Consider the following 56,371-nt stretch of genomic DNA (forward strand, 5'->3'; position numbering starts at 1 on the left):
GTCGGTCTTTGTCGGCGCGTTCCTGTTTTCGCTGTCGGCCATCGTGATGTTCCGCGCCGGGCTTTACGGCGAAGGCGCGTCGGTCGTGGTGTTCGGCATGACGCTGGTCTGCATCCTGCTCATCATCATCGCGATCCTGCGCTGGATCGCCCATCTCAGCCTTCTGGGCAGCATGGATCACACGCTGATGAAGGTGGAAGCCGCCGCGAAGCCACCGCTGAATCAGATGGCCGACGCGCCCAATCTCGGAGCCCGCCCTGCCGAAGATGCGCCAAAAGCGCCGGATCAGGCGGCGACCATCTTTGCGCCGCGCTCGGGCTTCGTGCAGCATATCAGCATGGCCGCGCTTGATGAAAAGCTTGATCAGGCGGGGGCGACACTCTGGGTATTGGCCCCACCGGGGCGCTGGGTTCTCGAAGGCATGCCGCTGGCCCGCGTGTTGGGTGATGCGAACCTTGGATTGCTCGCCGAGGAGTTCACCATCGGCGACGACCGCAACCACGAACAGGACGCCCGCTTCGGCCTCGTGATCCTGTCCGAGATCGCCTCGCGCGCGCTGTCACCCGGCGTCAACGATCCGGGCACCGCGATCGACGTCATTCACCGTTTGGAACGGGTGCTTTGGGATCTGGGCCTCCGCATGACCGCCGACGACCGCAAGACCGAACCGCGCTATCGCAATGTGATTGCCGGCAAAGTGTCTGCGTCGGACCTGCTGCAAGACGGTTTTGCGGCCCTGATGGAGGATGGTGGCGGGCGGTTCGACGTGATGTCACAGGTGTTGAAAGCGAGCAGTCGCCTCTCTCGCAGCGACTGGCAGGAGTTGTCGGACGCTGCGCGTGCGACGCAGGAGCGCGCACTGACAATCATTGATCGTCGTATCGGTGATCCGGAAACCGCAGAACGCCTGAAGGGCAAGGCAAACGCCTAGCCCTTCGCCAGTTTCCGCGCCGGAATGGTTTGCAAGAGCGGCAGCAGGTCGACCATCTCTGGCCCGCGTTCCTGCCCCGTGATCGCCTTGCGCAGCGGCATGAACAGACCCTTGCCCTTGCGACCCGTCGCCTCTTTCACGGCGTTGGTCCAGCTGCTCCAGGTCTCTGGCCCAAGCGGACCTTCTGGAAGCAGCGCCATCGCTTCGGCGACGAAATCCTTGTCCTCATCCGCAACCATCGGCTCGGCCCCCTCGACGCACAATCTCCACCAACCGGCGATGTCATGGCGTGTGGTGATATTGTCCCGCGCGACATTCCAGAACGCCTCGGCCTTGTCCTCGGGCACCCCCATCGCAAGCAGATCACCCTTGATCGCGGCGTAATCCAGACCATGCAGCTTGCGCGCGGTCAGCGGGAAAAGATCCTGAACATCGAACTTTGTCGGAGCCGATCCGAACTGGTCCAGATCGAACCCATCTGCGATTTCGTCCAGCGACACCCGCAATTCGACCGGCTGGCTGGACCCAAGCCGCGCCATCAGGCTCAACAGCGCTTCGGGTTCGATCCCCTGTTCGCGCAGATCGCGCAGCGCCAGCGTACCAAGCCGCTTGGACAGCGATTCCCCCTGCGGCCCGGTCAGCAGCGAATGGTGTGCAAAGGATGGCACCGTGCCGCCCAGCGCGCGGATGATCTGGATCTGTGTCGCTGTGTTGGTCACATGGTCCGACCCGCGCACGACATGGGTCACACCCATTTCAGTGTCATCGACAACCGAGGCCAGCGTATACAGAATTTGCCTGTCGGCCCGGATCAAGACCGGATCACTGACGCTGGCCGCATCAATCGAGATGTCGCCCAGAATGCCATCTGTCCACTCGATCCGTTCCTGATCCAGCTTGAAGCGCCAGACACCATCGCCCCGTTCGGCCCGCAATGCGTCGCGCTCTTCGTCGGACAGCGCCAGCGCCGCACGGTCATAAACCGGCGGCTTGCCCATGTTCAGCTGCTTCTTGCGCTTCAGGTCCAACTCGGTCGGCGTCTCGAACGCTTCGTAGAACCGGCCCATCTCGCGCAGTTTGTCCGCAGCCTCGTGATAGCGATCCAACCGTTCAGACTGCCGCTCCACCCGATCCCATGTCAGGCCCAGCCACTCCAGATCCCGCTTGATCCCGTCAACATATTCTTCTTTCGACCGCTCGGGATCGGTGTCGTCGATGCGCAGGATGAACGTCCCGCCGGATTTCCGGGCAATCAGAAAGTTGAACAAGGCGGTGCGCAGGTTGCCGACATGGATGTAACCGGTGGGCGACGGCGCAAAACGGGTGGTGGTCATGGGGTGCATCTCCTGTTGGGTCGCGCTTTCACATAACCGGATGGTTTTGTCCAGAAAGCCGCGCATCAAGGCGGCAGGGCAACGCCCTGTCACGAAGACGTGACTGGACGCGCCTGCGCAAAGTCTGCCGCTATTTCCCAATTCAGGTCAATCAGGAGGGATCACAATGTCCGAGTTTTCAATGTCGCGCCGCGCACTGCTTGCCGGGGCCGCGGCCATTCCAATGGCGTCCGGTCTTGGCGTCGGCTGGGCAAGCGCCGCTGGCCATATGCAAGGCGCGCAAATTCCGCGCGTGAGCCGGTTTGGCGTGGGCGATTTCGAGGTCACGACACTGCTTGTCGGAAGCCGGACCGTGGAAGAGCCCCAAGGCATCTTCGGCATGAATGTCGACGCGGATGAATTTGCAACCGTCTCGTCCGAGGCCCGTATCCCGATCGACAAGACCCAGTTCTTTTTCACTCCCACGCTGGTGAACACCGGATCGGAACTGATCCTGTTCGACACCGGCCTGAATGGCGCGGCGACGGCTCAGGCGGTGGAAATGGCAGGCTATTCTGCCGATGTGGTCACCCATGTGGTTCTGACCCACATGCACGGGGACCATATCGGTGGATTGATGACCGATGGCGCCGAAACCTTCGGCAATGCCGCCTACATCACGGGTCAGGCGGAATTCGACCACTGGTCCGGCACCGACAACGAAGGCTTTGCGAACAACGTGAAACCGCTGGCGGAAAAAATGTCCTTCCTCGCAGACGGCGGCAGCGTCACCTCCGGGATCACCGCGATGGCTGCATTTGGACACACGCCGGGTCACATGACCTACATGCTCGACAGCAACGATCAGCAGTTTCTGATCTTCGCCGATGTGGCCAACCACTATGTCTGGTCGTTGGCCCATCCCGATTGGGAGGTGCGCTTTGACATGGACAAGGCCGCCGCCGCCGCGTCTCGCCGAAACGTGCTGGGCATGCTGGCGGCTGATGGGGTGCCGTTCATCGGGTATCACATGCCATTCCCCGGAGTCGGCTATGTCGAAACGCGCGGTGACGGTTTCCACTACATGCCGCACAGCTATCAACTGTTGCTCTGATCCAGCCTTGACGCGGTCACCCAGTGCGGTGCTGATACGCGCATGACCGCGCAAGACGATATCGACGACATCACACGCTACGCCGAGGCAGCCTTCCAACGGCTGCCTTTGCCGTTTCGCGATCTGTGTCAGGACGTACTGCTCGAGGTCACGGACTGGCCCGATCCCGACATCCTTGATGAACTTGACATCGAGGACCGCCTTGATCTGACCGGACTGTACGAGGGCATTCCCGTCACGCTGAAATCGAACGTCGATCCGTCGCCCTATCCTGACAGGGTCTGGCTGTTTGCCGAACCTATTCTGAACGAATGGCGCGACCGGAAATCGGTGACGCTTGAGGATCTCGTCACACACATCGTTGTCCACGAAATCGCCCATCATTTCGGGTGGAGCGATGCCGAGATTTCCCAGATAGACCGCTGGTGGGAATAGGCGGCAAGGCATTTTGAAATGCCTTGGTCCAAGCCCGTTCAAACGGGCTTTCCGCTCAACTCGGATCGCGCCAGCGGTTGACGATCGGATAGCGCCGATCCAGCCAGAACGCCCTTTTTGACAACCGTGGGCCGGGGGCCGACTGAAAACGTTTGTATTCGCTGATGTAAAGCAGGTGCTCGATCCGTTTGGCATCAGCGCGGTCATACCCCGCCGCAACGCAATCCGCGATGGAGCCGTCGTCGTCGACGAGGATCTGAAGGATACCGTCCAGCACCGGGTAATCGGGCAGCGAGTCGCTGTCTTTCTGATCTTCGCGCAGTTCGGCCGAAGGTGGTTTGGTGATGATCGCGTCCGGGATCACCTCGCCGTCCGGTCCCATCATCCAGGCGCGGTGGTTCAGGTTGCGCCAGCGGCACGCATCGAACACGCGGGTCTTGTACATGTCCTTGATCGGATTGTACCCGCCCGCCATGTCGCCATAGATTGTGGCATACCCCACAGCGACTTCGGACTTGTTGCCGGTGGTCAAAAGCATCTCGCCGAACTTGTTGGAAAGCGCCATCAGCAGCAGGCCGCGAATACGGGACTGGATGTTTTCTTCGGTCAGGTCCGGTTTCGTGCCTTCGAACAAAGGCGCCAGCGTTTCCGTCACTGCATCGCGGGTTTTACCAATTGGTAAAAAATCGTACCGGCAGCCAAGGGTCTCGGCCACCGCTTTGGCGTCGTCCAGAGATCCTTGCGAGGTGTATTCCGAGGGCAGCATCACGCAGCGGACATTTTCGGCCCCCAGCGCATCAACCGCAATGGTGGCAACGATGGCCGAGTCGATCCCGCCCGACAGGCCAAGCAGCACCTTTTTGAACCCGGTCTTGGCCATGTAATCGCGCAGCGCGGTGACCATGACGCGGTAGTCCTGCTCCATTTCTTCGGGATGCTGGGTAAAATCGCCATCCTTGGCGCGCCAGCCCGCATCGGTGCGTTCCAGATCGACATGGCTGATCACCTCGTCGAAAATCGGCAATTGCACCGCAGGCACGCCGCCGGGATTGAGTACGAACGACCCGCCGTCAAAGACCTGATCGTCCTGACCGCCGACCATGTTCAGGTAGATGAGCGGCAACCCGCTTTCCACAACGCGGGCGACCATGTGGTTCAGGCGTGTCTCGAACTTGTCGCGGAAATAGGGCGAGCCATTGGGAACAAGGATGAACTCAGCGCCGCTTTCCTCATGCGCTTCAACCACGTCCGGGTACCACGCATCTTCGCAGATGGGCATGCCGATGCGTACGCCGTTCACCGAAACCGGCCCCTGCATCATGTCGCGCGAAAAATGGCGCACCTCGTCGAAGACGTTGAAGTTGGGCAGGAAATACTTGTGGACCACGGATGCAATCCGACCATTCTGCAAAACGAAATAGCTGTTGTGCAGCTTCAGGTCCTCGCCCACACTTGGCCCACCGATGCACAGCGCAGGCCCATCGGCGCAGGCTTCGGCCAAGGCGGTCAGCTCGGCCTGTACGGCAGCCACAAAAGCCGGTTTGATGATCAAGTCCTGCGCCTGATAGCCGGTGATGAACATCTCGGGCAGCGCCACGAGGTCGGCCCCTGCCGCCTTGCCTGCGTCCCATGCGGCACGCGCTTTGGCGGCATTGCCCGCCAGATCGCCCACGGTAGGGTTCAACTGCGCCAGAGTGATGCGAAACCGGTCCGCCATGGGGACATCTTCCTTTGCCGATATCGCCGGTGACATAGCAGAACCCCGCGCGAGGGAAAGCATCTTGTCGGATAAGACATTGTCTGACCCCGCCGCCTCGCTTAGGTTTCGTGAAAGGGTCATGGCAACGGACATGAGTGGGATAGCAGACAGATGAGACCACGCAGCAAAGTCATTCTGGGTGCAGCGATCGTGCTGGCCTTCGCACAGGGCGCTTTGGCGCAGGATGGCGAGGTTCAGACCAAGCAGTATGACGATGGGGGGGTGTACGAAGGCACATTTCAGAACGGCCTTCAGCACGGCACCGGAACCTATCGTCTGCCAAACGGCTATGAATACACCGGCGACTGGGTAGACGGCGAGATTCGTGGTGACGGCGTCGCGCGTTTTCCAAACGGGTCGGTCTACGAAGGCCAGTTCGCCAAGGGCAAACCCGAGGGCATCGGCAAGATCGTGTTTGCCGATGGGTCCACCTACGAAGGCTCGTGGCTTGACGGCAAGATCACCGGCCAGGGTGTGGCGCTTTATGCCAATGGCGTGCGCTACGAGGGGTCGTTCCGCAACGCCCTGCACCACGGTCGCGGCACGATGCAAAGCCCCGGCGGTTACGTCTACGACGGCGACTGGGTCAACGGAGTCAAGGAAGGCAACGGGACGATCACCTATCCCGACGGATCGCTTTATGAAGGCCGCGTTGCGGATGGCGACCGCGAAGGGCAAGGCAAGCTGACCATGCCCGATGGCCTGATCTACGAGGGCGCGTGGAAAGACGGCCAGATCGACGGCAACGGCACGCTCACGCAATCCAACGGAGACATCTACGAAGGCGCATTGGTGGCAGGCCGCCGTGATGGGCAGGGCAAGGTCAGCTATGCCAATGGCGACATCTATGACGGAGAGTTCAAGGACGACCTGCGCCACGGTCAGGGCACGTTCATCGGCACCGATGGCTACCGCTACGAAGGCGCATGGGTCGCCGGCCAGATCGAAGGGCTTGGCAAAGTCACTTATCCGGACGGCTCTGTCTACGAAGGTCAGTTCCGCGGCGATCTTGCCAATGGCGAGGGCCAGATCACCTATCCGGACGGTTCGACCTACGAAGGCGACTGGGTCGATGGTGTGATCGACGGCCAGGGACGCGCGGTTTATGCCAACGGGCTGGTCTATGAGGGCGACTTCAAGAACGCCCGCAATCACGGCGTCGGCACTATGACCTACCCTGATGGCTACAAGTACGAAGGCGAATGGCAAGATGGCCAGCGCCACGGCCAAGGCACAGCCACCTATACCGACGGCACGGTGTATGTCGGACAGTTCGAAGACGGCCAACGCCACGGACAAGGCGAGATCACCATGGCTGACGGGTTCAAATACTCCGGCGAATGGGCCAATGGCGAGATCAGCGGCCAGGGAGTCGCCACCTACGCCAATGGCGACGTCTATGAGGGCACGTTCCTCGACGGAAAACGCCAGGGCACCGGAACCATGCGGTATGCGTCAGGCGAAGAAGCCACCGGCGAATGGATCAACGGTGCGCTCACGGATGGCTGACCCCGTTTGGGATTTTCGTCAACCTGAACCTGAGAAGTGTCGGCTGTGCTAGCGCCCGGTCGTTCTGATTGGACCTGCACGCCGTCCTGAAGACGCCGTCACCCGACCGCCCGCGGAACAGGATTTCTCGTCCCGGCTCAATCCACGGTCACGAACCGCGCCCCGCCGGAACGTTGTCCCACGGTGACCCGCTTGGCCCCGACCGACACTGGCGCGCGGGCGGCATCGTTGCGCATCTCGCGCATCAGGGTGCCGACCACCAGTGGCAGAGACATGCCAATCGCCTCTTTCTCGCGACCCGGCGTTTCCGACATCATGGAAATCACCGACACGATCCGCAGACGTCCCTGTTCGTTGACGAAAACCGGCGCGCCTGATGATCCGAACGTCACGTCACAATCAAACGTCATCAAGCCGCCCAGATAAGTGCCCTTGTGGCGGCACCCGGATTCGCGTTGCAAAGACGTGTTGCGCCCGCGCCCGTAGGACACCAGCGTCACCTGCCCGTTTGCGACCAGATTTGTATGAACCTTGAAGGGTTCGGCCTCGGTGCTGAAGACCGGGCTGTCCAGACGCAACAGTGCCAGATCGCTCTGCACCTTTTCGGTCAGCGACGCCGCACCCCCGGCGCGATAGCCCTTTGCCACGACGATCTTGGTGATCCCGCGCGATGCGGCCGTATGGCCGTGGGTGTATCCCGCATGAAACCGCATGGGGTCGCTTGGCAGAACCTGCCCGCTGGCGTCATCGACAACACAATGTGCGGCGGTCAGCACCAGATCCTTGGCAATCAGCGTGCCGGTACAGGTGCCGCGCCCCAGATCAAGCCGACCGACCCCTTCCCAGCCAAGCAGTTCGCCCCGGTTGTCCAGCCTGTCCCGCTCCTGCGCGGTGAGTGACATTGGCGTCAGCGCAAGCGCAATACTGATGACAAACCGAAGAAACCCCATCGCGAACCGCCTTCCCAGCACATTTCACAGAATGGCAGGCTATCGGACCGAGATGGCACAAGATGGGCAGGTTTGCGTCAACCAGATGCAACTTTGCTGCTGGAAAGACCTCAGACGAACTGTTCGCGGATCAGCCGTTCCTCAAGCCCGTGGCCCGGATCGAACAACACACGGTGCGCGATCGACGGTTCAGAGCGGATATCCACCTGAACCACATCGCGCACGGCGCGCGCATCCGCCTCGGCCATCACCGGACGTTTGTCCGGGTCCAGAACGTCGAACGTGACCTGTGCCGTCTTCGGCAACAAAGCGCCCCGCCACCGCCGTGGTCGAAACGCCGCCATGGCGGTGAGAGCCAGGACATCCGACCCGATCGGCAGGATCGGCCCGTGCGCGGAATAGTTATAGGCCGTGGACCCGGCAGGAGTCGCCACCAGTGCGCCGTCGCAGACCAGTTCCGACATCCGCACCTTGCCATCGACGCTGATCCTCAATCGCGCCGCCTGTGGCCCGGCCCGCAAAAGCGACACCTCGTTGATCGCAAGGGCCCGCTGGATCGACCCGTCTTTTGTCACGGCCATCATCGACAACGGATTGATCACCTCTTCCTCGGCTTCGGCCAGACGCTCTTCCAGATCGTGCTCGGAATACTCGTTCATCAGGAAGCCTACTGTCCCGCGGTTCATCCCATAGACAGGGGCCGCCAGATCCTGTGTCCGGTGCAACGTGGCCAACATGAAGCCATCCCCGCCGAGTGCGACAATCACATCCGCACCGTCTTCGGTGTGATCTCCGTAGCGACGGGTCAACCCCGCCTTCGCGGCCTGAGCAATCGGCGCGGAACTGGCAGCAAAAGCGATGCGCAATGACATGAGAAGTTCGATCCTATCGGGGGCATCCCGTTCCGAAACAATCACAAACACCTTCCGCGCGCCAGCCATGGCGCGGCTTTGTTGCATCTGGTCGCTTTCCCATCTTTGCCTTTTGCCGCAATTCGGATACGTAGCCGCCTAATTCACACCCGCTTCAAGGAGGCCCCGCCCATGAACGCCCCGCACCGCGAAACCGGTTTTTTCACCAAATCCCTGGCCGACAGTGATCCGGACCTGTACCAGTCGATCACCGATGAACTGGGCCGCCAGCGCGACGAGATCGAGCTGATCGCCTCGGAAAACATCGTCAGCCGCGCCGTGATGGAGGCGCAGGGGTCGGTGATGACCAACAAATACGCCGAAGGGTATCCCGGTCGTCGCTATTACGGCGGCTGCCAGTTTGTCGACGTGGCCGAGAACCTTGCTATCGAGCGTGCTTGCAAACTCTTTGCATGTGAGTTTGCAAATGTGCAGCCCAATTCGGGATCGCAAGCCAACCAGGGCGTGTTCACCGCGCTTTTGAAACCCGGCGACACGATCCTTGGCATGAGCCTTGATGCCGGTGGTCACCTGACCCATGGCGCTGCGCCGAACCAGTCGGGCAAGTGGTTCAACGCGATCCAGTACGGTGTGCGCAAGGAAGACAACCTGCTGGACTACGACCAGGTTCAAGCGCTGGCGACCGAACATCAACCCAAGCTGATCATCGCCGGTGGTTCGGCCATCCCGCGCCAGATCGACTTTGCCAAGATGCGCGAAATCGCGGATTCGGTGGGTGCGTACCTGCATGTGGACATGGCGCATTTCGCCGGTCTGGTGGCGGCGGGCGAACACCCCAGCCCGTTCCCGCACGCGCATGTGGCAACCACAACCACGCACAAGACCCTTCGCGGCCCGCGCGGCGGCATGATCCTGACCAATGACGAGGCGCTAGCCAAGAAATTCAACTCGGCCATCTTCCCCGGCATTCAGGGCGGTCCGCTGATGCATGTGATCGCGGCCAAGGCGGTTGCCTTCGGCGAAGCGCTGCGCCCCGAATTCAAGACCTACCAGCAGAACGTCATCCGCAACGCGCAGGCGCTGTCGGACCAGTTGATCAAGGGTGGTCTGGACACCGTGACCCACGGCACCGACACCCATGTCGTGCTGGTTGACCTGCGTCCCAAGGGCGTGAAGGGCAACGCAACCGAAAAGGCACTGGGCCGCGCGCATATCACATGCAACAAGAACGGCGTGCCGTTCGATCCGGAAAAGCCAACCATCACATCGGGCATTCGCCTTGGCACACCTGCCGGCACGACGCGCGGGTTCGGTGAGGCCGAGTTCCGCCAGATCGCGGATTGGATCATCGAGGTGACTGACGGTCTGGCCGCCAATGGCGAGGATGGAAATGCCGCGGTCGAGGACAAGGTGCGCGGCGAAGTCGCCGAAATGTGCGCCCGCTTCCCGATCTATCCCGACCTCTGAGCAGGGAACACGATGCGTTAACGCATCGTGGAGTTTCCGTTGACGGAAACTCTTGCGGCCCGCCCCTAAACCCACGGGATTTGTTATTAACCAAAGAAGCACAGGACGCCCTCGACACCGGGGGCGTCTTTTTTTCTTTGATGACTTTTCTTTTGGGATTTGCCGCGTATAGTCGCGCCCATGACACGTTTGGCCCATACCGCAACCCTGCCGCGCTTTAGCGCGCCTCTTGCGCTGGCCACCCGTCTTCTCCTAATCCGCCTCTGAGCGCGGCCGACCCGGCGCGACCGCTCAGAGGATGACCGTTTCGCGCCGACGGATTTGGACAAGACAGAAAGATCAAGACAATGACACAGACTGATAAAGACCGCGTGGTGATCTTCGACACCACCTTGCGCGACGGCGAACAATCCCCCGGCGCCACCATGACCCATGACGAAAAGCTCGAGATTGCCGAGCTTTTGGATGATATGGGCGTGGATATCATCGAGGCCGGATTTCCCATAGCCTCCGAAGGCGATTTCCGTGCGGTGAGCGAGATCGCGAAGCGTTCCAAGTCGGCCGTGATCTGCGGGTTGGCGCGGGCGCAACTGCCGGACATCGACCGCTGCTGGGAGGCGGTGCGCCATGCGAAACAGCCGCGCATCCACACCTTCATCGGCACCTCGCCGCTGCACCGCGCGATTCCAAACCTCACACAGGACGAGATGGCCGAGCGGATCGAACAGACCGTGACCCACGCGCGCAACCTGTGTGACAACGTGCAATGGTCGCCGATGGATGCCACGCGCACCGAATGGGATTACCTCTGCCGCGTGGTCGAGATCGCGATCAAGGCCGGGGCCACCACCATCAACATTCCAGACACCGTCGGGTATACCGCACCGGTGGAAAGCGCAGACCTGATCCGCCGGTTGATCGAAACCGTGCCGGGTGGTGACGAGGTCATCTTTGCCACCCATTGCCACAACGACCTTGGCATGGCGACCGCCAACGCGCTGGCCGCCGTACAAGGCGGCGCACGACAGATCGAATGTACGATCAACGGTCTGGGTGAACGCGCGGGCAACACCGCGCTGGAAGAGGTGGTGATGGCGCTTCGTGTGCGCAACGACATCATGCCGTATCACACCGGCGTCGATACGAAGAAGATTATGCACATCTCGCGCCGCGTGGCGACGGTGTCGGGCTTTGCGGTACAGTTCAACAAGGCCATCGTCGGCAAGAACGCCTTCGCGCATGAAAGCGGCATCCACCAGGACGGCATGCTCAAGAATGCAGAGACCTTTGAGATCATGCGCCCCGAGGATGTGGGCCTTGCGGGCACCTCGTTGCCGCTGGGCAAGCATTCGGGCCGTGCTGCGTTGCGCGCCAAGCTCAGGGAACTGGGGACCGAGGTGGGTGACAACCAGCTCAAGGACATCTTTGTGCGGTTCAAGGATCTGGCCGACCGCAAGAAAGAGGTGTTCGACGACGACATCCTTGCGCTTGTGACCGCCACCACCGAAGGCGATGATGCGTTGCAACTGGTGAACCTCAGTGTCGTCTGCGGCACCGGCGGCCCGGCACAAGCAACGCTTGAAATGGAAATCAACGGCGAGGACATGTCAGCGGTGAGCGAAGGTGACGGACCGGTGGATGCGTCCTTCAAGGCGATCCGCATGTTGCACCCGAACAAGGCTCGGTTGCAGCTCTATCAGGTCAACGCCGTGACCGAAGGCACCGATGCGCAGGCCACCGTGAGCGTGCGTCTGGAAGAGGACGGGATGATCGCCACCGGCCAGTCGGCGGATACCGATACCGTTGTGGCCTCGGCCAAGGCCTATATCCACGCGCTCAACCGGCTGATCGTGCGGCGCGGCAAGACGGGCAAGGACGTCAAGGAAATCTCGTATAGGGATGTGACCTGAGCAAAGCGGTGCGTGCAAGCACACACCCTACGTCGGGTGCGGTGCTTGCGCGCTCCAATCTCAATACGGCACACGCCATTTCGGCTTGCTGGGCGGTGCTTCGACCTGCGCCAGACCGCTGGTCTCCAACAGGCGCGTGATTTCTTCCTCAAGCAAGCGCTCATCCGCCATGCCGCGCACTGGCACGCGACCGGGTTCAAGGAACAAGGGCGCGGCGAGCGGCGTCACCCGGTCAAGATGCAGCAGGTCGATCCGGTCGCCCACCCGTTCAGCCATCTCGCGGATGCGCGCAAAATCGACCAGACCGCGCATCGCCTCTTCGCGGGTGATCTGCATGAGCAGGTGGTCGGGGTCGTATTTGAGCAGCGTGTCATAAAGGATGTCCGACGACATGGTCGCCTGTCGCCCGGTCTTGCGCTGACCGCCAAGATTGCGTTCGATCAACCCCGCGATGGTGGCCGAGGCGCGGAAGGTGCGTTTCATCACCGCGTTGCCAGCCAACCAGCCTTCGAGACCTGCCTCCAACGCTGTCAAATCGAACAGCGGTGCAGGGTCGATCACCGCGTCCAGCCCCCAGATCAGCACCGCGTAATCGGTGGCGACAAAGCCCATAGGGGCCAGCCCTTCCTCCTCCATCCGCTTGGTCAGCAGGAGCCCCAGCGTCTGCATCGCGTTGCGACCGGCAAAGCCATAGGCCACGAGCTGTTCGCGCCCGTCATGCGGGAAGCTTTCGATCAACAGGCGCCCCGGTTCCGGCAACCGGCTGATCCGGCGCTGCATGTGCAGCCAGTCGCGCGTGTGGCGTGGCAGGTCGGGCCAGTCGTCCTGTTGGAACATTCGGACAATGCGGTTGGAAAGCTGCGTGGAGGTGGCGAACTTGGTGCCCATGAAGGTGGCGATCTTGGGCTTTCTGCCGGGGTCACGCGTGACCTCGACGGTCAGTTCGCGCAACCCTTCATAGCGCACGATCTGCCCGCCGATCAGGAAGGTGTCACCCTTGGTCAGCGTTGCGGCAAAGCCTTCCTCGATCTCGCCCAGAGGCGCGCCGCCCCTGCCCCGCCATTTGACCTTGAGCGTGTCGGTGTCCTGGATGGTGCCGATATTCTGGCGGATGCGCAAAGCTGACCGCGGATCGCGCAATTGCCAGTGACCATCAGGAAGCTGCTTGAGCCGCTGCCACTGGTCATAGGCGCGCAGAGCATAACCGCCCGTGGCGCAGAAATTCAGGCAGGCGTCGAACGACTCGCGGCTTAGATCGGCATAAGCCCCGGCGGCGGTCATTTCGGCAAAAAGCGCATCGGCATCGAACGGGCCGGAGCAGGCGGCGATCAGGATGTGCTGGCAGAGCACGTCGCGCGGGCCGCGCCCGCGCCATTCGCCGTCCAGATCATGCGCCTTGACCGCCTCCAAAGCCGCGACGCATTCGACCACTTCGAAGCGGTTCGCGGGCACCAGAAGCGCCTTTGACGGCGCGTTGTAGCGGTGGTTCGCGCGTCCGATCCGCTGCACCAGACGTTTGACGTTCTTCGGCGCACCGATCTGGATCACGAGGTCCACATCCCCCCAGTCGATGCCAAGGTCCAGGCTGCCGGTGCAGACAATCGCCCGCAGATCGCCGCGCACCATCGCCGCTTCGACCTTTTCACGCTGACCGCGATCAAGGCTGCCGTGATGGATGCCGATGGGCAGCGCGTCTTCGTTGGCAAGCCAAAGGTTGTGAAAAAAGATTTCGGCCTGCGCGCGGGTGTTGTGGAAAATGAGCGTCGTCTTGTGTTTCTTCACCTCTTCCAGCACCGCAGGAATGCTGTATTTCGCCCCGCCGCCGGACCAGGGTGGTGCTTCGTCCGTCACCAGCATCGAAATATCCGGCTCTGGCCCCGGATCGGCAAGCAGCACCTCGCAGGGATCGGGATGGCGGGCCAGAAGCCGCGCGATGGCGGCAGGATCTTCGACCGTGGCGGACAGGCCGACGCGGCGCAGATCGGGACACATCGCTTGCAAGCGCGCCAGCGCCAGCATCAACTGGTCACCGCGTTTGGATTCCGCCAGCGCGTGAATCTCGTCCACCACCACGCGCTGCACGCCTTTGAACATGCGCGGCGCGTCTTCGTAACTGATCAGGAGCGCCAGTGATTCCGGCGTGGTCAAAAGGATATGCGGCGGGTCGGCGCGTTGGCGTTTCTTGATGTGCTGAGAGGTGTCGCCGGTGCGGTCCTCGACCCGGATCGCCAACCCGGCCTCGTCAATCGGCGTGCGCAGGTTGCGCTTGATATCCGCCGCCAGTGCCTTCAACGGGCTGACATAGAGCGTGTGCAACCCGCCGCGGGGCGCGGTGGCCAGGTCCACCAGCGTCGGCAGAAATCCAGCCAGCGTCTTTCCCCCGCCGGTCGGCGCGATGAGCAACAGACAGGGGTCGGACGCGCGGTCCAGCATCTGTTGCTGGTGCGGGTGGATCGTCCAGTTGCGGCTGTCGAACCATGTCTGAAGGGAGGGCGGCAAACTGGTCATGCGCCTTACATAACCTGCGCAGGGACAAAGAAAAACGTCCGGCGGCATTGCAGCCTGATCCGACTTCGCGGAATGTGCCGGCAAATCCGAAAGGCCGACCCGATGCGCACCCCTCATCCGCTGCTTCTGATCGCGACGATCTATGTCGCGGGGCTTGGCGCGGCTGGACAATTCTCCAAGCTCGCCGTCAGTTTCGTCACGCTGAGCGATGTCTATTCCGGTGCAAGTGAGGCGGTGTTGGGACTTGCGGTGTCCCTGATCAGCCTTGTCGGCCTGATCCTTGGGCTGGTGGCAGGGATGGTGGTGTCCCGCATCGGGGCGCGACGGGCTTTGGTGGTGGCCCTTGCGCTTGGCGCGGTGATGTCGCTTTGGCAGGCAACATTGCCATCCCTGGCACTCCTCATGTTCAGCAGGGTGCTTGAAGGCACCTCGCATCTGCTGATCGTGGTGGCCGCCCCGACCTTGATCGCAGAGGCCACCAGCGACCGGTATCGCCCTGCGGCATTGACGCTTTGGAGCACGTTCTTTGGTGTGGCCTTTGCCCTGACCGCGATTGTGGCACCATCGGTGATCGCCAGCGGCGGATTGCCCCTGTTGGTCGGCGCACATGGAATCTGGATGGCGACGTCCTGCATCGCGACGCTTCTGGTCTTGCCACATCCGATCATGCAGACGGAAGCACCGGGTGCCCGCATGTCTGTCCTGCGCCGCCACCTGACCGCCTATGCGACACCCGGCATTGCAACACCTGCACTTTCCTGGCTGTGCTATACACTGACCTTTGTGTCCGTGCTGACCGCGTTGCCCCTGCTGACCCAAGGCGACGCGCCGTCCTGGCTTGCCGCGATTGCCCCGCTTGTGTCGATTGGCGTTGCCTTGACCGTGGGCGTTGCCATCCTGTCGCGGCGGCGGGCGCTTCCGGTGGTCACGATCGGTTTTGCGTCAAGTGCCTGTGCTGCGATCTTCATGTTGGTCACAGGGTTCAGCACTCTGAGCATCCTGATCCTGTTTGCAAGCATGGCTCTTGTCCAAAGTGCCGGGTTCGCCGTGGTTCCCCAGATCAATCCGGACGCGCCATCCCGTGCCTTGGCAAACGGGGCACTGGCGCAGATGGGCAACCTTGGCAACCTGAGCGGAACCCCGATCCTGATCGCGCTCCATCAGGGCGCGCCGTTGCTTGGGCCGTTCCTTTTTCTGATCACCGCTTATGGGCTTGGTGTGATCGTGACATGGGTGCTGGGCCGCAAGGCGATCGCGACGATGCCCAACGGCGGTGGTGTTTCAGTCAACTGAAACACACGAACGCGTTGACGCGGTCGTGCGCCTTATCCCGACATTTCGGCCAGACGGGCCACATACCGCGCGAGGGTGTCGATCTCGAGGTTGACCTTGTCGCCGACCTTGCATCGACCCCATGTCGTCACCTCCTGGGTGTGTGGGATAATGTTCACCCCAAATCGCGTATCTTCGACCTCGTTCACGGTAAGCGATGTGCCATCCAACGCCACCGAACCCTTGGACGCAATGAACCGCGCCAGAGTGCGCGGGGCTTCGAACGTATAGCGAACGCTGTCGCCCTCGGGGCGCATCTCGACAATCTCGGCCAGACCGTCAACATGGCCGGACACGATATGCCCTCCCAGTTCATCGCCCACCTTGAGCGCACGTTCGAGGTTGATTTTCGTCCCCTTGACCCAGCCACCGATGGTGGTCTTGTCCAACGTTTCCGCGCTGATCTCGACATCGAACCAGTCCGGGCCAAGATCTATCACGGTCAGGCACACGCCGCTGCAGGCAATCGAAGCCCCGATGTCGATGGTCCGGGTGTCGTAGCTTGACCCGATCCGGGCACGCAGGTCGCCCTTGCGCTCCAAACTGCGGATATCTCCAATATCGGTCACGATGCCGGTAAACATGATCTTGCCCTTATTGCCGTCACCCGCACAAAATCTTGCGGAATTGCGTTCTCACTGGGCTGCCGAGTGTGGTAGCCTCGCGTCATCCAGAGGGATACTGCGACGCCATGACAAACACAACGGGCAAGCCGGACGCATCGAACCAGCGCGTGTTCCTGTTCTTGCAGGGTCCGCATGGCCCGTTCTTCAGTGACCTGGCAGACCGTCTGAACGAAACCGGCGTCGCCTGCTGGCGCGTGGCGTTCAACGCCGGAGATGGTGCCGCGTGGAAAAACCCCAAAAGACTTTTGGCCTTTCGCGGCAGGATCGAGAACTGGCCCGCACAATTCGCGAATTGGATGGCGATGACGCACGCCACCGATCTGGTTCTCTATGGCGATGTGCGTCGGCACCACGCAGAGGCCATCGTTGCGGCGCGCAAGGCCGGGTTGACCATTCACGTCTTCGAGGAAGGCTATCTGCGCCCCTATTGGGCAACGTATGAACGGGACGGATCGAACGGCAATTCCAGACTGATGCAGCTGACGCTGGAGCAGATGGCGACAGCACTGACCCGGACCGCCGATGTGCCCGCGTTGCCGCCGGATCGGTGGGGGGATCTGCGCATGCACATGGTCCATGGCGCATTGTACCACTGGCATGTGCTTTTCCGAAATCAGGCGTTTCCGCACTATCGGCCCCACCGCGACCAAAGCGTGGCCGAAGAGTTCCGCCTGCACGTCTTGCGCCTCCTGCGGCGACCGCGCCACAATGTGGAACGCTGGCTGGCCACACGTCGCATCCGTAAAGGTGGGCGACCCTATCATGTCGCGCTTTTGCAGCTTGAACATGACGCCAGTTTTCGCGCGTTTTCCGATTTTTCATCACAGACTGAATTTGTGGATCTTGTCATTTCGGGCTTTGCCTCGGGCGCGCCGTCGCATCATCGCCTGGTCTTCAAGGCCCATCCGCTGGAAGACGGGCGCGTCCCTCTGGAGGCGACCATTCGCGCGCGGGCTGCTGCGCACGGCGTTGCGGATCGTGTCTATTTTGTTCGGGGAGGCAAGTTGGCCTATCTTTTGCAGTCGGCGCGATCTGCGGTCACTGTGAATTCGACATCCGCCCATCAGGCACTCTGGCGCGGTCTTCCCGTGCGCAGTTTCGGGACAAGCGTGTACGACAAACCGCAGCTTGTGTCGCATCAGGCCTTGCCTGACTTTTTCACGGATCCGCATCCCCCACACCCCGAAGCATATGCGACCTACCGTCAATTCCTTCTGGAAACGAGCCAGATCCCAGGTGGCTTTTATTCCGCGAAAGGTCGTGCTCAACTGTTGCGGCAGGTGGTTGACCGCATGCTTTCGGCGCATGATCCCTACGATCTGCGGCTGCGCACACGCGAGACCGAGGCGCAACAGTTGCGGCTTGTTCGCTAGGCCGCACAATCCCTAGTACTGGCCAAACTGACTGGATTCCGGTAGCTTACCTCAAAAATATAAACCGAGGCAGTCAATAACTGGTCGAGGAGACCGAGCAGTGTTCAATTCGAAATTACGGTGGGCGCGGCCTATCGCATTGATGCTGTCGGCATCACTTTTGGCGTCATGTGGCCTGCCCGGAGTTGGCCCGACCAAGAACCAGATCTTTGCAGGCTCTGTGCAGCGCGAAGGCGATGCCTTTGTCGTCGCCGTCAATGACCGCGTCACCCGCACCACCGCTGTGGTCCCGGCACTTGGATTTTCCGACAGTCTGAAGAATGCAAGTGTGCAAAGTGCCGATATCATCCGACCGGGTGATACGCTTGGCCTGACGATCTGGGAAAACGTGGATGACGGTCTGCTGGCGGGTGAAGCGTCGAATGCCACAACCCTGGAAAGCGTTCAGGTCGATGGGTCCGGGTTCATTTTCGTTCCCTATGCCGGACGGATCAAGGCGGCGGGCAACACACCCGAAGCGATCCGCCGGATCATCACGCAAAAGCTGGAAGACCAGACACCTGATCCGCAGGTTCAGGTACGCCGGACTGCGGGCGATGGTGCAACCGTGTCCATCCTTGGCTCTGCCGGAGCGCAGGGCGTCTACCCGATCACACGTCCGACGCGGACGCTGGGCTCCATGCTGGCCAGTGCCGGCGGTGTGGGCATGTCACCCGAGATTGCACAGATCACAATGACACGCGGCAGACATAGCGAAACCATCTGGTTCGAGGATCTTTACGATCACCCCGATCTTGATATCGCACTGCGCGACGGCGACCGCATTCTGGTCGAGGCCGACCAACGCGCGTTCACCGCTCTTGGCGCCGCTGGATCACAGACCCGGCTGACCTTTGACACACGCACGCTTTCGCTGGTCGAAGCGCTTGCGCAACTTGGCGGCCTGAGCGCCTCCACGGCCGATCCGACCGGGGTGTTTGTCTTCCGCAATGAACCGGCAGAGATCTCGAACGCTGTCCTCAATCGCTCGGACCTCGTTGGAGCGCAGCGTCTGATTTATGTGATGGACCTGACCGAGCCCAACGGCCTGTTCGTCGCGCGTGACTTTCTGATCCGGGACGGAGATACGATCTATGTCACCGAAGCCCCAATCGTACAGTGGAACCGTACGATTGCGTCCATCACTGGTACGCTTGGCGGCGCGCAGGGTCTGACATCTGCGGCAACCGGTGGAACGCTGTCGCCGTAGAAAGATCATGCGAACCCTCCAGACAGAACCAGACGCCGGGAATACACCTTCCCGGCGTTTGTGTGTCTATAACAGTGGCTTTCTGACCCAAAGCCGGATCAAGCGCATTCTGGACCTGTCCGGCTGGTCCGTTTCGCTTGGCCGCCCGTCCGGCGAAGATTGGGTCGGTGTCTGGGGCGGCGCGCCAAGTGCGCAACGCGGGCTTGCCGTCGCTGCGGGACGCGATGCACCCGTCCTGCGGGTCGAGGATGCCTTTCTGCGCTCCCTGCATCCCGGACGTGTCGGGAACGAACCCCCGTTGGGATTGCTTCTGGACAAGACAGGGCTGCATTTCGACGCGTCGCGGCCATCTGACCTTGAAACGCTCCTGATTGAAGACCCGCTGGACGACACTGCCCTGCTCAACACAGCGCGCGATCTGATGGCGCGGATTTGCGATGCAAGGCTTTCGAAATACAGCGCCTATGACCCGGATCTGACCCTGCCAGAACCCGGATACGTTCTTGTTCTCGATCAGGCAGAGGGAGACGCATCCGTTCTCGCCTCTGTACCGGGGGCGGACATGGCCAAGGTGCGATTTTCCGAAATGCTGTATTACGCCCAGACCGAACACCCCAGCGCGCGCATTCTGATCCGGTCGCACCCTGAAACCCGCGCGGGCAAGCGGTCCGGGCATTTCGCCGCCGATCAGGCACAGGGACGCATTTCATTCATCGACGGGGCCTTTGCCCCAATGGACCTTCTGAACGGAGCAATTGCGGTTTACACGCTGTCCTCCCAGATGGGGTTCGAGGCGATCCTTGCCGGGCACAAGCCGCGTGTCTTTGGCACGCCGTTTTACGCCGGGTGGGGATTGACCGATGACGAACACCAACTGATCCGCCGCCAACGCAACCTGACGCGCGCACAGCTTTTTGCGGGTGCAATGATGCGATTTCCAGTCTGGTACGACCCTTACAACGACTGTCTGTGCGACCTTGATCGCGTGGTCGGGACGCTGGAGGCGACGGGCCGGGCCTGGGCACAGGATCGCCGTGGATGGGTTGGGCGCAACATACGACTGTGGAAACGACCACATATGCAGGCGATGTTCGGAGCACAAAAGCCCATGCGCTTTGCGCCGTCCGCCGCAAAGGATACGCCACGCGTGATGGCTTGGGGCACAGCCGCGACGGACAGTGAATGGTGCGTCGAGGATGGGTTCATCCGCTCGCAGGGTCTGGGGGCCGAACTTGTTCCGCCGCTGTCGCTTGTCCTTGATGACCTTGGTGTCTATTTCGATCCGACCCGCCCCTCTCGGCTGGAGACGCTGATTGGTGACAGCGTAAAGCTGCCCGATCACGCTTTGCGCCGGGCACGGTCGCTGATCGAGCGCATTGTTGCGGAACGGGTCACGAAATATGCTGCGGGGCATGCAGGCGGCTCTTTCATCAAAGCCGATGGGAAGCCGGTCATTCTTGTTCCCGGACAGGTCGAAGACGATGCGTCCGTGCAATTGGGCAGCCCGGACATCACGACAAATGCAGCGCTTTTGAAACGGGTGCGCGATGCAAATGCGGATGCGTATATCCTGTACAAACCGCATCCTGACGTGGTTGCCGGATTGCGCCCCGGTCGCGTGGAGACGGCTTTGGATTGGGCGGATCAGGTGATCACCGATCCGCCGATGGCGGCCGTACTGGAGCATGTCGATGCCGTCTGGACCCTTACGTCCCTGACCGGGTTCGAAGCGTTGTTGCGGGAGGTTCCCGTGACGACCTTGGGCCTGCCGTTCTATGCCGGATGGGGTTTGACCACGGATCTTTGCCCTGTTCCCGACCGGCGCAGGCAGGTGGTCAGCCTGGAAGGTCTGGTTCACGCGGCGCTGATCGACTATCCCCGCTATTTCGATCCCGTGACCGGACAGCCCTGCCCGGTAGAGGTCGCTTTGGATCGCCTGGCATCGGGTCAGGTGCCGTCGCCAAAGACCCTGCGGCTGCTGGCCAAGGCACAGGGTGTCCTGGCCAGCTATTCGTGGCTATGGCGGCGCTGACGCGTCCAGCTTTGCACAACGTCCTCACCGCTTTGGCGCACCGTTCGAAGCGCAAATCGCGGGGCATCCGCCAGCCGATCAAGCCCAAGCGCCCCAAGGGCAGGGCGTCCTTCTGCACCGATGACGACACCACCCATGTGCAGATCAAGCTGATCGACAAGATCGGCTGCCAGAAGGCTTGCGGCCAGTTCACCACCACCTTCGCAGAACACCCGTGTCAGCCCCTCGGCCCCGAGCATCTGCATCAATGTCGAAATATCGAGCTGGCGGCCCTGCAGCGGCACTTGCAGAAGCTTTGCCCCGATCTCTGACCATGCCAGTCGGGTGTCTTCCGGCGCATCCGCGGCATGGCACAACCACAGCTGCGCCGTGTCGAGTGTGCGGGCCAGATTGCCGTCCAAAGGCAGGTCGAGCCGTCTGGACACGACGATCCTGACGGGCTGTTGCGGCACCTCGAACCCACGCACGGTCAGCAACGGATCGTCCGAACGCACTGTTCCCGCCCCAACCATGACCGCATCATGGCTGGCGCGAAGTTTGTGAACGTGGGACCGCGTCTCGGGGCCGGTGATCCACTGGCTGTCACCGTTTGCCGTGGCGATCCGGCCATCCAGGCTGGTCGCCAGTTTCAGGGTCAGCAGAGGTCGCCCGTTGGCAACGCGGCAGAAGAACCCGGCGTGATCCTGGCTTGCCGCCTCGGCACCGACGCCGGTATCCACCGTGACCCCGGCGGCGCGCAACCGGTCAAATCCCTGCCCCGAGACACGCGGATCGCTGTCTGCAAACGGCGCAACCACGCGGGATATTCCGGCGGCGATCAGGGCATCGGTACAGGGCGGCGTTTGTCCATGATGGGCGCAAGGCTCGAGCGTGACATAGGCCGTCGCCCCTTTGGCCCCCGCACCCGCTTGAAGCAGGGCTTCGGTCTCGGCATGGGGCCGGCCACCGGGCTGGGTCCAGCCTTCACCAACCACCTTGCCATCGCGCACGATGACGCAGCCGACCGCAGGATTGGGCCAGGTGTTGCCCAATCCACGCCGGCCCAGATCCAAAGCCCGGTCCATATGTTGCGCATCATCCGGGCGCATCGAACATGGTCACTCTTCGGGTTTGGGTTTGTCTTTTTCGTTCGGACGCAGTTCACTGACGAATTTGTCGAAATCGTCGGCTTCCTGGAAGTTCTTGTAGACACTGGCGAACCGCACATAGGCCACCGTGTCGATCCGCGCGAGCGTCTCCATCACGATTTCACCGATCTGCTTGGACGCGATGTCTGTCTCACCAAGGCTTTCCAGCCGCCGTACAATGCCGGAAATCATCTGATCAATCCGTTCCGGATCAATCGGGCGTTTCTGCATCGCCATGCGGATCGAGCGTTCAAGCTTGTCGCGGTCGAAATCCTCGCGGCGTCCATTGGTCTTGATCACCACAAGATCGCGCAACTGCACACGTTCATAGGTGGTAAAACGGCCCCCACAGGCCGGGCAAAAGCGTCTGCGCCGAATGGCGACGTGGTCCTCGGCGGGACGACTGTCTTTCACCTGTGAATCGATATTTCCGCAAAACGGGCAGCGCATTGGCCGTTCCCCTCTTATTCGTCTCTGCCTCAGACTGTGGGTTTGTCCCACTTATCCACAGTCACTATAGGTCAGCCGCGAAGTTTTGGGTAGAGGGGAATTCGCGCCGCAAGCACTGGTGGTCATGTTGCATCAGATTGGCGTTTCGGGGTCGTGCGACACAGGACGTCTCAGCCCAGATGCGCCACCACGCGACGGGTATGCGGGGCGCTTCGGTGTTCGAAGACATAGATCCCCTGCCACGTTCCCAGCGCCATGCGACCGTCACTGACCGGAATCGACAGGGTCACCGGAAGCATCGCCGCCTTGATATGGGCCGGCATGTCATCCGGCCCTTCGTACGTATGCGTGAGATAGGACATGGCTGGATCGGTGGTCGGCGGGACAAGGCGATGAAAGAATTCCGCCAGATCGGTTTGCACTTCGGGATCGGCGTTTTCCTGGATCAGCAGGCTTGCCGAGGTGTGCTGAATGAACAGCGTCAACAGCCCCGTGCCCTGCACCCACGCGGCGACCTCTTGGGTGACATCACACAAACCCGGCCCGCTTGTGCTTATTTGAAAGGTCGTTTGCATTAATGACGTCTTCCCCCAAAGGTTCTGTGTACTATCTTTTTTGCACTGACTTCGGCTTGTCTCAAGATCGAAGACCAAAACAGGGAGCACTGCAATGAACGAGATCACTCCGACCAAACGGATGACGGCCAAGGACTTCGATCAGGAGTTGCTTGAGTTGTACGATTATTACGCGCACGGCAAGATCACCAAGCGCGAGTTTCTGGACCGTGCCGGAAAGTTCGCGGTGGGGGGGCTGACCGCAGCGGCACTGTTGAACATGATGTCGCCCAACTATGCCCTGGCCGAGCAGGTCAGCTTCAACGATCCGGATATCGTCGCCGAATACATCGCCTACCCGTCGCCCAACGGCCACGGAGAGGTGCGCGGCTACCTTGTGAAGCCTGCGGCACTGGACGGAACGGCACCGGCGGTTGTCGTTGTCCACGAAAACCGCGGCCTGAACCCTTATATCGAAGATGTCGCGCGCCGCGTGGCCAAGGCGGGCTTTATCGCGCTTGCGCCGGACGGGCTTAGCAGCGTCGGCGGCTACCCCGGCAATGATGCCGAGGGGCGTGACCTTCAGCAAACCGTTGACGGTGAAAAGCTGATGAATGATTTTTTTGCCGCGTATGAATTCCTCGCTGATCACTCTGACACAGCTGGCAAGGTTGGCTGCGTCGGCTTTTGCTATGGAGGCGGCGTCTGTAACGCGATGGCAGTCGCCTATCCCGAACTGGGCGCATCGGTGCCGTTTTACGGGCGGCAAGCAAGTGCCGAAGACGTGCCGAAAATCGAGGCTCCGCTGCTGCTGCACTACGCCGGACTGGACGAGCGGATCAACGAGGGCTGGCCAGCTTACGAGGCCGCGCTTCAAGAGCATGGCAAAACCTACACGGCCCATATCTATCCGGATGTGAACCACGGTTTCCACAACGACAGCACCCCCCGTTACGACGAAGCCGCGGCAGATCTGGCATGGGATCGCACCATTGCGTTCTTCAACGAACACCTGAGCTGATGCCATTTACCGGTCCGGAGGAACCCGGACCGGCCCCCTACGCGTTGATGGGCTGAACACAGACATCAACGCATAGGACATCTCATGGCTCGAAAGACCCTCTTCATCACAGGCGCATCGACCGGCATCGGCGAGGCCACGGCGCGGGCGGTGGTGGACCAAGGCTGGAATGTCGGCCTGTTCGCCCGATCCGAAGACAAGCTGGAACAGCTCGCGGATGAGCTTGGTGACCACGCGCTTGCCTTGCCGGGGGACGCCACGGATCTGCAATCGCAGACAGACGCGGTTCACAAACTGGCGCAGCATTTTGGATCGGTCGATGCGGCCTATGCCAATGCGGGCACCGGATTAAGCGCTGCCGGCACCGACGCCGGTGATGCGGAAGAATGGCACCAGATGATCCAACTGAACATCTTGGGGCTGTTGTGGACGACCAAGGCAGCGATGCCACATCTTCAGGAAACCAAGGGGCATCTTCTGATGACCGGCTCTGCCGCAGGCCGCGTCCACATCAAGGGATCGGTCTACGGGGCGTCCAAATGGTTCGTACACGGATATGGCGGCAACGTGGCCGAAGAGATGCGGGAATTCGGCGGGCGCTGCACGGTGATTGCGCCGGGCATGGTCGATACGCCGTTCTTTGACGAGGCGAAACCAGACAAGCTGCAACCCGAAGATGTGGCGCAGTCAGTTGTCTTTGCCCTCGAAGCGGACCCCCGCATGAACGTTCAGGAAGTGTTCCTGATGCCAACCCAATAAGGAGGAGTGTACCATGTCAGACAAGATCACCGATCCCGCGTCAGGTCCTGGCACCACGTCAGATCCAAACCAAGCGGATCGCACCGGCTATCCCGGACGTGACAGGTTCAAGGACGTGCCTGATACATCTTCGGGGCCAAAGCAAACCAACCCCGATCCGGCAAGCGGACCGGGAACGACGCGAGACCCCAATCAGGCAGATCGCACATGACGACGGTGCCCGCCTTCTGGCGGGCATTTTCCGTCACAACGACGCGCGACGGTCCCGCAAGACAACCTTGAGGATCAGCAATAGCCACGGCGTGCCGTGTAAAAGAAGATCGAAGATATCCATGGGTTGCGTGAGCTCACCCACGATCAAGAGCGTGAGCTTTCCCCAGATATGGGGTTCAGGCACAAAGGGTGCGAGCCCAAGTGTTGCACATAACACCAGCAGAATGGTCCACGGAAGAGAGGCCAGCAGCTTGCGAATGTGGCTCATGTCAGAACTGGCCTTGGTAACATCACCGGAAAATAGTATCGCCCTGCTGGTCCACCAACATGCGGGCCTTGTCGACAGAGGCTTTCGCCGCATCTTCGAACGACTGCAATGTATCGGCACGCATCATGAAATGCGATTTGACGTCGCCGTCGATCTCTTTCTCGATCCGCGCGCCGATGCGCCACGTCCCACCGTCTTTGACCGGCTCGGCATAGATCGTGTAGCCATTATGCGTTTCGGCAGGGGTGGACGGGGCTGATCCCCCGCCCCCGCCGAAGAGTTTTTTCAGAAACGACATCGCTTACTGATCCAGGAACGACCGCAGCTTGCGCGACCGGCTGGGGTGCTTGAGCTTGCGCAGCGCCTTCGCTTCGATCTGGCGGATACGTTCGCGCGTCACGCTGAACTGCTGGCCAACTTCTTCAAGCGTGTGGTCGGTGTTCATCCCGATGCCAAAACGCATCCGCAGAACGCGTTCTTCACGCGGGGTGAGCGATGACAGAACCCGCGTCGTGGTTTCCTTGAGGTTGTCCTGAATGGCCGCATCCAGCGGCAGCACCGCGTTCTTGTCTTCGATGAAATCGCCAAGCTGGCTGTCTTCTTCGTCACCGATGGGCGTTTCGAGCGAAATCGGTTCCTTGGCGATCTTCATCACCTTGCGAACCTTTTCCAAAGGCATTTGCAGCTTTTCGGCCAGTTCCTCGGGCGTCGGTTCGCGGCCGATCTCGTGCAGCATCTGGCGACCGGTACGGACCAGCTTGTTGATCGTTTCGATCATGTGGACGGGGATACGGATGGTGCGCGCCTGATCTGCGATGGACCGGGTGATCGCCTGACGAATCCACCAGGTTGCATAGGTGGAGAACTTGTAACCGCGACGGTATTCGAATTTGTCCACGGCCTTCATCAGGCCAATGTTGCCTTCCTGGATGAGGTCGAGGAACTGCAACCCGCGGTTGGTGTATTTTTTGGCGATCGAGATCACCAGGCGCAGGTTGGCTTCGACCATTTCTTTCTTGGCCTGCCGCGCTTCTTTCTCGCCCTTCTGGACCTGCTGCACGATGCGGCGGAATTCGCTGATGTCGAGGCCGACATACTGACCCACCTGCGCCATGTCAGCGCGCAGCTCTTCTGCTTTGGGCAAGGAGCGTTCGATGAACATCTGCCAGCCGCGACCGGCCTTTTCGCCCATCTCTTCGAGCCAGTTGGGATCGAGTTCGCGCCCGCGATAGGCGTCAATGAATTCACGACGGTTGATGCGCGCCTGATCGGCCAGTTTCACCATCGCAGAGTCGATGGACATGATGCGCTTGTTGATACCGTAAAGCTGGTCAATCAGCGCTTCGATCCGGTTGTTGTGCAGGTGAAGTTCGTTCACCAGAACCACGATTTCCGAGCGCAGCTTCTGATACCGTTCTTCATCACTTTTGCTGAACGATCCATCCTCGTTCAGAGTGGCCGAGATGCGGTTGTCCTGCATGCTGGCCAGTTCTTCGTAGTCCTGCGCGATGCGATCCAGTGTTTCAAGAACGCGCGGCTTGAGCGCGGTTTCCATCGCCGCAAGCGACATGTTCGCCTGTTCGTCTTCATCGTCATCGTCATCGCTGCTGATCGGGTTGCCGTCAGCATCAAGTTCCTGGCTATCGTCAGATTTCTTTTCCGACGTTGTATCGCCACCGGACACAACCGGCGCAGCAACCACTTCGTCGTCACCCATCTGGTTGCCGAACGTGGTTTCAAGATCAATCACATCGCGCAGCAGAATGTCTTCGCTCAGAAGTTCTTCGCGCCAGATTGTGATTGCCTGGAACGTCAGGGGGCTTTCGCAAAGCCCGAGGATCATCGTGTTGCGACCAGCCTCGATCCGTTTCGCAATCGCGATTTCGCCTTCGCGGGACAGCAGTTCGACGCTGCCCATCTCGCGCAGGTACATGCGCACCGGATCGTCCGTGCGATCCAGCTTTTCGGACGTGCCGGACGCCAGCGTGACTTCACCGGGTTTCGCCGTCTGGACAAGGTCGGTTGCGCCCTTGTCGTCGTCGTCGGCTTCTTCGTCTTCTTCGGTGACCTGGATGCCCATTTCCGAGAGCATCGACATCACATCCTCGATCTGGTCGGAACTGACCTGATCGGGCGGCAACACTTCATTCAGCTGATCGTAGGTGATGTAGCCACGTTCCCGAGCGTCGGCGATCATCTTTTTGACCGCGGCCTGGCTCATGTCGAGGCTGACGTCTTCCTCGCGGTCTTCGGTCTTGGCGTCGTCGTTATCTTTGGCGGCCATGGATGCTCCTGTCGAGGCGGGGCGATTCGATTGACCCGAATCATTAGCGCGAATAAGTGATTCGCACACCCGTTTACCCTTTTTCGTTTACGCTTTCCTTAGCAAAACACCGTTAACCCCGGGGTTTATCGAAGCGAATGGTTTCCATCAAAGCGGCAAATGCGCTGCGTTCGTCTCGGTTGATGGCGGCCCCGTTGGGACCACGATCGTATTCGGCCTTGTCTTCGGACTGCGCCCGTTGCGCAGATTGCCGTGCCTCTGCAGCCTGACTCAACCGCCATGTCAGCGTCTCGTCCGCCGGACCATACAGATCCTCGGCAGCTTCAGCAATTTCTGCATCAAGCCCAATTCCCGCTTCGAGTTTTGCAAGCTCTTCCGCGATGGTCAAACGGGTCATTTCGCGATCACCGGGATTGCGCAGACATGGCGTTATGGCGACATGGCGTGCGCGGCACAGCTTTTCAAGAGCGTCGCCTCCTACAGTCGCATCCGCCGCTGCCTTGACCACATCCGCCGGGCTTTCGGCGTGTTGTAAAAGACACGCTCTTAGCGCGGCATGATCGGGATCTGCACACGGCATGTCTTCGAGATGGGTCTCAAATTCCGAAATCAAGTCGGGTGATGTGATCAGCGCCGCCAAAATCACCGCCTCGCGCAGACGCATTTCGATACCTTTTCCACCAGAAACAAGCACCGACGTCCGGGTGCCCTCTGACGGTTTTTGAGGTTCGGGCGTGCCGCCGCGCCGGAACGGGCGTGTGTTCGGTTTTGAAGGCCCGCGGAAAAGCTCCCAGCGCAGGCGCTTGATCTCTTCCCCGTAATGGCTGCGCAGCGATGGATCCTGAATAGTACGGATGCGCTCACGCAGCGTCTTGTCGAGCGCCGCCTTGCGTTCAGGGCTGTCAAAAACCCGACCTTCGGTTTCGCGCCGCCACAGCAGCTGCACCATCGGCTGGGCCGATTCAACAAGTGCGCGCATGGCATCGCGCCCTTCGGAACGGATCAAATCATCCGGATCCTGCCCTTCGGGCAGTAGAACAAAGCGCAGCGATTTGCCAGCTTCGAGCAAAGGCAACGCCGTATCAATGACACGGTAAGCTGCATTAAGTCCCGCCTTGTCTCCGTCCAATGCCATGATCGGTTCATCGGTGATGCGCCACAGCATTTGCAACTGTGTGTCGGTGACAGCCGTGCCCAGTGGCGCAACAGCGGCTTCGAACCCGCCAGAGGCCAACGCGATCACGTCCATATAGCCTTCGGCCACGATCAACTGCTGTCCCTTGCCAGCAGCCTCTCGCGCCGGAGCCTGATTGTAAAGCGTTCGGCTTTTGTCAAAAAGCGGTGTTTCGGGGCTGTTGAGGTACTTGGCGTTGTCGTCCGGGTCCATGGCCCGCCCGCCAAAGGCAATGGCACGGCCCCTCGCGTCGCGGATCGGGAACATGATGCGGTTGCGGAAAGTGTCGTAAGGTTTGCCGCCTTTTTGCGACGGCTTGGCCAGACCGACCTCGATCATCCGTTCGGCCGACACACCCTGCCCTGTCAGGTGATCCCAAAGCGTTTGCCAACCCGACGGGGCGAACCCGATGTTGAACCTGTCCTGTGTCGCCTCATCCAGCCCACGCCGCGTAAGGTAATCGCGGGCTTCGGACCCGGCAGCGCTGCGCAGTTGTAGCCGGAAGAAACGCACCGCCTGTTCCATGACCTCGACCAGCTGGGTGCGGTGATCTGCCTTTTCCTGCGCCTTCGGATCGCGCGCGGGCATCGACATCCCGGCTTCGGTGGCGAGAATTTCCACCGCTTCCATGAAACCGACATTTTCAGTCTCGCGCACAAAGGAAATCGCATCGCCTTTGGCGTGACAGCCAAAGCAATAATAATAGCCCTTGCGGTCATCGACGTGAAAGCTGGCCGATTTTTCCTGATGGAACGGACACGGCGCCCACATGTCGCCCTTGGCCTGATTTGACTTGCGCGTGTCCCACAAGACCTTGCGCCCCACAACCTGGGACAGGCTGGTGCGTGTTCGCAGATCATCCAGAAAATTGGGTGGCAGACTCATCCCAAGAATATCGGGTTTCGACAGCCGAGAGTCCAGTACGACACAGCGATCTGCGTGTGGTCTTTGCGAATAATCCTACTGGGCCAGACAGGCCTGATACAGGGCGTTGCTGACCTCTGCGTTAAGCTGCTCCTGCGGCAGGCTGTAGATCCATTCGACAAGGGCGGGCACAGCCACTTCATAGTTCTTCGCATCGGCGGGCAGTGCCTGGATCACGCGGCGTTCCGCGCGCCGGGCGTTAGCGCCGTTTTTGCGTTCGGTCATGATGTTGGTCGCGATCTGACCCTGCTTGCGGCATTCGGTGTCGTCTTGTTGCGACATCGCCGGGGCCGTCAGGCCAAGCATCAGAACAGTGGTGGCAAACGCATTACGGATCATGAGTGTCCTCTTTGGATGGGCCGGTCATATAGGGGTATACCTAGACCGGCCCATCCGGATTGTCATCTTTCAGAGACCCTTGGCGCGGTAACTTGCCGCCACCTTGCCGATCGACACGATATACGCGGCAGTCCGCAGGTCACTGACATCACCGCGCCCGTGCCAGACTTCTCTCATGGACTGATAGGCAATCCGCATGGTGTCATCGAGACCCGAACGCACCAGTTCAAGCTCGTCCGCGCCACGCAGGTATTTCGATTTGAAATCCGGTGTCATCGACCACTGGTCCCCCAAATGGTTGCTCAGCCGTTCAAGCTCTTGCACGATCAGTTCGTGGCGGGATTCCTCTTGCCGGCGCTGCATTCGGCCAAAGCGGATATGGCTGAGGTTCTTGACCCATTCAAAATACGATACCGTGACACCCCCGGCGTTCGCAAACATGTCAGGAATGATAACCGTTCCCTTGTCCCGCAGGATTTCGTCTGCACCGGCGGTGATCGGACCGTTTGCAGCTTCGATGATCAAAGGCGCCTTGATATTGTCCGCGTTGGTCAGATTGATGACCCCCTCCAAGGCGGCCGGGATCAGGATGTCGCATTCCTGTTCAAGCACCTTGGCACCGTTGGCGGTATGCGCGGCGTCGGGGAACCCGGTGATGCCATCATGCTTGACGATCCAGTCGCGCACAGCATCGACGTTGATGCCGTTTTCGTTGAAAAGCGCACCATCCCGTTCGATGATCCCGATGACCCGGCAACCATCTTCGTCCTGAAGGAATTTGGCAGCGTGGTAGCCCACATTGCCCAAGCCCTGCACGATAACGCGTTTACCATCCAGGGAGCCTGACAATCCCGCCGCCTTGACGTCTTCGGGGTGACGGAAAAATTCGCGCAGGGCGTATTGGACGCCCCGTCCCGTTGCCTCGACCCGGCCCGAAATGCCCCCCCCGTTTAGCGGCTTGCCCGTCACACAGGCACGCGCATTGATGTCGGTCGTGTTCATCCGGGCATATTGATCCGAGATCCAGGCCATTTCCCGTTCGCCGGTTCCCATATCAGGGGCAGGAACGTTTTGCGCCGGGTTGATCATGTCGCGCTTGATCAACTCATAGGCAAAGCGCCGGGTGATCAGTTCAAGTTCATGTTCATCATATTCGCGCGGATCTATCCGCAAGCCCCCCTTTGAGCCGCCGAACGGTGCTTCGACCAAAGCGCATTTGTAGGTCATCAGCGCCGCAAGCGCCTCGACCTCGTCCTGATTGACCGACATGGCGAAGCGGATGCCGCCCTTGACGGGTTCCATGTGTTCGGAATGGACCGAACGATATCCGGTGAACGTCTTGATCTGGCCCCGCAGACGCACGCCGAAGCGCACCGTGTAGGTGGCGTTGCAGACGCGGATTTTTTCCTCTAGTCCGGGCGGAAGGTCCATCAGCGCCACAGCGCGGTTGAACATCAGGTCTACCGATTCCCGAAATGTCGGTTCATTGGCTGGTATCAAGTTCATCTGTCCCTCCCGGAGTTGCAGGCATTCGACCCTTCTTTGACATGAGCCTATGACAGCTAAGTTAATTTCGCACGCAATACTGTCGCACCCCAGTTGCCGAGACGAAACCGAAGATTGCGGTTGACTGTTTCACCCATGGCATCAATGGGGCCTGAAAAGCAAAAATTATCCCGAAAAAACAATACACTCCTTATTTTTTCCACAATTGGAGCCGCAATCCCGCCGTGTTTCGCCTTCATCTCTCCCAAAATCTAAGTGGGGTGTCAGTCTGTCCTGAAAGGGCGGGAAAGAGGTAACAAATGATCGGATTAAGCAACCTTCTGCCAAGGCTGCCGGTCGGGAAACGGAAAAAGTCCTTGTTGCGGTCCAGTGTGGCCGTGACATTGAACCGTTACGCTCGGGAAACCGATGGCAACATGTCGTTCCTGGCGATGGCCGGGGCGTTGATTATGATGGCCTACGGCGGCATCGGGATCGATATGATCCACGCCGAAGTTGAACGGACACGCCTGCAAAACACGCTGGACCGTGCAGTTCTTGCTGCGGCGGACCTTGAACAACAGATCGAACCGACCGTGATCGTTCACGATTACCTCGCGAAGATGAATCTGGAGGACGTGTCAGCCACAGTGAACATCTCTGTGGATGAGGGTCTCAACTTCCGGACAGTGGCTGCCAACGCCCAGCGCATTTTCCCCACAAGCTTTCTGAAGGTCTTTGGTGTCGAAGAGCTTCAGGCGACCGGTATTTCGGCTGCCGAGGAAAAGATCTCCAATATCGAAATCTCGCTCATCCTCGATATTTCGGGGTCGATGGGGTCGAACCAGAAGATCAACAACCTTCGCAACGCTGCGGTCGAATTCGTTGAGACGGTGATCGACAGTGACAGCACCGGACTGACGACGATCAACATCGTTCCCTACAATGCGACGGTGAACCTGGGGTCAACCCTTTCGCAGTATTACACACTGACAGACGAGCACGACTACTCAAGCTGTGTGATCTTCCCGGACAACGTATTTACGTCCCGCGCGATTTCACCAAACGAGGCGCTTCAGCGTCTGGCGCATTTCGATCCAAACTCGCTGAGCGAAAGCACAACGTCGATTCCCACACCCTGGTGCCCGGATGATGACTACGGCTCGGTTATTGCCCACAGCTCTGACGAGGCCGAGCTTGTCGCTCATATCCAAAGCCTTGGTGCTGGCGGCAACACGGCGATTGACCTTGGGATGAAGTGGGGCGTCGCCCTTCTGGATCCGTCGGCCCAACCGGTCGTGAACGCGTTGATTTCCGATGGTCATGCGGTGGCCGAAGCAACCGGTCGCCCTGCGGCTTATGATGCAGAGGATGCGCTCAAGATTGCCGTGGTCATGACAGACGGCATGAACACGACGCAGTATGATCTGGCACCTGAATACGCCAGCGGCATGTCGAACATCTGGATTGATGATCGGGGTGACAACTACGCGAGCAACGATCGGTTCTCGCACCGGGTGCGCGATTACAGCGGCTCCAGCAACGACGTCTATTTCTGGGAGCGTTACGAAAACTCTTCCTGGAACAACCGGTATGACAATGATCCGGATGGCGGCAACAACGCGCGTCGTATGACCAATGCGGAAGTCTTTGCACGCTGGGGCACACGCGCCTTTGGCAACAAATTCTTCCGGCAGCCGTATTACGACAACTACCTGTCGTACAATCAGTACTACAACGCCTATTATTCGTATGTACCGATTGTCAGCGGGAACGAGGCGGACGCGCGTCTGTCCACGATCTGCTCGCAGGCACGCGATGCCGACATCACTGTCTTTGCAATCGGGTTCGAAGCACCTTCAGAGGGTCAACAGGCCATGCGGGACTGTGCGTCGTCACCGGCCCACTACTTTCCAGTCGAAGGCCTTGAGATTTCCGATGCGTTTCGGGCGATTGCCCGGACCATTAACCAGTTGAGGTTGACACAATGACACGGCCTAAATTCATGAAACTCCGCGGCTTTCTGCGGGACGAAAGTGGCTCGGTTGTTCTGATCCCCTTCGTAATCTGGCTGCCCCTTTTCCTTGCAATCATCATTGCGGGCCTGGAAATCGGCGCACTTTCCATCCGCCACACGCAACTCGAGCGTGGTCTGGACCTGACGGTTCGTGAGGTTCGGCTGGGAACGGGTGAAAACCTCGACCACGACACGCTCAAGCAGATGATTTGCGACAACACGACCATTCTTGGCGATTGCGAACAGATGCTTCGGCTCGAGATGATCCCGCTCGACCTGCGCGCCTGGAACGAACCGCCGCGTGCTGCTGACTGTGTTGACTCGGCACAGCCGGTCCAACCGCTCCGTCAGTTCGACTCGGGGGAACCCAACGAATTGATGATGCTTCGTGCGTGCTACAAGTATCGGCCGATCACTCCGGCGGGTGCCATTGCAGCCGCAATGCCGAAAGACAGCGAAGGCTACGCAGCCATCGTCTCCTTCTCGGCCTTCGTACAGGAGCCATACTAATGTCTGATCGTATCAAGAAACTCGTGTCGCGGTTTGCCCGCGACGACAAAGGGGACATCACGCTTGAAGCGATGATCGTTCTGCCGGCCCTGCTTGTCATTTTTGCGGCGACCTGGGTGTACTTCGATGTGATGCGTCAGCATACCATCAACCAGAAGGCCAACTACACCATCGGGGATATCGTCTCTCGTGAGACGGAGGTTCTCGACGATGCCTATGTCGACAATGCCCGAGAGCTTCTGTTCCATCTGGCGCAGGCTCAGGGTAACGATGTCGATCTGCGCATCTCGGTTGTGCAATATGTCGGTGACGGTGTCGGTCAGGGATCGTACCAACTCATCTGGTCAACGTCCCGTGGCGATTGGTCGGCGCTGACACAGGGTGACCTGGTGAACTACCAGAACCGCCTGCCGATCCTGTACTCGGGCGACCAGACCATCGTGGTTGAAACCCGCGACTGGTACGAACCAACCCTGCACTTGGCTGGTGTCGATGCGTTCGACATCTCGACCTATTCCTTCACCCGGCCACGGTTTGCACCGCAGGTCATCTTTGAAGGTATCAATGACGGGTCTGGCCGCACATGGTTCAGCAACGGCTGGGGCAATGGCGACAACGACGCTCCGAGCGGCGAAATCGTGGTTGCCGACGGTGAAGGCGACGGCGACGATGACGGCGATGGTGAAGGCAACGGATCCTGAGCCTACATACCGCGCTTGGCAATCATGATCGAAATGATGTCAGCCATCGGGCGGGCCTGAGCCCCAGGGGTCACCCCGCCCACAGCAACCCGGCGCCCTAAACGCCACCACAAACCCGGCTGCCACACCCGTGGCGCCGGGTTTTTCAATGTCAGAACGAACCCGTTGGACGGCTTCATCGCAAAAGCGCCCCGGTTCACCGCAACGACATCCTCGATCATAGCCAGAACCGTGCCGTCACTGTCGGTCAACGCCGTTTCGGTCAACAAAAGCTTCCGCGTGGTCGCAACCTGAAGCTTGTACGCCATCAACAGTGAAATGAGCCCCATTCCAATCAGGAACGCCTGCCAGACAAGGCTGGCCGGAGGTTGCACAAATGCGAGATACAGAACCAGCCCCCCCAGCATCAGAAACAGCGAGATGCCGACGATGCGCCGCGGGCCGCGCGGGTCTACCTCTGCAATAATCTCGTCGCGCATTGCGTCTCTCCCGTGATCCGAAGACGCCAGTACCGCATTCCACGGGTCAAGGCGAGAGCGCGCGAAACACCTCCTGTCCACGCTCTTCCGGCTCGTCGTCGATGAGTTCTGTGGGGAAACCCGGTGCAGTGATCGACAGCCCGGTCGCTTCTTCCAGACGCTCGATCAAACGGTCCGACTGGGCCCGGTCGCCATAGCGCGCCTGCCCGTCCTTGACAATTTCGATCAGCTTGGGCGAAATCTCAAGCGGCACGTTTCTGGCGTCGGCCAGTGCCTGGAACAGCCCGATATCCTTGAGCACCAGATCCAACGTGAAATCGACATCCCGGTTGCCCGACAGGATCAACTGACTTTCGGTTTCATGTACAAATGACGTACCCGAAGACGCCTTGATCGCCTCGTAGGTGGTGGCAAGGTCAATCCCGTGCGCCGCCATGGTTGTCATCGCCTCGCACAGGCTAGCAAGGTGTACCGTCGCCAGATAGTTGGTCATCACCTTGAGCACCGATGCGCTGCCCACCTCACCTGTGTGCAGCACGCGGCGGCCCATATGCGTCAGCAGAGGCAGAACCGTTTCAAAGGTCGCACGGTCACAGCCCGCAAAGATCGAGATATTGCCCGTCGCAGCGCGATGGCATCCCCCCGAAACCGGACAATCGGCGGCCTGCCCGCCTTGTGCGTGAACCGCCTCGGCCTGCGCACGGATCGCTTCGGGATCGGTGGTCGACATTTCGATCCAGATCTTTCCCGGCGCGATTTCCGGCAAAAGCTGATCCAGAACCACCTGTGACGCTGCGGGGCTGGGCAGGCTTGTGATGACCACGTCGCAATCGCGCATCATCTGCGCCGGGCTGCCTCCGGCCTTGGCCCCTTTCGCAACCAGCAAGGCCATGCGCGCCGGATCAAGATCGAACACCGTCAAATCCACGCCGTTGCGTGCCAGCGTTCCGGCAAGCTTGGCTCCGACCGCCCCCAGACCTACAAATCCAACCCGCATGCCGCACTCCCTGTTTGCCCGTTTGGCAACAAGGTGCAGCCGTCAGCCTGATCCTGTCATGGTCAAAACCGACGCCTGCATGTCTGCAAAGGCACAATGTCTTATTCGGCGGCCATTCCGTCAGTGAACTGCAGCCGCGCCAGCCGTGCATAAAGCCCGTCTTCGGACACCAGCGCATCATGCGCACCGGTGGCGACAATACGTCCCTGATCCATCACGATGATCCGGTCGGCCTTTTTCACGGTGGCCAGACGATGCGCGACGATAACCGTCGTGCGTCCTTCCGATAACTCGTCCACCGCGTGCTGCACCGCCCGTTCGCTTTCTGCATCAAGCGCGCTGGTCGCCTCGTCCAGCAGCAGCACCGGCGCATCCCGCAGGATCGCGCGGGCGATCGCGATGCGCTGTTTCTGACCACCAGACAGCATCACGCCCCGTTCGCCCAACCAACTGTCATATCCGTCAGGCAATGCGGTGATGAAATCGTGCGCCGCCGCCGCCTGCGCCGCGACCTCGATCTCTGCATCCGAGGCGTCTGGCCGGCCGAAACGAATGTTCTCACGCGCAGACGCGGCAAAGATCACCGGATCCTGTGGCACCAGCGCGATATGTTTGCGGAAGGCATCGCGATTAAGCGCATCGACCCTCATCCCGTCGATGCACACCGCACCGGAATCGGGATCATAGAACCGCTGGATCAGCTGGATGATGGTGGTCTTGCCAGCACCGCTTGGCCCAACCACCGCAACCGTTTCACCGGGCGCAATCCGAAGGTTCACCCCGTCCAAAGCGGCCACACCCGGACGGCTTGGATAGGCGAAATGCACATTCTCGAACGTGATCTCGCCCTGCACCGGTTCCGGCAATGTCACCGGTGTTTCAGGATCGTTGACCGTATCCTCGGCATGCAGCAATTCCACCAACCGTTCGGTCGCGCCTGCCGCGCGTTGCAATTCGCCAAAGATTTCGGACAAAGCCGCAACAGACCCTGCAACCATCACCGAATAGATGACGAACTGCACAAGCGACCCCGCGCTCATCTCGCCGCCCCGCACATCGGTGGCCCCGATCCAGAGCACACCGACAATCCCCGTAAAGACAAGGAAAATCACGATCGCTGTCATCTGCGCGCGCGTCCAGATCCGGCGACGCGCAGCATCAAAGCTCTTTTCCGTCACATCACCGAAAGCATTGCGCGAAATCTCTTCATGCGTGAACGCCTGCACGGTCTGCACCGACAAAAGCGCCTCGGAGGCGTTGCCCGAGGACGCCGCGATCCAATCCTGATTTTCCCGGCTAAGCTTGCGCATCTTACGACCCAGCACGAGGATCGGCACAACCACGGCCGGCACGATCAACAACACCATCCCGGTGAGCTTGGCCGAGGTGAACAGCATCAGGATGATACCGCCGAAAAAGATCAGAACATTGCGCAGCGCGATGGAAATGGACGATCCGATCACGCTCAGAATTAGCGTCGTATCGGTCGTGATGCGGCTCAAGACCTCTCCGGTCATCACACGTTCAAAAAACGACGGGCTTAATCCGATCACCCGCGCGAACAAAGCTTTGCGAATATCCGCCACAACCCGTTCACCCAACCGCGTGACAAGCGCATAGCGCAGGGCCGTGCCGATCGCCAAGAGCCCGGCAATACCCAAAGCAGCCGAGAAATACAGGTCAAGCAGCGCGCCATCGGACGTGTTGAAATTATCCACCACGCGCCGAACGGCCATCGGCAGTATCAGAGACACCGTTGCCGTTGCGGAAAGCGCAAACAGCGCCGCGAACATCAACAGCCTGTAGGGTGCGACAAACGGCCAAAGCGCTGCCAGCGAACCCAGCTTCTTGGACTTTTCTCGTTCTTCGTTCTTTGCCGGTAAAGGAGTTGCGTCCGCCATTGAATACCTGTGTTTTTGCTGCGCATGCTTAAACCTTGGCATGACCACAATGGTCAAGCCGAACGCGCCCCGAATGCCGATTTGCCGCGCCAAGACTGCTGCGATCAAGCGGAAACCAAATTTTCAGGAGTCCTTTGGAGCGGGCGACGGGAATCGAACCCGTATCATCAGCTTGGAAGGCTGAGGTCTTACCATTACACAACGCCCGCTCAACATGCTACGGGGTATTTCATGCTCGTTCGGAGGTCAAGTATCTGCTGAACATTGGGGAAGGAATTTCGATGACCAAACCACAGGCTGTGATCATTGGGGTCGGCGACGGACTTTCGGCGGCTCTGGCGCGAGAGTTGATGGCAGACTATTCTTTGGCGCTGGCCGCCCAACGGCTCTCATGCTGCCCTGCGCCTTCCAAAACCATCCGCACAGCACGCTCGCGCACTTCTGGTGAATACTTGTTCGTCGTCTTTGTCATGATGCTCCATCCTACTCATGAGTTGGAGCCTCCGCCAAACCCGGCGCGGTTCGAACAAGGTTATTCATATGTTCGCGACAACACCAACTCTGCACTTGTTGTGCGGAAAAATTGCTTCTGGAAAATCCACTCTGACTGTCCAACTTAGTCGCACGGCTGGAACTATTGTGATTGCTGAAGATGAGTGGCTGAATGGTCTCAGTTCCATCTAAAGCAGGATAGGTTCCAATTCACGCTGGATACCACAGTAGGTAAGAACTGGCTGGGATGGTAGGATTCGAACCTACGGTACACTGTACCAAAAACAGTTGCCTTACCACTTGGCTACATCCCAACCGTGCGGCGGTGTTTACTCGGCTACGGTAGCAGGATCAAGACCCCTAAAACCGAAAAATTGCCTACTCTTCCGGGGCGTCTTTCTTGAGAAGATCGTCATTGTGTTTCTCGGCACGTTCGGTCGCGACGATGCGTTCCAGTTCCTTGTCCATGGATGCGTCGACATCCCCAATATTTGCCGAAACGGCCGCTATGGCAGCCGCGCTGGAAGTGGTGATCTTGGGCGCACTTGTGGCTGACGGAACGGTTGATGATCCCGATGCTCCACCGCCGACGCCCAGAACACGCAAAGTTGTTTCGGGCATTACGATTCCTGCGTGATCAAAAGCCGCCATGCACAGGCGCCATGCTTCGCTGCGGGCCTTGAGATAGCTTGTTTCATGCTGCCTGATCCATCCAGCGACTTGCAGGATGACTGCGCTGTCGCCAAGCTTCTCGATCCAGACCGCCGGCGCGGGTTCATTGATCACGAACGGCAATGACGAAACGGTCCGCAGCGCCAGGTCTTGGGCGCGCGCCAGATCCGTGTCGTAGGCGACACCAAGGTCGATCACGAAGCGACGCTCATCGTTGCGGGTATAATTCACGATCCGGCTTTTGAAGACCGTCGCGTTGGGGATGCGGATGTGGTTGCCGTCAAAGCTCAGAAGGATCGTCGCGCGGCTGGTCAGGCGAATGACCTTGCCGATATCGCCTTCGATTTCGACCTGATCGTTGGGGCGAAAGGGCTGGCGAATCGACAGCATGATGGACGCGATGAAATTCTCGACCGTGTCACGGACCGCAAAACCTATCGCCAGACCGATGATCCCTGCCGCACCCAGGATCGTCGACAAGAGCGCCGTTGCACCGAGAATATCCAGCGCGATGACCAAACCACCCAGCATGAACACGATGCGGATCACCTGCCGGTAGATGTCTGCGATGAAGGCATTCGGGGCAAGCCGGTCCCAAGGCCGATTCATGCGCGCGATCAGAAGACCGGCGAAAACCACAAGCGCAAAGGCCGCAATGGCGATACCGGCCAAAGGCAGGTAATTGATGAATTGCTCCATCCGGATGCGAAACCGTTCGATGGCGGGATCAAGGCGGCGCGCCACATCCGTGGTCTCCTGCACCCGGTTTTCGATCGTGACGACACCTTCGACACGGCCCGAAATCTCGTTCAGGCGGCTTAGCGCCGGACCGTCGATCGCGGTGCCTCGCAATGTCACGATACCCGAACTGACCGTGACGGTGACATCTTCATAGCCGTCGAGTTCGCCCAGGATTTCGCGGATGCGCCGCGCGATGGCGGCGTCCTGTTCAGCGCTGTCCGCGACGGCGATGGTGCCACTGGGCTGATCCGCGCCTTGCGCCCAAAGCGGTGCGCTTGTCAGGGCGAGCACACATAGGGTCAAAACCAAAATGAGGCGGGAGAAGTGGACCATGGCGGCAACTTTGCGCGAGGCGCTTGGGCGTTTCAAGAGCCATGATCGGGTGTCAACCTTGCGCCGGGCTGTCGGGGATTTCCAGATCAGTCAGGCTTTGCCCCATGGGTGCGGACCAGAACATGTGCCGCCCACGCCCCGATCTCTTGGCGGCATACAGTGCCACATCGGCGCGTTGCACAAGAACACAGGGATCAATCCTTTCCTCTGACTCCGACGCAGCGATGCCGATGCTGGCACCAACGGCTACCTCCTGCCCGTCGATCATCACCGGGATGGACACATCGCGGATCAGAGTTTGTGAGAGATCCCCCAGACGCGTGTGTTCGGTCAGGCCGGGACAGACAATCACAAATTCATCGCCGCCCGCACGGACCAAAAGATCGTCCTGCCGGGTTTGGGCGCGCATGATCGCAGCGACACGTTTGAGGATTGCATCGCCAATGGCATGTCCCATCGAGTCGTTGACCTGTTTGAAACGGTCAAGGTCCATGTGCAGAACAGCGTATTCGGTGTCCGATTGCCCAAGGCGGGACAACGCACCATCCAGCGCACGCCTATTATGGAGGCCCGTCAGACCATCGGTCAGTGCTTCGGTTTCTGCGGCAAGGCGTGCGCCTTGCAATCGAGAGTTCAAGCTGAAGGAGGCCGCCATCGCGCTTGATTTCGCTTCTTGCAAGAACAGCAATTCGACCGCCAGATCGCTTGCTGCAAAATCCTGCGCAGTCAGGCCGAACCGCTGTACCGCTTCGACAATCGCGATGCCGAAAGACAGATCAAGGATCACACCTTCTGCATGGTCTTCGATGACCAGCCCCCTGAGAACGATATCAGGTTCACAACGCAACCGAAGTTTGAGAACCTGCCCCGCAAGTTTGCGAAGATCCGCCATATCAGTTGGCTGCGCAGGTCGCAGGATTTCGAATGTTTCAAGAAAGCGCTTGTTGCGCAGATCGCCTGCTCCAAGCTTGGCAAGGCCTGCGCCGACCTGACTGATATGTCCGGTCTTGCCCACACAGACGTGCAAGGGTCGCAAACGCACAAGCAGGTCCAGCGCGGAAATCATGTGAAGTGCGCTCTGGGCGTGTTGGCCAGCGAAAACCCCCGGTCTTCTGCAAAAGCCGTTTCGACAACAGTCACTTCGATTATTTCCGACCCGTCGCGGATGCCGACGTGATCCAGCACTGCCAACGTGCCGTAATCATCAGCCATCGCCCGCAACAGCCCGACCAGAACATGACCAAATCCCACCGGGTTGCCACGACAGGAAATGGTGAAACGGTGCGGGATCGGTTCACGCACATGGATTTGCGGAAGATCAAGGCCGGACACAGCAAGCCGTGTGCGTCCCGGCAGGTCATCCAGCGCATGCAGCAGCTCCGAGAAACTGTCCCCGCCGAAACGCATCAACCGTCGCACCGAGGCATGGTTTTGATGTGTGATCAGATAGGCCCCGACATCTTCCAGGATCACCGATTGCGACCGATCCAGCGCTTGGGCACAGCCGTTCAGAAGTTTTGGAAAATAGGCCGGATCGTATTGCAGCATCGCTTCGAAAGAGGTGACTTCGACTTCGCCCAGAGCTACGGCTTTCGCCCAAAGCTCTGCCCCGAAACCGTCCGAAACGAACGCTTCAACCGTACGAAAGATCAATCCATGCATAAGCTGCGCCTTTGACTTGGTGCGCAGCTTTGCATGCCGGTCTTAAAATTCCGCAAACCATTAAAGTTTTAGAAATCTGTCGGTGCTCCACCTTCGGCTTTTCGGCGGGCGACAAAGTCGGCAAGTTCTTCGTGGATGGCGTCGTCCATAGGCGGAGCCTGATAATCTTCGAGAATGGCCTTGTAAGTGACATGGGCGCGTTCGGCGGTCCAGATACTGCCGGCGGCTTCCCAGGCTTCGTAGTTCTTCCAGTCCGACAGGAACGGTTGATAAAATGCGGTCGTGTAGCGTTCCTGCGTGTGTTTCGTGCCGAAGAAATGGCCATTGCAGCCGACCTCGCGGATCGCCTCAAGCCCCAGACCGTCGTCGCTGACATCACAGATCGCCGGGTCCATGTAGCGGATCATCTGCTGGATGACCTCGCAATCCATGACGAACTTTTCCGGGCTGGCGATCAGCCCGCCCTCTAGCCAACCGGCGGCATGATAAACCATGTTGGTGCCCGACTGGATCGCAGCCCAGAGGCTGTGTTCGGTTTCCCACATCGCCTGACCATCCGGCACATTGGCGGCACAGACGCCCGAGGACCGCAGCGGCAGGCCGTAGAATCGCGCCATCTGGCCGGTCATCTGGGTTGCCCGCATGTATTCCGGTGTCCCAAAGGCAGGCGCGCCGGATTTCATGTCGACGTTGGAGGTGAACGTCCCGATGGCACAGGGTGTGCCGGGGCGGATGATCTGGGCCAGCACAATCGCGCTCAGACCCTCGGCCAGAGATTGCGCAACGGCTCCAGCCATCGTGACCGGTGCCATCGCCCCGGCAAGGGTGAAGGGTGTGACGATGCAGCCCTGCCCGCGCGCGGCGCAGCGCATCCAGCCATCCATCATCGGATAGTCGTGTTTCAGCGGTGAGGTGGAGTTGATGTTGGTGTACATGCGCGGGCTGGCATCAAATTCGGCGTGGGTCAGCCCCCCGGCGATGCGCACCATCTCCATCACGTCCTCGACGCGCTCCTTGCCAAGCGAATAGGCATGGGCGACCTTGTCGGTCAGTGTCAGCTTGTCATAAAGCACGTCAAGATGCCGGACGCTGGCATGTACATCCACCGGTTCTACCGGGTAGCCGCCGACAAAATGGATACAGTTGAAATACTGCGACAGCTTGAGAAAGTTGCGGCACATCTCGCGGGTGCCGGGCATCTTGCGGCCCACTTCCATGTCCCAGTAGTTGGGCGGCGAAGAGACGTTGCCAAACAGGATATGGCCGTCGCCGACGGTGATCTGCCGGTCCGGATTGCGCGGCGTGATCGTGAAGGACGACGGGGCCTTGCGCACCCATTCCATCACGAAATCGCGATCCATGCGCACGTTTTCACCGGCAACGGTGCAGCCTGCATCGCTCAGGATTTGCGCCGCCTTGGGGTTCAGGAATTCGATCCCGATCTCTTCAAGGATCACCATGGCCGTATCGTGAATGCGCGCGACACCCTCTTCGCTTAGAGGTTCTGTCGGACGGTCGATGTTGATGGGCAGGCTCCAGGGCAACTGTTCGATCGCCGCTGTTCCGCGTCGGACCGCGTGACCGGATCGTCCGCCGCTGCGACGTTTGCGTGTGATGACATCGGTCATGAAACCCTCCTGAGTTGCCCCTTTAGCTAGGCATCGCAGATGCGGCTTATCCTGTCGGAACACGACTCATACCGTCGCTTTTGGTGTTTGGCAGTCAGATCAGCCCAGACCAAGCCACTCTGGCAGATGCCCGATATCCGGCAAGACGGCATCAGCAAAGGGATCAAGCTCTTCTGCCTGCGCAATTCCGGTCAGGACAGCGACAGTCCACATCCCGGCGGCGCGTCCGGCAACAAGGTCATGCGTACTGTCCCCCACCATCACCGAACGGTTGGGCGCGACCGCGACCGCCTGACAAAAGGCGTGCAACTGTCCGGGCTGCGGCTTTGCGCCAAAACCGCTGTCTGATCCGGCGATAAAGTCAAACCGTCCGCGAACGCCTGCCGCATCCAGGTGTGCAAGCGCAGGTTGCTCGGCATCATTTGTCGCCACGCCAAGGCGCAGCCCGTGCCTCGCAAACCGGTCAAGCAACGGTGCCAGCGGAACCGCTTCCGCCATCGGGGCAGCGGCGGCTTCGGTGTTGATGAGCGTCAAGAGTTCGAACCGCGACAGACCCGGAAATTCTGGAGAAAGCATATCGACAAGTTCATCCGGCGTGCCGGCGATCACGAAACTGTCGGGCGCAAACCGGATTTTTTGAGTGTCGAATCCGATCAGACCCCCCAGGGCAGCGGCGCGTTGGGCATCGCCGTCCGACAGCTTGGTCAACAGGTTGATGGCCCAGACTTCCCATGTTGCGGCGAAATCGAATAGCGTTCCGTCCTTGTCGAACAGGATGGCACCAATGTCGCGCGGGGGTGGGCGGCTCATGTCCAATGCACCTGCGACCCACCCGGAAGCGCGGCGCGCGCCTGCATCAGGCGGTCATAGGCAATGCCTTCATTGTCACAGAATGCAATCACCCAAGCGTCGTCCATCATGATGAAATCCAGCACCGAGGCCTGAAAGTCGGGATTGCCGACGCCATCGCGAAACGCCGACTCATCCGCCCCTGTCGATCCCATAAACACAGGCAAAAGTTCATCATTTCCGGCAAGCCAGACAATCGCCGTCAAAGCGATCCGCTCTGCCCCATCCTGAGAAAGCGCCATTTTTAGTAATTTCCCAAACTCTTTTTTAACCAATAGCGGCAATGAATTGGTGAGCAAAGTCTTAACGCATGTCCCAGGTTCGGAGCTTTCGTGTCCGGTCACGTCCTTATCATCGACGCCCTGTCAAACCGACGCATCCATCTGCGTGCGCAACTGGATACTGCGGCCTATGCGGTTGATCTGGCAGAATCGCAGATGGAAGGGCTGATGCGAATTCAGGACGATCCGCCAGACGTCGTGATCATCGCCGATGACCTGCCGGGACTGCGGCTCAGACAGTTCTGCAAGACACTGCGCGCGCACACCCGTACCCAATTGACCACGATTGTTGTGGCGGTCGCATGCGAAAACCACTCTGCCCGCGTCAGCGCCCTGATTGCGGGGGCGCATGATGTGATCGACCATCAATCCGACCCCGGCGATCTGAAGGCGCGCCTGCGCAATTTCATGCGCATCCGGCAATTCACCGAAGACACACGGCATCAGGCGGGCACGGACCGTCTGTCAGGCCTGGCCGAAGCCAGCCCGGACTTTGCCCCGAAAACAGTGGCCACCTTCATCGCGTCGGGCGACATCACGGATGTCTCGTCCCGCATGTCAGAGCTGTCTGAGGAAACAGGTTTCGTCACCCGGATCATGTCGGCACAGACCGCCCGCCGACAGCCTGACCCGGACACCGATGTCTACGTCCTGTTCGAAATCGGCCAAAGCACAGAAGCCCGTGATCTTTTGGGGGCGTTGCAGTCCCATCCAACCAGTCGTCATGCGCGCATTCTGTTTGTGACCGACAGCACCATCGCCGCGGCCTCACCGCTTGACCTTGGCGCGCAGGATCAGGTGCCACTTTCTGTGTCGCCAACCGAACTGGCCCTGCGGATCAGACGGCTGGCGCGGCGCAAACACGATGCGGACCGTGCGCGCAAAGCGACAAACGAGCTGGGTGAAAAAGCCTATACCGACATGCTGACCAAGCTGAACAATCGTGCCGCAGCAGAAGAGTACCTACAAAAGACCGACCGGGCGCTGACGGATCAGCCAAGGCCGATGGCGCTCTTGATGGTTGATATAGACCATTTCAAAGCCATCAATGACAACCACGGGCATGCGGCGGGTGATGACATCCTCGCCCATATTGCGTCGATCCTGAAGGACAACCTGCGCGAAGGTGACTTTCTTGCGCGATATGGAGGTGAGGAGTTTCTGATCGTCCTGCCGGATGTGGGGGCCGGTCAGGCGCGGTGCGTCGCCCAGCGGTTGCGCAACACCGTGGCCAGCAGTTTCAAGGCCATCGAGGACGGCACGCATATTCGCGCGACCGTCAGCATTGGGCTGGCGCTGGTGAGTCGTACCGACCGCAAATCGACCAAGGATCTCAGGCGCGCCGCCGACAGCGCCTTGTACGAGGCCAAGAGAAACGGCCGCAACCGCATCGAAATGGCAAGTGATCAAGACTTTCAGACCCTGCCGCCGCAGCACATTCAACCGGTCGTCAAACGCCTTGGCTGATCGCGGCTATCTGCGGACGCGCTGCGCCAGATCATTCAGCCGCTCTTCAATCCGGTCGGCATAGGCCGCACGATCCTGATCGCTCATGGCGGCAATTCGATGGGCAAGAAGCTGTCGTCCGATCTCTTCACGCCGCAGGCGGCGATTGGACTGATCGGCCATCGCGGTCGCAAACGCCTCGGGGTCGAACGGGGTGGCACGCAGGGTTTCCAACGTTGTCTGCAGATCGGCAAGAAGCGCGCCGCGGTCACGTCCGTTTTCGCGCAGCCCGGACATGAAATCGCGGCGCAATGCGCGGCGGTCTTCTTCGCTTAGCGCGCGGGTGTAGAAGGTTCCGAAATCACTGCGGTCCCGATCCGCACGACGGTCCGGCCCGCCGAGGATCAGGAACCCGGCCACGGCCCCAAGGACCAGCACATTGACCGCAAGCGAGGCCAAAAGCGTCAGGCGCAACCACAAAGGGGTTTTTTGCGAAGATGTCTGAGCCATGTCAGCCATCCACCAGCAACAGATCAAATGCTCCAAGCCCCATTCCGGCCTCGAACGAGGCGCTTTCCAACGGAGTCAGAGCCAGCATCAGATCATCGGTCAGCGCGCCGCCCACCCAGATGCCAAGGCACGCCGTCATTGCCAATCCCGCAACCGCAGGCCATCCGCCCACGGTCCCGAAAATCTGACGCCAGATCGGTCGCCGTTCGGGTTTGGGCATCTCGGTCATGGCATCGGCCATGACACGCGCCATCAGCCCATCCGGAAGAGCAGGCGTCGACTGGCGCGCTTCTGCGAAAGCAGACTCCAGCGGGTCAGTGGTCGGAGGTCTGGACTGTGTCATCTGTATACCCCAAGTCTTTGCGCTGGCCGCTCAAAAGCGCAGTCAGAGCCCGTTTGCCACGCGCGGTCAGACTTTCCACCGCACGAGGCCCAATGTCCATGATCTGGGCAATCTCGGTGTTGCCCAGACCGTCGATGTGACGCAGCACCACGGCCTGTCTCTGGCGGTCCGGCAATTGCATCAGCGCCTCTTCCAGCGCCAATCGCCGGGCCGCGTTCTGCATCTGCGCCTCAACGCCGGGTGTCCCATCCGCCAGTTCGAACTCTTCCGGCAACCCCTCCGGGCGGGTCTTGCGCAACCGGTCGATACAGAGATTCGCCGTCACCCGGTAAAGCCACGTTCGAACCGATGCACCGCCCTCTGCGTCCCATCCGGGTGCCTGCCGCCAAAGCCGCAGCATCGCGTCCTGCGCCACGTCTTCCGCCTCGGCCCGGTCATTGAGCATGCGAAAGGCATGGGCAAAGACCAACGGCGTATACCTTCGCGCCAATGACTGTGCCGCAGCGGTATCACCGGCGGCATATGCCTCAAGCAAAGCCGCTTCCGCAGCAGGATCAGTCTGGCTTTGGGTCATTCCACCGCGCGGCTAAGAGGTCTGGTCCAGTGTAGCAGGGAGATGAGCGATACACACGGCACCGCTCATCTTCTATTCAAAAGGTCAGCGGTTGCAATGTCCGTGGCGTTTGCCGTCGTGACCCCCGCGTTTGCCGTCGCGACCACCACGCTTGCCATCTTGTCCGCCCATCCGTGCTTCGGCGAATTCTTCGGCGCTGACGCTGCCATCATCATTGGCATCGAGGCGTTCGAACATCCGGGCGGGATCGCGGCGTGACTTGATTTCGTCTTGCGACAATGCCCCGTCGCCGTTGGCATCCAGACGTTCGATCATCTGCGCCGCGCGACGCGCCGCCCGCTCTTGTCCAGCGGCCACAATCTCTTCCGCCGTCAAAAGTCCATTGCCATCCGCGTCGGCACGGGCAAAGCGGTTTGCTCCGGCTGCAAATTCGTCCGCGCTCACAGAGCCGTCGCTGTTTGTATCCAACTGCGCGAAGGCCTCGGCGCGGCGATCTGCGCGTGGTGTGGCGTCCTGTGCAGACACCGACGTAACAACGCCCGTCGCCAGAAGTGCTGCAATTACGAGACCCGAAACCTGCTTGTTCAATGTCATGACTTATCCTTTCCATGTCCGGCCTTAATGCCGGATCTTTTCAACCAGTGGACCGGGACGAAACCGTTTCGTCCTTGCATCCACTGCGTTCCACGCCGGGCGACAGAAATCCCGTCGCAAGAAATGCGAGACCTGCATCACAGACGCGTGATTTGCGACATCCAGCCGCAATGACAGATTGACGGCTGTTCATCCCGTCAGAGGACACGCATTTTAGGGGCGGGAGAGCGAACATGACGACATCTGAGACGACGACGCAGGACGACCGTCCGACATGGCCTGCCGTGCGCAGAGGCTGGCGGCGGAAATGCCCGAATTGCGGCAGTGGCCCCTTGCTGAGTGGCTATCTGACGGTGCGCGACTCGTGTCCTGTATGCCGCCAGGAACTGCACCATCATCGCGCCGATGACGGCCCGGCATATCTGACGATTCTGATCGTCGGGCACCTGATGGCCCCGCTCTTGCATATTGTGTTTGTGAACTTCCGCCCAGAACCTCTGGTGCTTTTCACAATCTTCGCAGTTGGCTGCGTCGCCCTGACGCTATATCTTCTGCCAAGATTGAAAGGGGCTATCGTGGCGTTCCAGTGGTCACGACACATGCACGGGTTTGCGGACACGCCGACCTGACCCCTTACGCCACAAAAGGGGTCGCGCGTGACCGAGACACCAACAATCGACAAGACCGCGATCCGCGATGCCGCCACGGTGATCGTCCTGCGCGACAGAAACCATGAACCCAGCGTTCTGATGGGCCAGAGAGGAGCCAAAGCGGCCTTCATGCCCAACAAGTTCGTCTTTCCCGGTGGTGCTGTGGACCCCGAAGATGCCCATGTCTCGTTGGCAGAGCCATTGTCAACGCTGTGTGCCAGCCGCCTGATCGACAACGCACCGCATGATCGCGCAACAGCGCTTGCAGCTGCGGCGATCCGCGAATTGTGGGAGGAAACCGGCCAGATCCTTGGACATCCGGGTGACTGGGCCAAGACTCCGCCGGAAAACTGGCGCGACTTTGCGGCCCAAGGTCACCTGCCCAACGCCGCGCCGTTGCAGTTCGTGTTCCGCGCCATCACGCCCCCAGGCCGCCCCCGCCGCTTTGATGCGCGATTTTTCCTGCTCGATGCAGATGACCTGGCTAGCGATCCTGACGATTTTTCAGCAGCATCTGATGAATTGGCCCACCTGCAATGGATCGCGCTGGACAAGGTGCGTGGCTTTGATTTGCCTTTCATCACAGAGGTGGTCCTGGCCGAAGTGGCCGCCCGCGCTGCTGACCGGCATCCTCCTGCATCCGTTCCATTCTTTCGCAATGATGACGAAGAAAGCCTGTTCCTGCGCCTCTACGGCCAGCCCTTGCCAGACTAAAGAACAAGGATAAACGTCAGGATCGACAGGGCCAGGAATCCTATGCCGATAAATTCGCGCGAAGTGACCGTTTCCCGGAAGAACAACACCGAGGCCAGAAGCGAAAAGATCAATTCGACCTGACCAACAGCTTGCACATAGGCGGCCGTTTGCAGTGTAAAGGCCGTGAACCAGCCCAGCGATCCGGCCATCGACGTCAGCCCGACCCAGACCGCCACCTTGCGCGCACGCCACACAGCGGTCACCTGTCCCGGCTCGCGCCAACGCAGCCAAAGCGCCATGGCAAGGAACTGCGACGCCGTCACACACACCAGAGTGACACCCGCGCGCAAGAGCGCATCCTCGCTGTCGATTCGCAGCGACGCCGCACGGTAGCTTGTCCCGGAAAACGCGAAGAAAAACCCTGACGTCAGACCCAACACCGTGGCCCGACTGCTCATGCTTTTCCACAGCCCTTGTTGAAGCCCCGGAGTCCGGGACAAGAGCAGCACTCCGATCAAACCGATCAGAATAGCCCCCCACCCGGCCAGTGAGATGTCCGCGCCAAAAAAGGCCACGCCGACAATCGCGGTCTGGATCACCTCGGTCTTCTTGAAGGTGATCCCCACAGCGAAATTGCGCTGGCGGAAAAGTGCGACGACGCAAACGGTGGCAAGGATCTGGGTCACGGCACCAAGCCACGCGTAGAACCAGAACCAACCATCAAGTTGGGGAACCGGCGCGCCCTGGATCCAAAGGTAAGCTGCGATCACCAAAAAAGCCGCCGGGGCTGCGTAGGCGAATCGTGCAAATGTCGACCCGGCAGTGCTCAGCACATCCATGCTCAGCACTTTTTGCAGCATGAACCGCACAGTCTGAAATAGCGCCGCGACGACGCTTGCGAAAACCCAAAACTCCATGCGCCTCTATGGCGTCCGCTCAGTGGTGTTGTCCATCCCGATACAGCGGGTGTGGAACAGGGTCTTTCGCCCGGAACAGATACTTGCGCGCGATCTCGGCATAGGTGCTGTAACGATAACCGAGGTTGGCCGACAGGTACTGCGCGCGCCGCGACTGGTAAAGTTTGGGCAGCGCATACCAAGGCACGCCGGGGTGCATGTGATGCACGACATGCAGGTTGTTGTGCAGGAACAGCAGCGCGAACAACCCGCGATCCTCGACAATTGCGGTGCGCGCCAACGAGCGGTCATGCGCCTGGTGTTCAAGATAGGTGCGCAGTTTGAGCATGGACAGTGCAAGATATACGGACAGAAGCCATGCCCAGATCGGCAGCGTCGCCACTGTCAGGACCCACCACAGGACGAGGGCAACTGCCGGGAGGTGGACAACCCATCCAAGCAAGACCCGTCGATCGCCAGCCCGGATCAGCGCCCAATCGGCCTGCATGAACGAAATCTGTCCAAGGATCGGACCAATGATCAGACGTCCGGCAAGTGTGTTGTTGCCCCGGTACAACGCCTTGCGCCAACCGGGCAAAACAGCCCAGACCGCAGGGTCGAGGTAATTGGATTCCGGATCATCATAAGGGTCGGTCAATGTCTCATCACAATGGTGCGCCAGATGGGTGTCGCGAAACCGCAGGTACGGCACGACAACGGTCAGCGCCGGAAACAACAGCGCCGTATTCAGCGTTGGATATCGTGTCGGATGCCCGTGAAGCGCCTCGTGCGACAACGAGGAATGCTGCACGGCGGCCAATGCGCACAACACGATCGCCAAAGGCACAGACCACGCGGCAACCCAGACCGAGGCCCAGGCCCAAAGCGAATAGGTTGCGACCAAGAGCAAGACCGTTGGCCATTCTGTGACCCGTCGCAGCTCTGCCGGTCGCGCCAGAAGCACGTCTTTCATCAGTTCACCGTGTTTGTTCCCACAGCGAACAGTACGGATTTCAAGGATGTCGTAGAATTCCGGATATGATGCACAATCGTCATATCTGGTGATTTAGGTCACCACCTGTTATATTCACATCATGGACAAACGATATCGCGCCGATCTGTTTCGCAAGCGCCTTCATGTGGCGATCACCCGCGCAGGCACCAATCAAAGTGCCTTGGCGCGCAAAACCGGTGTCGACCGGTCAACGATTTCGCAATTGCTGCGCGATGACGCCGCACGCCTGCCGAACGCGCATGTGGTCGGGGCCTGTGCAAGTGCGTTGGGTGTGTCGGCGGATTGGCTGCTTGGTCTGGCGGAACATCCGGAGAACGCAGCTGATTTGCTGGCCAGTGCCCTGACACTGACAAATGCACCGCGGGCTTTGGTGGATCAGCAGATCTTTGACTGGCACAGGGAAGCTGACGGTTACAAGATCCGGCATGTGCCTGCGGCCCTTCCCGACATGCTGAAGACCCATGAGGTTCTGAAATGGGAATACGGTCCCCATCTGGGCCGCACGGCAGAACAGGCGATCACCGCCTCGGCCAACAGGCTTGCATGGATGCGCCGCTCGGCATCGGATTACGAAATCGCAATGCCGCTCTACGAGTTGCAAAGTTTCGTCGAAGGCACAGGCTATTACGACGGTCTGTCGCTTGATGTGCGGCGACGGCAGATCGACCACTGGCTTGACCTGACCACTTCACTTTATCCCCGGATGCGCCTGTACCTTTTCGACGCGCGCCAGCTTTTTTCCGCACCAATCACCGTATTCGGACCGTTGCTGTCCGTGATCTATGTCGGAAGCAACTACCTTGCGTTCCGCGACACCCAGCGGGTGCGGGCGTTTTCCGACCATTTCGACCGACTGGTACGCGAGGCGCAGATCACGGCGCGCGCGTTTCCAGACCACTTGACAGATCTGAGCAAGCTCTTGGACAAAGAGGGTTAGGTTTCCGATAGCCAGCCATCTCCGGATGCGATCGCTGCCAGAATGGCGGCCGTATCCTGGCCACGGGCACGCACCTTGGCTGGGGCCTGCGAGGCCTGACCGCCGAAACGCGGGGCGGGTGCCGCCTGCGGCCCGTCTTCCCTCATATGCCATGTGCCCCGCGCCGCATTGTGGGGATGCGCATAAGCCTCGCGTGGCGACAACACCGGCGCGACGCAGGCATCGCTGCCCGCGAACAGCGTCGTCCAATGTAATGAGGGTTGGGCACGAAAAAGCGCCGACAACCGTTCTGACAGGCGCGGCCACGCTGTTCGTTCGAATTGATGGGTGGCAAAGTCGGCGTCCGTCGAAAGCGCCATCTTCTCCAAGAACAGGTGATAGAATTTCGGCTCAAGACATTGGACACTGACAAATCGCCCATCCGCACATTCGTAGGTGCGCGACCAATGTGCGCCGACCAGAGGATTGGCTTGCGCCGATGGCCCATCATCGACTGCGCCGTCGATGGACATCAGCAGGTTCTGCATATGTGCAACCCCATCATAGATAGCGGCATCCACAACCGTTCCCTGCCCGGTGCGCCCTGCCGCCAGAAGACCCGACAGCATCCCGGCCACAAGATACAACGCACCGCCGCCAATGTCTCCGACCAGAGTGGGCGACGCCGTTGGCCGCTCACCGGGCAATGCCGAAGACCACAACGCGCCAGCCAAAGAGATATAGTTGAGATCATGGCCCGCCTGCTGCGCCAAAGGTCCGTCCTGCCCCCAACCGGTCATACGACCATAGACAAGGCGCGGATTGTCAGCCTGACAGTCTGCCGGTCCCAGACCCAACCTTTCCATCACACCGGGACGAAAGCCTTCGATCAAACCATCCGCGCACGCGGCCAGTTGCAGAAACACCGTGCGGTCGTTGTCTGACTTCAGATCAAGAATGATCGACCGCTTGCCGCGATCCGTCACCGGGCGATCCTTGAGCCCCGCCGCCGGACCGGTTCGGGGGCGATGCACAACAATCACTTCAGCCCCAAGATCGGCCAGCATCATCGCCGCGAACGGTCCCGGGCCAATGCCCTCGACCTCAAGAATACGGATTCCGGTTAAAGGACGTTCCGTCATACATGCCTACCTTGTGGGTCTGTGAAATCGCCGGAGCATAACACGACTGGGCCGGCATCTGTGAAGGCTTGGACGCACCCGCAGCCCTGATGTCCAGACTTCAGAAAAACGACATCAGGTCGCAGATGGCAATGCACGGCAGATTCAGCCGATTACACCGCGAGAACATTTCGAAAGTCGCCCATGCACGAACGCCGTATTCCAGAATGGCTCCGACATGCGCCCGCGCCAAGCGTCCGGGGGTTTGCCCTGCTTGCCGGAGCTGAAGCGGTGGCGCGCGGCATCCTCATTTCGGTTTTTCCACTGCAAATGTACAATGCCCTGCAAGACGCGGCGGTCGTCTCGAAGGTCTATTTCCTGATTGGCATTCTATCGCTGTTCACCGGCCTTCTAGTGCCTTTCCTGTCGCGCTATATCCCAAGGCGCTGGGTCTACGTGACCGGGGCATCCTGCTTTGTCATCGGCGCATTGCTGGCAATCGAGGGATCACCGGCGGCCATCGTGCTTGCGCTGCTCCTGACCTCGATCGCGACAGTGACCACGTTTGTCTGTTTCAACGCCTATGTGCTGGACTACATCGCCAAGATCGAACTGGGCCGATGCGAAACCTCGCGCATGTTCTACAGCGCGATGGGCTGGACCTTGGGTCCGGCGCTTGGTGTGATCCTGCTCCGCTGGTGGGCACCTGCACCCTTCCTTGTCGCAGCGACAGCCTCAGGCGTCATGATCTTCATGTTCCTTGTGATGCGCCTTGGAAATGGCCGGCTGATCACGAAAAGTCGTGCAGCACCTACCAATCCGCTGGGCTATCTACCCCGATTTGGCGCGCAACCCCGGCTTCTTGCGGGGTGGCTGTTTGCGGTGATCCGATCCTGTGGCTGGTGGGTCTATGTTGTCTACCTTCCGATTTTTGCAATCGAGTCAGGCCTGGGGGATCAGCTTGGCGGGATCGCCCTGTCGATCTCGAACGGGGCGCTGTTTGTGACGCCTTTCATGCTGCGATGGATGCAGCGCCGGTCCATTCGCCACGCTGTGCGCGCAGGCTTTATGGTGTCGGGTCTGCTTTTTGCGGCAGCGGCGCTTTTGTCCGGCTTTCCGTGGATCGCGGTTCTGTGCCTGATGTTTGGGTCGTTCTTCCTCATCCTGCTGGACGTCTCTGCCGGCCTGCCCTTTCTTTTGGCGGTCAAACCGTCCGAACGAACCGAGATGTCAGCGGTTTATTCAAGCTATCGCGACGTGTCCGGGATTCTGACTCCCGGCGTCGCATGGCTTGTGCTGTTGGTGGCCCCCTTGTCGGGCATCTTTGCTGCCGGTTCGGCCGCGCTGTTTTGTGGATGGCTGTTGGCGAACGGTCTGCCCGCGAGACTTGGGAAAACCGGCAAGCAACGCGTCACCCCGGAACAGGCACCCGTTCTTGAACCACAACAGGTCTGATCCGGCTTTCAGGTCGACACGATATCGAAACGGCACAATTTCCGCAGAGCCGAGGGTCAGTACGGCATCGGATGCTGCTTGTGCGTTTCGTCCAGCGTCTTCAGAACATCCCCGCTCAAACTCATTCCGACAGCTTTCAGCAAATGCTCAAGCTGCGTGGGTGTCGTCGCCCCAAAGATCGACGACGCCACAAACGGCCGTTGTGCGGACCAGGCCAGCGCCATCAACGCCATGTCAAGTCCGGCCTCGTCTGCCACCTTTGCATAGGCATCGACAGCTGCAAACGCACGGTCCGACTTGCGTCCACCCAGGTTGCCATTCAGCGACATGCGCGACCCGTCCGGTACCGCTCCGTTCTGGTACTTCCCTGTCAGCAACCCCGCTGCCAATGGCGAAAACGGCAACAACGAGACCTGTTCATTGATCATCATTTCGGCCAGATCAGTGTCCGCCAGACGGCACATCAGCGAATACTCGTTCTGAATGCTTTCCATGCGCGGTCCAGCCATCGCCTCGGCCACCTTGAGCCACATCGCGGTACCCCAGGTGCTTTCGTTGGACAGGCCTATGTGACGAACACGACCCCTTTCGATCTCGCGGCCCAGCGCGCCCAACACATCGGCCATGTTCTGCAACGTGGTGGCGCGGTCTTGTGTTGTCGGGTCAAAGGTCCAGTTCTGCCGGAACATGTACGATCCACGGTTCGGCCAGTGAAGCTGGAAGAGGTCAATGTGATCCACTTTCAGACGCTTCAGCGACCCCTCTACCGCCTCGGGCACGCTTCTGGACGTGATCGGCGCACCGTCGCGGACGTGTTGCATGCCTTCGCCAGACTGCTTGGTCGCGAGGATATAGTCATTCCGGCGTCCGGTCTTTTGGAACCAGGACCCCAGAATTTCTTCCGTCAGGCCGAT

General features: G+C 60.0%; 54 protein-coding genes and 2 tRNA genes (2 of these 56 cut by a window edge). 22 read left to right on the top strand and 34 right to left on the bottom strand.

Translation table 11 applies throughout. The features are described 5' to 3' along the window. On the top strand, positions 1-931 hold the 3' portion of the coding sequence (locus tag ACTIEN_RS00815) for a DUF2254 domain-containing protein (RefSeq protein ID WP_439521195.1). 314 nt of this gene lie to the left of the window's left edge; the window shows 931 of its 1,245 coding nt (coding positions 315-1,245); its start codon lies beyond the left edge, outside the window; it ends in the stop codon at positions 929-931. Here ACTIEN_RS00815 and gltX read toward each other — a convergent pair. Further along, positions 928-2,265 carry a glutamate--tRNA ligase gene (gene gltX / locus ACTIEN_RS00820; RefSeq protein ID WP_439521196.1) on the bottom strand — a complete coding sequence of 446 codons (1,338 nt, stop codon included), beginning with the start codon at positions 2,263-2,265 and terminating at the stop codon, positions 928-930. The genes ACTIEN_RS00815 and gltX overlap by 4 nt on opposite strands. Positions 2,266-2,431: 166 nt before the next feature. Between gltX and ACTIEN_RS00825 the strand changes: the two genes are divergently transcribed. Continuing rightward, complete coding sequence (locus ACTIEN_RS00825) at positions 2,432-3,358, top strand: MBL fold metallo-hydrolase (protein ID WP_439521197.1); 927 nt, start codon at positions 2,432-2,434, stop codon at positions 3,356-3,358. Positions 3,359-3,400: 42 nt separating this feature from the next. After that, positions 3,401-3,793: a metallopeptidase family protein gene (locus ACTIEN_RS00830; RefSeq protein WP_439521198.1), complete on the top strand. Its 393-nt coding sequence runs from the start codon at positions 3,401-3,403 to the stop codon at positions 3,791-3,793. A gap of 55 nt (positions 3,794-3,848) precedes the next feature. Here the strand turns inward: ACTIEN_RS00830 and ACTIEN_RS00835 are convergent, their stop codons facing one another. Beyond that, positions 3,849-5,510 (bottom strand): NAD+ synthase, encoded by a 1,662-nt coding sequence (locus ACTIEN_RS00835; protein ID WP_439521199.1) that lies wholly within the window; start codon positions 5,508-5,510, stop codon positions 3,849-3,851. A 153-nt stretch (positions 5,511-5,663) separates the two neighbouring features. Here ACTIEN_RS00835 and ACTIEN_RS00840 point away from each other — a divergent pair, with 153 nt between their 5' ends. Beyond that, the gene (locus ACTIEN_RS00840) at positions 5,664-7,061 is read left to right on the top strand and encodes an MORN repeat-containing protein (protein WP_439521200.1); all 1,398 of its coding nucleotides are present in this window, start codon (positions 5,664-5,666) and stop codon (positions 7,059-7,061) included. A gap of 137 nt (positions 7,062-7,198) precedes the next feature. Here the strand turns inward: ACTIEN_RS00840 and ACTIEN_RS00845 are convergent, their stop codons facing one another. Together ACTIEN_RS00845 and ACTIEN_RS00850 are read right to left on the bottom strand one after the other, a co-directional pair. Then, entirely contained in the window at positions 7,199-8,011 is an 813-nt protein-coding gene (locus ACTIEN_RS00845; RefSeq protein ID WP_439521201.1) for a trypsin-like serine peptidase, read from the bottom strand. Positions 8,012-8,121: 110 nt separating this feature from the next. Beyond that, entirely contained in the window at positions 8,122-8,883 is a 762-nt protein-coding gene (locus tag ACTIEN_RS00850) for an NAD kinase (RefSeq protein ID WP_439521333.1), read from the bottom strand. Between the two features lie 171 nt (positions 8,884-9,054). On the opposite strand from ACTIEN_RS00850, the gene glyA reads away from it, so the two are divergent. Further along, positions 9,055-10,350: a serine hydroxymethyltransferase gene (glyA, locus tag ACTIEN_RS00855; RefSeq protein ID WP_439521202.1), complete on the top strand. Its 1,296-nt coding sequence runs from the start codon at positions 9,055-9,057 to the stop codon at positions 10,348-10,350. Positions 10,351-10,697: 347 nt separating this feature from the next. Beyond that, a complete protein-coding gene (locus ACTIEN_RS00860; protein WP_439521203.1) occupies positions 10,698-12,260 on the top strand; it encodes a 2-isopropylmalate synthase in 1,563 nt (520 codons plus the stop codon). 60 nt (positions 12,261-12,320) lie between these two features. On the opposite strand, the gene ACTIEN_RS00865 is transcribed toward ACTIEN_RS00860, so the two are convergent. After that, on the bottom strand, positions 12,321-14,768 hold the full coding sequence (locus ACTIEN_RS00865; RefSeq protein WP_439521204.1) for a ligase-associated DNA damage response DEXH box helicase: 2,448 nt from the start codon (positions 14,766-14,768) through the stop codon (positions 12,321-12,323). A 102-nt stretch (positions 14,769-14,870) separates the two neighbouring features. On the opposite strand from ACTIEN_RS00865, the gene ACTIEN_RS00870 reads away from it, so the two are divergent. Next, positions 14,871-16,061, top strand: coding sequence for an MFS transporter (locus tag ACTIEN_RS00870; RefSeq protein ID WP_439521205.1), 1,191 nt, complete (start codon positions 14,871-14,873; stop codon positions 16,059-16,061). A 32-nt stretch (positions 16,062-16,093) separates the two neighbouring features. Here ACTIEN_RS00870 and ACTIEN_RS00875 read toward each other — a convergent pair whose 3' ends face one another. Next, positions 16,094-16,684 carry a riboflavin synthase gene (locus tag ACTIEN_RS00875; protein ID WP_439521206.1) on the bottom strand — a complete coding sequence of 197 codons (591 nt, stop codon included), beginning with the start codon at positions 16,682-16,684 and terminating at the stop codon, positions 16,094-16,096. A gap of 107 nt (positions 16,685-16,791) precedes the next feature. Here ACTIEN_RS00875 and ACTIEN_RS00880 point away from each other — a divergent pair, with 107 nt between their 5' ends. The 3 genes from ACTIEN_RS00880 to ACTIEN_RS00890 all read left to right on the top strand — a co-directional run bounded on the left by ACTIEN_RS00880 (position 16,792) and on the right by ACTIEN_RS00890 (position 21,380). Then, on the top strand, positions 16,792-18,099 hold the full coding sequence (locus ACTIEN_RS00880; RefSeq protein WP_439521207.1) for a capsule biosynthesis protein: 1,308 nt from the start codon (positions 16,792-16,794) through the stop codon (positions 18,097-18,099). 142 nt (positions 18,100-18,241) lie between these two features. Then, positions 18,242-19,348: a polysaccharide biosynthesis/export family protein gene (locus tag ACTIEN_RS00885; RefSeq protein ID WP_439521334.1), complete on the top strand. Its 1,107-nt coding sequence runs from the start codon at positions 18,242-18,244 to the stop codon at positions 19,346-19,348. A 7-nt stretch (positions 19,349-19,355) separates the two neighbouring features. Beyond that, entirely contained in the window at positions 19,356-21,380 is a 2,025-nt protein-coding gene (locus ACTIEN_RS00890) for a capsular polysaccharide biosynthesis protein (RefSeq protein ID WP_439521208.1), read from the top strand. On the opposite strand, the gene ribD is transcribed toward ACTIEN_RS00890, so the two are convergent. The 3 genes from ribD to ACTIEN_RS00905 form a co-directional block, all read right to left on the bottom strand. Beyond that, on the bottom strand, positions 21,356-22,468 hold the full coding sequence (gene ribD, locus ACTIEN_RS00895; protein ID WP_439521209.1) for a bifunctional diaminohydroxyphosphoribosylaminopyrimidine deaminase/5-amino-6-(5-phosphoribosylamino)uracil reductase RibD: 1,113 nt from the start codon (positions 22,466-22,468) through the stop codon (positions 21,356-21,358). The two genes, ACTIEN_RS00890 and ribD, sit on opposite strands and share 25 nt — an antisense overlap. A gap of 9 nt (positions 22,469-22,477) precedes the next feature. Then, complete coding sequence (gene nrdR / locus ACTIEN_RS00900; RefSeq protein WP_439521210.1) at positions 22,478-22,957, bottom strand: transcriptional regulator NrdR; 480 nt, start codon at positions 22,955-22,957, stop codon at positions 22,478-22,480. A 170-nt stretch (positions 22,958-23,127) separates the two neighbouring features. After that, positions 23,128-23,532: a secondary thiamine-phosphate synthase enzyme YjbQ gene (locus ACTIEN_RS00905; protein WP_439521211.1), complete on the bottom strand. Its 405-nt coding sequence runs from the start codon at positions 23,530-23,532 to the stop codon at positions 23,128-23,130. Between the two features lie 94 nt (positions 23,533-23,626). On the opposite strand from ACTIEN_RS00905, the gene yghX reads away from it, so the two are divergent. From yghX to ACTIEN_RS00920, 3 genes are all read left to right on the top strand, one after another. Next, positions 23,627-24,532, top strand: coding sequence for a YghX family hydrolase (gene yghX, locus ACTIEN_RS00910; protein ID WP_439521212.1), 906 nt, complete (start codon positions 23,627-23,629; stop codon positions 24,530-24,532). A gap of 84 nt (positions 24,533-24,616) precedes the next feature. Further along, positions 24,617-25,291: an SDR family oxidoreductase gene (locus tag ACTIEN_RS00915; RefSeq protein WP_439521213.1), complete on the top strand. Its 675-nt coding sequence runs from the start codon at positions 24,617-24,619 to the stop codon at positions 25,289-25,291. A 13-nt stretch (positions 25,292-25,304) separates the two neighbouring features. Next, positions 25,305-25,502: a hypothetical protein gene (locus ACTIEN_RS00920; RefSeq protein WP_439521214.1), complete on the top strand. Its 198-nt coding sequence runs from the start codon at positions 25,305-25,307 to the stop codon at positions 25,500-25,502. A gap of 33 nt (positions 25,503-25,535) precedes the next feature. Here the strand turns inward: ACTIEN_RS00920 and ACTIEN_RS00925 are convergent, their stop codons facing one another. The 6 genes from ACTIEN_RS00925 to ACTIEN_RS00950 all read right to left on the bottom strand — a co-directional run bounded on the left by ACTIEN_RS00925 (position 25,536) and on the right by ACTIEN_RS00950 (position 31,999). After that, positions 25,536-25,772, bottom strand: a complete 237-nt coding sequence (locus tag ACTIEN_RS00925) for an RND transporter (RefSeq protein WP_439521215.1) — start codon at positions 25,770-25,772, stop codon at positions 25,536-25,538. A 22-nt stretch (positions 25,773-25,794) separates the two neighbouring features. Continuing rightward, positions 25,795-26,070 (bottom strand): HlyU family transcriptional regulator, encoded by a 276-nt coding sequence (locus ACTIEN_RS00930; protein WP_439521216.1) that lies wholly within the window; start codon positions 26,068-26,070, stop codon positions 25,795-25,797. 3 nt (positions 26,071-26,073) lie between these two features. Next, entirely contained in the window at positions 26,074-28,056 is a 1,983-nt protein-coding gene (gene rpoD, locus ACTIEN_RS00935) for an RNA polymerase sigma factor RpoD (protein ID WP_439521217.1), read from the bottom strand. Positions 28,057-28,168: 112 nt separating this feature from the next. Further along, entirely contained in the window at positions 28,169-30,115 is a 1,947-nt protein-coding gene (dnaG, locus tag ACTIEN_RS00940) for a DNA primase (RefSeq protein WP_439521218.1), read from the bottom strand. Between the two features lie 75 nt (positions 30,116-30,190). Continuing rightward, complete coding sequence (locus ACTIEN_RS00945; protein ID WP_439521219.1) at positions 30,191-30,493, bottom strand: hypothetical protein; 303 nt, start codon at positions 30,491-30,493, stop codon at positions 30,191-30,193. A 69-nt stretch (positions 30,494-30,562) separates the two neighbouring features. Then, a complete protein-coding gene (locus ACTIEN_RS00950; RefSeq protein ID WP_439521220.1) occupies positions 30,563-31,999 on the bottom strand; it encodes a Glu/Leu/Phe/Val family dehydrogenase in 1,437 nt (478 codons plus the stop codon). Positions 32,000-32,298: 299 nt separating this feature from the next. On the opposite strand from ACTIEN_RS00950, the gene ACTIEN_RS00955 reads away from it, so the two are divergent. The 3 genes from ACTIEN_RS00955 to ACTIEN_RS00965 are packed head-to-tail and all read left to right on the top strand — an operon-like array spanning position 32,299 to position 35,206. Then, on the top strand, positions 32,299-33,969 hold the full coding sequence (locus tag ACTIEN_RS00955; protein ID WP_439521221.1) for a pilus assembly protein TadG-related protein: 1,671 nt from the start codon (positions 32,299-32,301) through the stop codon (positions 33,967-33,969). Continuing rightward, complete coding sequence (locus tag ACTIEN_RS00960; RefSeq protein WP_439521222.1) at positions 33,966-34,505, top strand: TadE/TadG family type IV pilus assembly protein; 540 nt, start codon at positions 33,966-33,968, stop codon at positions 34,503-34,505. The genes ACTIEN_RS00955 and ACTIEN_RS00960 overlap by 4 nt, the downstream gene beginning before the upstream one ends. After that, a complete protein-coding gene (locus tag ACTIEN_RS00965) occupies positions 34,505-35,206 on the top strand; it encodes a TadE/TadG family type IV pilus assembly protein (RefSeq protein WP_439521223.1) in 702 nt (233 codons plus the stop codon). The genes ACTIEN_RS00960 and ACTIEN_RS00965 overlap by 1 nt, the downstream gene beginning before the upstream one ends. A gap of 2 nt (positions 35,207-35,208) precedes the next feature. Here the strand turns inward: ACTIEN_RS00965 and ACTIEN_RS00970 are convergent, their stop codons facing one another. The 4 genes from ACTIEN_RS00970 to ACTIEN_RS00985 all read right to left on the bottom strand — a co-directional run bounded on the left by ACTIEN_RS00970 (position 35,209) and on the right by ACTIEN_RS00985 (position 38,792). Continuing rightward, the gene (locus ACTIEN_RS00970) at positions 35,209-35,685 is read right to left on the bottom strand and encodes a hypothetical protein (RefSeq protein WP_439521224.1); all 477 of its coding nucleotides are present in this window, start codon (positions 35,683-35,685) and stop codon (positions 35,209-35,211) included. A gap of 46 nt (positions 35,686-35,731) precedes the next feature. Continuing rightward, positions 35,732-36,682 carry an NAD(P)-dependent oxidoreductase gene (locus ACTIEN_RS00975; RefSeq protein WP_439521225.1) on the bottom strand — a complete coding sequence of 317 codons (951 nt, stop codon included), beginning with the start codon at positions 36,680-36,682 and terminating at the stop codon, positions 35,732-35,734. A 101-nt stretch (positions 36,683-36,783) separates the two neighbouring features. After that, positions 36,784-38,583: an ABC transporter transmembrane domain-containing protein gene (locus ACTIEN_RS00980; protein ID WP_439521226.1), complete on the bottom strand. Its 1,800-nt coding sequence runs from the start codon at positions 38,581-38,583 to the stop codon at positions 36,784-36,786. Positions 38,584-38,718: 135 nt separating this feature from the next. Further along, positions 38,719-38,792: transfer RNA gene (locus ACTIEN_RS00985), tRNA-Gly, on the bottom strand. A 331-nt stretch (positions 38,793-39,123) separates the two neighbouring features. Here ACTIEN_RS00985 and ACTIEN_RS00990 point away from each other — a divergent pair. Next, positions 39,124-39,267, top strand: a complete 144-nt coding sequence (locus tag ACTIEN_RS00990) for an AAA family ATPase (RefSeq protein WP_439521227.1) — start codon at positions 39,124-39,126, stop codon at positions 39,265-39,267. Positions 39,268-39,314: 47 nt separating this feature from the next. Here ACTIEN_RS00990 and ACTIEN_RS00995 read toward each other — a convergent pair. From ACTIEN_RS00995 to ACTIEN_RS01025, 7 genes are all read right to left on the bottom strand, one after another. Then, positions 39,315-39,389, bottom strand: a tRNA-Gln gene (locus ACTIEN_RS00995). 64 nt (positions 39,390-39,453) lie between these two features. Continuing rightward, on the bottom strand, positions 39,454-40,821 hold the full coding sequence (locus ACTIEN_RS01000) for a mechanosensitive ion channel domain-containing protein (RefSeq protein WP_439521228.1): 1,368 nt from the start codon (positions 40,819-40,821) through the stop codon (positions 39,454-39,456). Positions 40,822-40,873: 52 nt separating this feature from the next. Next, positions 40,874-41,887 carry a diguanylate cyclase domain-containing protein gene (locus ACTIEN_RS01005; protein ID WP_439521229.1) on the bottom strand — a complete coding sequence of 338 codons (1,014 nt, stop codon included), beginning with the start codon at positions 41,885-41,887 and terminating at the stop codon, positions 40,874-40,876. Further along, the gene (locus ACTIEN_RS01010; protein WP_439521230.1) at positions 41,884-42,483 is read right to left on the bottom strand and encodes a heme NO-binding domain-containing protein; all 600 of its coding nucleotides are present in this window, start codon (positions 42,481-42,483) and stop codon (positions 41,884-41,886) included. Before ACTIEN_RS01010 ends, ACTIEN_RS01005 begins: the two co-directional genes overlap by 4 nt. 68 nt (positions 42,484-42,551) lie before the next feature. Then, the gene (locus ACTIEN_RS01015) at positions 42,552-44,111 is read right to left on the bottom strand and encodes a trimethylamine methyltransferase family protein (RefSeq protein WP_439521231.1); all 1,560 of its coding nucleotides are present in this window, start codon (positions 44,109-44,111) and stop codon (positions 42,552-42,554) included. 99 nt (positions 44,112-44,210) lie between these two features. After that, positions 44,211-44,921 (bottom strand): HAD family hydrolase, encoded by a 711-nt coding sequence (locus ACTIEN_RS01020; protein ID WP_439521232.1) that lies wholly within the window; start codon positions 44,919-44,921, stop codon positions 44,211-44,213. Then, entirely contained in the window at positions 44,918-45,202 is a 285-nt protein-coding gene (locus ACTIEN_RS01025; protein ID WP_439521233.1) for a DUF3572 domain-containing protein, read from the bottom strand. The genes ACTIEN_RS01020 and ACTIEN_RS01025 overlap by 4 nt, the downstream gene beginning before the upstream one ends. A 90-nt stretch (positions 45,203-45,292) precedes the next feature. Between ACTIEN_RS01025 and ACTIEN_RS01030 the strand changes: the two genes are divergently transcribed. Further along, a complete protein-coding gene (locus ACTIEN_RS01030) occupies positions 45,293-46,708 on the top strand; it encodes a diguanylate cyclase (RefSeq protein WP_439521234.1) in 1,416 nt (471 codons plus the stop codon). Between the two features lie 6 nt (positions 46,709-46,714). Here the strand turns inward: ACTIEN_RS01030 and ACTIEN_RS01035 are convergent, their stop codons facing one another. The 4 genes from ACTIEN_RS01035 to ACTIEN_RS01050 all read right to left on the bottom strand — a co-directional run bounded on the left by ACTIEN_RS01035 (position 46,715) and on the right by ACTIEN_RS01050 (position 48,708). Next, positions 46,715-47,197, bottom strand: coding sequence for a periplasmic heavy metal sensor (locus ACTIEN_RS01035; protein WP_439521235.1), 483 nt, complete (start codon positions 47,195-47,197; stop codon positions 46,715-46,717). A 1-nt stretch (position 47,198) separates the two neighbouring features. After that, positions 47,199-47,540: a hypothetical protein gene (locus ACTIEN_RS01040; protein ID WP_439521236.1), complete on the bottom strand. Its 342-nt coding sequence runs from the start codon at positions 47,538-47,540 to the stop codon at positions 47,199-47,201. After that, the gene (locus ACTIEN_RS01045) at positions 47,512-48,114 is read right to left on the bottom strand and encodes a sigma-70 family RNA polymerase sigma factor (protein WP_439521237.1); all 603 of its coding nucleotides are present in this window, start codon (positions 48,112-48,114) and stop codon (positions 47,512-47,514) included. Before ACTIEN_RS01045 ends, ACTIEN_RS01040 begins: the two co-directional genes overlap by 29 nt. 84 nt (positions 48,115-48,198) lie before the next feature. Beyond that, positions 48,199-48,708, bottom strand: coding sequence for an EF-hand domain-containing protein (locus ACTIEN_RS01050; RefSeq protein ID WP_439521238.1), 510 nt, complete (start codon positions 48,706-48,708; stop codon positions 48,199-48,201). A 233-nt stretch (positions 48,709-48,941) separates the two neighbouring features. On the opposite strand from ACTIEN_RS01050, the gene ACTIEN_RS01055 reads away from it, so the two are divergent. Both ACTIEN_RS01055 and ACTIEN_RS01060 read left to right on the top strand, forming a co-directional pair. Next, the gene (locus ACTIEN_RS01055; RefSeq protein ID WP_439521239.1) at positions 48,942-49,337 is read left to right on the top strand and encodes a DUF983 domain-containing protein; all 396 of its coding nucleotides are present in this window, start codon (positions 48,942-48,944) and stop codon (positions 49,335-49,337) included. Between the two features lie 27 nt (positions 49,338-49,364). Then, positions 49,365-50,072 (top strand): NUDIX hydrolase, encoded by a 708-nt coding sequence (locus tag ACTIEN_RS01060; protein WP_439521240.1) that lies wholly within the window; start codon positions 49,365-49,367, stop codon positions 50,070-50,072. On the opposite strand, the gene ACTIEN_RS01065 is transcribed toward ACTIEN_RS01060, so the two are convergent. Both ACTIEN_RS01065 and ACTIEN_RS01070 read right to left on the bottom strand, forming a co-directional pair. Continuing rightward, on the bottom strand, positions 50,069-50,971 hold the full coding sequence (locus ACTIEN_RS01065) for an EamA family transporter (protein ID WP_439521241.1): 903 nt from the start codon (positions 50,969-50,971) through the stop codon (positions 50,069-50,071). The two genes, ACTIEN_RS01060 and ACTIEN_RS01065, sit on opposite strands and share 4 nt — an antisense overlap. Before the next feature lie 19 nt (positions 50,972-50,990). Further along, on the bottom strand, positions 50,991-51,923 hold the full coding sequence (locus ACTIEN_RS01070; protein WP_439521242.1) for a fatty acid desaturase: 933 nt from the start codon (positions 51,921-51,923) through the stop codon (positions 50,991-50,993). A 121-nt stretch (positions 51,924-52,044) separates the two neighbouring features. On the opposite strand from ACTIEN_RS01070, the gene ACTIEN_RS01075 reads away from it, so the two are divergent. Next, complete coding sequence (locus tag ACTIEN_RS01075) at positions 52,045-52,902, top strand: helix-turn-helix domain-containing protein (RefSeq protein ID WP_439521243.1); 858 nt, start codon at positions 52,045-52,047, stop codon at positions 52,900-52,902. Here ACTIEN_RS01075 and ACTIEN_RS01080 read toward each other — a convergent pair. Continuing rightward, positions 52,899-54,023 (bottom strand): CaiB/BaiF CoA transferase family protein, encoded by a 1,125-nt coding sequence (locus tag ACTIEN_RS01080; protein ID WP_439521244.1) that lies wholly within the window; start codon positions 54,021-54,023, stop codon positions 52,899-52,901. The two genes, ACTIEN_RS01075 and ACTIEN_RS01080, sit on opposite strands and share 4 nt — an antisense overlap. 183 nt (positions 54,024-54,206) lie before the next feature. Here ACTIEN_RS01080 and ACTIEN_RS01085 point away from each other — a divergent pair, with 183 nt between their 5' ends. Beyond that, the gene (locus ACTIEN_RS01085; RefSeq protein WP_439521245.1) at positions 54,207-55,457 is read left to right on the top strand and encodes an MFS transporter; all 1,251 of its coding nucleotides are present in this window, start codon (positions 54,207-54,209) and stop codon (positions 55,455-55,457) included. A gap of 56 nt (positions 55,458-55,513) precedes the next feature. On the opposite strand, the gene ACTIEN_RS01090 is transcribed toward ACTIEN_RS01085, so the two are convergent. Continuing rightward, a protein-coding gene (locus ACTIEN_RS01090) for an aldo/keto reductase (protein ID WP_439521246.1) crosses the window boundary here: on the bottom strand, positions 55,514-56,371 show its 3' portion. The gene runs 186 nt beyond the window's last position; only the last 858 of its 1,044 coding nucleotides appear in the window; its start codon lies off the right edge, out of view; it ends in the stop codon at positions 55,514-55,516.

It is taken from the genome of Marivita sp. (assembly GCF_051859345.1).
Lineage (GTDB): Bacteria > Pseudomonadota > Alphaproteobacteria > Rhodobacterales > Rhodobacteraceae > Marivita.

Coding starts and splice junctions, on each gene's coding strand:
- gltX (WP_439521196.1), bottom strand. CDS start 2,265: ATGACCACCACCCGTTTTGCGCCGTCGCCCACCGGTTACATCCATGTC.
- ACTIEN_RS00825 (WP_439521197.1), top strand. CDS start 2,432: ATGTCCGAGTTTTCAATGTCGCGCCGCGCACTGCTTGCCGGGGCCGCG.
- ACTIEN_RS00830 (WP_439521198.1), top strand. CDS start 3,401: ATGACCGCGCAAGACGATATCGACGACATCACACGCTACGCCGAGGCA.
- ACTIEN_RS00835 (WP_439521199.1), bottom strand. CDS start 5,510: ATGGCGGACCGGTTTCGCATCACTCTGGCGCAGTTGAACCCTACCGTG.
- ACTIEN_RS00840 (WP_439521200.1), top strand. CDS start 5,664: ATGAGACCACGCAGCAAAGTCATTCTGGGTGCAGCGATCGTGCTGGCC.
- ACTIEN_RS00845 (WP_439521201.1), bottom strand. CDS start 8,011: ATGGGGTTTCTTCGGTTTGTCATCAGTATTGCGCTTGCGCTGACGCCA.
- ACTIEN_RS00850 (WP_439521333.1), bottom strand. CDS start 8,883: ATGTCATTGCGCATCGCTTTTGCTGCCAGTTCCGCGCCGATTGCTCAG.
- glyA (WP_439521202.1), top strand. CDS start 9,055: ATGAACGCCCCGCACCGCGAAACCGGTTTTTTCACCAAATCCCTGGCC.
- ACTIEN_RS00860 (WP_439521203.1), top strand. CDS start 10,698: ATGACACAGACTGATAAAGACCGCGTGGTGATCTTCGACACCACCTTG.
- ACTIEN_RS00865 (WP_439521204.1), bottom strand. CDS start 14,768: ATGACCAGTTTGCCGCCCTCCCTTCAGACATGGTTCGACAGCCGCAAC.
- ACTIEN_RS00870 (WP_439521205.1), top strand. CDS start 14,871: ATGCGCACCCCTCATCCGCTGCTTCTGATCGCGACGATCTATGTCGCG.
- ACTIEN_RS00875 (WP_439521206.1), bottom strand. CDS start 16,684: ATGTTTACCGGCATCGTGACCGATATTGGAGATATCCGCAGTTTGGAG.
- ACTIEN_RS00880 (WP_439521207.1), top strand. CDS start 16,792: ATGACAAACACAACGGGCAAGCCGGACGCATCGAACCAGCGCGTGTTC.
- ACTIEN_RS00885 (WP_439521334.1), top strand. CDS start 18,242: ATGCTGTCGGCATCACTTTTGGCGTCATGTGGCCTGCCCGGAGTTGGC.
- ACTIEN_RS00890 (WP_439521208.1), top strand. CDS start 19,356: ATGCGAACCCTCCAGACAGAACCAGACGCCGGGAATACACCTTCCCGG.
- ribD (WP_439521209.1), bottom strand. CDS start 22,468: ATGCGCCCGGATGATGCGCAACATATGGACCGGGCTTTGGATCTGGGC.
- nrdR (WP_439521210.1), bottom strand. CDS start 22,957: ATGCGCTGCCCGTTTTGCGGAAATATCGATTCACAGGTGAAAGACAGT.
- ACTIEN_RS00905 (WP_439521211.1), bottom strand. CDS start 23,532: ATGCAAACGACCTTTCAAATAAGCACAAGCGGGCCGGGTTTGTGTGAT.
- yghX (WP_439521212.1), top strand. CDS start 23,627: ATGAACGAGATCACTCCGACCAAACGGATGACGGCCAAGGACTTCGAT.
- ACTIEN_RS00915 (WP_439521213.1), top strand. CDS start 24,617: ATGGCTCGAAAGACCCTCTTCATCACAGGCGCATCGACCGGCATCGGC.
- ACTIEN_RS00920 (WP_439521214.1), top strand. CDS start 25,305: ATGTCAGACAAGATCACCGATCCCGCGTCAGGTCCTGGCACCACGTCA.
- ACTIEN_RS00925 (WP_439521215.1), bottom strand. CDS start 25,772: ATGAGCCACATTCGCAAGCTGCTGGCCTCTCTTCCGTGGACCATTCTG.
- ACTIEN_RS00930 (WP_439521216.1), bottom strand. CDS start 26,070: ATGTCGTTTCTGAAAAAACTCTTCGGCGGGGGCGGGGGATCAGCCCCG.
- rpoD (WP_439521217.1), bottom strand. CDS start 28,056: ATGGCCGCCAAAGATAACGACGACGCCAAGACCGAAGACCGCGAGGAA.
- dnaG (WP_439521218.1), bottom strand. CDS start 30,115: ATGAGTCTGCCACCCAATTTTCTGGATGATCTGCGAACACGCACCAGC.
- ACTIEN_RS00945 (WP_439521219.1), bottom strand. CDS start 30,493: ATGATCCGTAATGCGTTTGCCACCACTGTTCTGATGCTTGGCCTGACG.
- ACTIEN_RS00950 (WP_439521220.1), bottom strand. CDS start 31,999: ATGAACTTGATACCAGCCAATGAACCGACATTTCGGGAATCGGTAGAC.
- ACTIEN_RS00955 (WP_439521221.1), top strand. CDS start 32,299: ATGATCGGATTAAGCAACCTTCTGCCAAGGCTGCCGGTCGGGAAACGG.
- ACTIEN_RS00960 (WP_439521222.1), top strand. CDS start 33,966: ATGACACGGCCTAAATTCATGAAACTCCGCGGCTTTCTGCGGGACGAA.
- ACTIEN_RS00965 (WP_439521223.1), top strand. CDS start 34,505: ATGTCTGATCGTATCAAGAAACTCGTGTCGCGGTTTGCCCGCGACGAC.
- ACTIEN_RS00970 (WP_439521224.1), bottom strand. CDS start 35,685: ATGCGCGACGAGATTATTGCAGAGGTAGACCCGCGCGGCCCGCGGCGC.
- ACTIEN_RS00975 (WP_439521225.1), bottom strand. CDS start 36,682: ATGCGGGTTGGATTTGTAGGTCTGGGGGCGGTCGGAGCCAAGCTTGCC.
- ACTIEN_RS00980 (WP_439521226.1), bottom strand. CDS start 38,583: ATGGCGGACGCAACTCCTTTACCGGCAAAGAACGAAGAACGAGAAAAG.
- ACTIEN_RS00990 (WP_439521227.1), top strand. CDS start 39,124: ATGTTCGCGACAACACCAACTCTGCACTTGTTGTGCGGAAAAATTGCT.
- ACTIEN_RS01000 (WP_439521228.1), bottom strand. CDS start 40,821: ATGGTCCACTTCTCCCGCCTCATTTTGGTTTTGACCCTATGTGTGCTC.
- ACTIEN_RS01005 (WP_439521229.1), bottom strand. CDS start 41,887: ATGATTTCCGCGCTGGACCTGCTTGTGCGTTTGCGACCCTTGCACGTC.
- ACTIEN_RS01010 (WP_439521230.1), bottom strand. CDS start 42,483: ATGCATGGATTGATCTTTCGTACGGTTGAAGCGTTCGTTTCGGACGGT.
- ACTIEN_RS01015 (WP_439521231.1), bottom strand. CDS start 44,111: ATGACCGATGTCATCACACGCAAACGTCGCAGCGGCGGACGATCCGGT.
- ACTIEN_RS01020 (WP_439521232.1), bottom strand. CDS start 44,921: ATGAGCCGCCCACCCCCGCGCGACATTGGTGCCATCCTGTTCGACAAG.
- ACTIEN_RS01025 (WP_439521233.1), bottom strand. CDS start 45,202: ATGGCGCTTTCTCAGGATGGGGCAGAGCGGATCGCTTTGACGGCGATT.
- ACTIEN_RS01035 (WP_439521235.1), bottom strand. CDS start 47,197: ATGGCTCAGACATCTTCGCAAAAAACCCCTTTGTGGTTGCGCCTGACG.
- ACTIEN_RS01040 (WP_439521236.1), bottom strand. CDS start 47,540: ATGACACAGTCCAGACCTCCGACCACTGACCCGCTGGAGTCTGCTTTC.
- ACTIEN_RS01045 (WP_439521237.1), bottom strand. CDS start 48,114: ATGACCCAAAGCCAGACTGATCCTGCTGCGGAAGCGGCTTTGCTTGAG.
- ACTIEN_RS01050 (WP_439521238.1), bottom strand. CDS start 48,708: ATGACATTGAACAAGCAGGTTTCGGGTCTCGTAATTGCAGCACTTCTG.
- ACTIEN_RS01055 (WP_439521239.1), top strand. CDS start 48,942: ATGACGACATCTGAGACGACGACGCAGGACGACCGTCCGACATGGCCT.
- ACTIEN_RS01065 (WP_439521241.1), bottom strand. CDS start 50,971: ATGGAGTTTTGGGTTTTCGCAAGCGTCGTCGCGGCGCTATTTCAGACT.
- ACTIEN_RS01070 (WP_439521242.1), bottom strand. CDS start 51,923: ATGAAAGACGTGCTTCTGGCGCGACCGGCAGAGCTGCGACGGGTCACA.
- ACTIEN_RS01075 (WP_439521243.1), top strand. CDS start 52,045: ATGGACAAACGATATCGCGCCGATCTGTTTCGCAAGCGCCTTCATGTG.
- ACTIEN_RS01080 (WP_439521244.1), bottom strand. CDS start 54,023: ATGACGGAACGTCCTTTAACCGGAATCCGTATTCTTGAGGTCGAGGGC.
- ACTIEN_RS01085 (WP_439521245.1), top strand. CDS start 54,207: ATGCACGAACGCCGTATTCCAGAATGGCTCCGACATGCGCCCGCGCCA.